Origin of the sequence: Streptomyces sp. PR69 (assembly GCF_026420845.1) — a bacterium.
In the GTDB taxonomy this organism is placed as follows: domain Bacteria; phylum Actinomycetota; class Actinomycetes; order Streptomycetales; family Streptomycetaceae; genus Streptomyces.
The window spans coordinates 1-55,999 of the sequence record NZ_JAOWCB010000007.1 but is presented as its reverse complement, the minus strand read 5'-3'; the positions used below and the strand labels follow the sequence as shown (position 1 = coordinate 55,999).

Annotated in this window: 56 protein-coding genes, 4 tRNA genes and 1 pseudogene (1 of these 61 cut by a window edge); 26 read left to right on the top strand and 35 right to left on the bottom strand. The window is 69.6% G+C overall.

The window, feature by feature from the left end:
• Window positions 1–640, top strand: the final stretch of a protein-coding gene (locus OF819_RS09040) for a PIG-L family deacetylase (protein WP_267242881.1). Its footprint begins 1,319 nt before the window's first position; only the last 640 of its 1,959 coding nucleotides appear in the window; the start codon falls outside the window, past its left edge; the stop codon is at window positions 638–640.
• Window positions 641–741: 101 nt separating this feature from the next.
• Here OF819_RS09040 and tuf read toward each other — a convergent pair whose 3' ends face one another.
• The 14 genes from tuf to OF819_RS08970 form a co-directional block, all read right to left on the bottom strand.
• A complete protein-coding gene (tuf, locus tag OF819_RS09035) occupies window positions 742–1,935 on the bottom strand; it encodes an elongation factor Tu (protein ID WP_267242880.1) in 1,194 nt (397 codons plus the stop codon).
• Window positions 1,936–2,090: 155 nt separating this feature from the next.
• On the bottom strand, window positions 2,091–4,220 hold the full coding sequence (gene fusA / locus OF819_RS09030; RefSeq protein ID WP_267242879.1) for an elongation factor G: 2,130 nt from the start codon (window positions 4,218–4,220) through the stop codon (window positions 2,091–2,093).
• 39 nt (window positions 4,221–4,259) lie between these two features.
• A complete protein-coding gene (gene rpsG / locus OF819_RS09025; RefSeq protein WP_100108597.1) occupies window positions 4,260–4,730 on the bottom strand; it encodes a 30S ribosomal protein S7 in 471 nt (156 codons plus the stop codon).
• Between the two features lie 2 nt (window positions 4,731–4,732).
• Window positions 4,733–5,104: a 30S ribosomal protein S12 gene (rpsL, locus tag OF819_RS09020; protein ID WP_003948652.1), complete on the bottom strand. Its 372-nt coding sequence runs from the start codon at window positions 5,102–5,104 to the stop codon at window positions 4,733–4,735.
• 781 nt (window positions 5,105–5,885) lie between these two features.
• Complete coding sequence (locus OF819_RS09015) at window positions 5,886–9,797, bottom strand: DNA-directed RNA polymerase subunit beta' (protein ID WP_267242878.1); 3,912 nt, start codon at window positions 9,795–9,797, stop codon at window positions 5,886–5,888.
• Window positions 9,798–9,893: 96 nt separating this feature from the next.
• Window positions 9,894–13,379, bottom strand: a complete 3,486-nt coding sequence (gene rpoB, locus OF819_RS09010; RefSeq protein WP_267242877.1) for a DNA-directed RNA polymerase subunit beta — start codon at window positions 13,377–13,379, stop codon at window positions 9,894–9,896.
• A 535-nt stretch (window positions 13,380–13,914) separates the two neighbouring features.
• Window positions 13,915–14,304 (bottom strand): 50S ribosomal protein L7/L12, encoded by a 390-nt coding sequence (gene rplL, locus OF819_RS09005; RefSeq protein WP_267242876.1) that lies wholly within the window; start codon window positions 14,302–14,304, stop codon window positions 13,915–13,917.
• A gap of 124 nt (window positions 14,305–14,428) precedes the next feature.
• Window positions 14,429–14,956, bottom strand: coding sequence for a 50S ribosomal protein L10 (gene rplJ / locus OF819_RS09000; RefSeq protein ID WP_267242875.1), 528 nt, complete (start codon window positions 14,954–14,956; stop codon window positions 14,429–14,431).
• A 296-nt stretch (window positions 14,957–15,252) separates the two neighbouring features.
• The gene (locus OF819_RS08995) at window positions 15,253–16,209 is read right to left on the bottom strand and encodes a hypothetical protein (RefSeq protein WP_267242874.1); all 957 of its coding nucleotides are present in this window, start codon (window positions 16,207–16,209) and stop codon (window positions 15,253–15,255) included.
• Between the two features lie 171 nt (window positions 16,210–16,380).
• Window positions 16,381–17,103, bottom strand: coding sequence for a 50S ribosomal protein L1 (gene rplA / locus OF819_RS08990; RefSeq protein WP_267242873.1), 723 nt, complete (start codon window positions 17,101–17,103; stop codon window positions 16,381–16,383).
• Between the two features lie 107 nt (window positions 17,104–17,210).
• Window positions 17,211–17,645, bottom strand: a complete 435-nt coding sequence (gene rplK, locus OF819_RS08985; protein ID WP_067282281.1) for a 50S ribosomal protein L11 — start codon at window positions 17,643–17,645, stop codon at window positions 17,211–17,213.
• A gap of 182 nt (window positions 17,646–17,827) precedes the next feature.
• Window positions 17,828–18,706, bottom strand: coding sequence for a transcription termination/antitermination protein NusG (nusG, locus tag OF819_RS08980; RefSeq protein ID WP_267242872.1), 879 nt, complete (start codon window positions 18,704–18,706; stop codon window positions 17,828–17,830).
• Window positions 18,707–18,781: 75 nt separating this feature from the next.
• The gene (secE, locus tag OF819_RS08975; protein ID WP_267242871.1) at window positions 18,782–19,069 is read right to left on the bottom strand and encodes a preprotein translocase subunit SecE; all 288 of its coding nucleotides are present in this window, start codon (window positions 19,067–19,069) and stop codon (window positions 18,782–18,784) included.
• A 121-nt stretch (window positions 19,070–19,190) separates the two neighbouring features.
• Window positions 19,191–19,263, bottom strand: a tRNA-Trp gene (locus OF819_RS08970).
• A 250-nt stretch (window positions 19,264–19,513) separates the two neighbouring features.
• Here OF819_RS08970 and OF819_RS08965 point away from each other — a divergent pair.
• On the top strand, window positions 19,514–20,740 hold the full coding sequence (locus OF819_RS08965; protein ID WP_267242870.1) for a pyridoxal phosphate-dependent aminotransferase: 1,227 nt from the start codon (window positions 19,514–19,516) through the stop codon (window positions 20,738–20,740).
• Between the two features lie 136 nt (window positions 20,741–20,876).
• Complete coding sequence (locus OF819_RS08960) at window positions 20,877–21,899, top strand: adenosine deaminase (protein ID WP_267242869.1); 1,023 nt, start codon at window positions 20,877–20,879, stop codon at window positions 21,897–21,899.
• 755 nt (window positions 21,900–22,654) lie between these two features.
• Here the strand turns inward: OF819_RS08960 and OF819_RS08955 are convergent.
• The 6 genes from OF819_RS08955 to OF819_RS08930 form a co-directional block, all read right to left on the bottom strand.
• The gene (locus tag OF819_RS08955) at window positions 22,655–23,710 is read right to left on the bottom strand and encodes a UDP-N-acetylmuramate dehydrogenase (protein WP_267242868.1); all 1,056 of its coding nucleotides are present in this window, start codon (window positions 23,708–23,710) and stop codon (window positions 22,655–22,657) included.
• A gap of 157 nt (window positions 23,711–23,867) precedes the next feature.
• Window positions 23,868–24,296 carry a MaoC family dehydratase gene (locus OF819_RS08950; RefSeq protein WP_267242867.1) on the bottom strand — a complete coding sequence of 143 codons (429 nt, stop codon included), beginning with the start codon at window positions 24,294–24,296 and terminating at the stop codon, window positions 23,868–23,870.
• A 5-nt stretch (window positions 24,297–24,301) separates the two neighbouring features.
• A complete protein-coding gene (locus OF819_RS08945; RefSeq protein ID WP_267242866.1) occupies window positions 24,302–24,754 on the bottom strand; it encodes a MaoC family dehydratase N-terminal domain-containing protein in 453 nt (150 codons plus the stop codon).
• 99 nt (window positions 24,755–24,853) lie between these two features.
• A complete protein-coding gene (rpmG, locus tag OF819_RS08940; protein WP_006347275.1) occupies window positions 24,854–25,018 on the bottom strand; it encodes a 50S ribosomal protein L33 in 165 nt (54 codons plus the stop codon).
• A gap of 92 nt (window positions 25,019–25,110) precedes the next feature.
• Window positions 25,111–25,183, bottom strand: a tRNA-Met gene (locus OF819_RS08935).
• A 47-nt stretch (window positions 25,184–25,230) separates the two neighbouring features.
• Window positions 25,231–25,303: transfer RNA gene (locus OF819_RS08930), tRNA-Thr, on the bottom strand.
• Window positions 25,304–25,528: 225 nt separating this feature from the next.
• Between OF819_RS08930 and OF819_RS08925 the strand changes: the two genes are divergently transcribed.
• Window positions 25,529–26,767 carry an amidohydrolase family protein gene (locus tag OF819_RS08925; RefSeq protein ID WP_267242864.1) on the top strand — a complete coding sequence of 413 codons (1,239 nt, stop codon included), beginning with the start codon at window positions 25,529–25,531 and terminating at the stop codon, window positions 26,765–26,767.
• Between the two features lie 105 nt (window positions 26,768–26,872).
• A complete protein-coding gene (locus tag OF819_RS08920; protein WP_267242863.1) occupies window positions 26,873–27,529 on the top strand; it encodes an NAD(P)H-binding protein in 657 nt (218 codons plus the stop codon).
• Between the two features lie 670 nt (window positions 27,530–28,199).
• On the opposite strand, the gene OF819_RS08915 is transcribed toward OF819_RS08920, so the two are convergent.
• The 3 genes from OF819_RS08915 to OF819_RS08905 form a co-directional block, all read right to left on the bottom strand.
• On the bottom strand, window positions 28,200–28,907 hold the full coding sequence (locus OF819_RS08915) for a creatininase family protein (protein ID WP_267242862.1): 708 nt from the start codon (window positions 28,905–28,907) through the stop codon (window positions 28,200–28,202).
• An 18-nt stretch (window positions 28,908–28,925) separates the two neighbouring features.
• Complete coding sequence (locus tag OF819_RS08910; RefSeq protein ID WP_267242861.1) at window positions 28,926–30,053, bottom strand: hypothetical protein; 1,128 nt, start codon at window positions 30,051–30,053, stop codon at window positions 28,926–28,928.
• Between the two features lie 188 nt (window positions 30,054–30,241).
• Entirely contained in the window at window positions 30,242–30,622 is a 381-nt protein-coding gene (locus tag OF819_RS08905; RefSeq protein ID WP_267242860.1) for a GntR family transcriptional regulator, read from the bottom strand.
• Window positions 30,623–31,068: 446 nt separating this feature from the next.
• Between OF819_RS08905 and OF819_RS08900 the strand changes: the two genes are divergently transcribed.
• The 18 genes from OF819_RS08900 to OF819_RS08810 all read left to right on the top strand — a co-directional run bounded on the left by OF819_RS08900 (window position 31,069) and on the right by OF819_RS08810 (window position 42,746).
• Window positions 31,069–31,362 (top strand): hypothetical protein, encoded by a 294-nt coding sequence (locus OF819_RS08900; RefSeq protein ID WP_267242859.1) that lies wholly within the window; start codon window positions 31,069–31,071, stop codon window positions 31,360–31,362.
• A complete protein-coding gene (locus tag OF819_RS08895) occupies window positions 31,359–32,015 on the top strand; it encodes a GGDEF domain-containing protein (RefSeq protein WP_267242858.1) in 657 nt (218 codons plus the stop codon). Before OF819_RS08900 ends, OF819_RS08895 begins: the two co-directional genes overlap by 4 nt.
• Window positions 32,012–33,052 (top strand): DUF2637 domain-containing protein, encoded by a 1,041-nt coding sequence (locus tag OF819_RS08890; protein WP_267242857.1) that lies wholly within the window; start codon window positions 32,012–32,014, stop codon window positions 33,050–33,052. The genes OF819_RS08895 and OF819_RS08890 overlap by 4 nt, the downstream gene beginning before the upstream one ends.
• On the top strand, window positions 33,049–33,399 hold the full coding sequence (locus OF819_RS08885) for a hypothetical protein (RefSeq protein ID WP_267242856.1): 351 nt from the start codon (window positions 33,049–33,051) through the stop codon (window positions 33,397–33,399). The genes OF819_RS08890 and OF819_RS08885 overlap by 4 nt, the downstream gene beginning before the upstream one ends.
• Window positions 33,396–33,731 (top strand): hypothetical protein, encoded by a 336-nt coding sequence (locus OF819_RS08880; protein ID WP_267242855.1) that lies wholly within the window; start codon window positions 33,396–33,398, stop codon window positions 33,729–33,731. Before OF819_RS08885 ends, OF819_RS08880 begins: the two co-directional genes overlap by 4 nt.
• Window positions 33,732–33,926: 195 nt before the next feature.
• Entirely contained in the window at window positions 33,927–36,224 is a 2,298-nt protein-coding gene (locus tag OF819_RS08875) for a cell division protein FtsK (protein ID WP_267242854.1), read from the top strand.
• 141 nt (window positions 36,225–36,365) lie between these two features.
• A complete protein-coding gene (locus OF819_RS08870; RefSeq protein ID WP_267242853.1) occupies window positions 36,366–36,617 on the top strand; it encodes a hypothetical protein in 252 nt (83 codons plus the stop codon).
• Entirely contained in the window at window positions 36,614–36,748 is a 135-nt protein-coding gene (locus OF819_RS08865; RefSeq protein WP_267242852.1) for a hypothetical protein, read from the top strand. The genes OF819_RS08870 and OF819_RS08865 overlap by 4 nt, the downstream gene beginning before the upstream one ends.
• The gene (locus tag OF819_RS08860; RefSeq protein ID WP_267242851.1) at window positions 36,739–36,927 is read left to right on the top strand and encodes a hypothetical protein; all 189 of its coding nucleotides are present in this window, start codon (window positions 36,739–36,741) and stop codon (window positions 36,925–36,927) included. Before OF819_RS08865 ends, OF819_RS08860 begins: the two co-directional genes overlap by 10 nt.
• Window positions 36,928–36,940: 13 nt before the next feature.
• Window positions 36,941–37,270, top strand: a complete 330-nt coding sequence (locus OF819_RS08855; protein ID WP_267242850.1) for a hypothetical protein — start codon at window positions 36,941–36,943, stop codon at window positions 37,268–37,270.
• The gene (locus OF819_RS08850; RefSeq protein WP_267242849.1) at window positions 37,267–37,599 is read left to right on the top strand and encodes a hypothetical protein; all 333 of its coding nucleotides are present in this window, start codon (window positions 37,267–37,269) and stop codon (window positions 37,597–37,599) included. The genes OF819_RS08855 and OF819_RS08850 overlap by 4 nt, the downstream gene beginning before the upstream one ends.
• Window positions 37,600–37,610: 11 nt before the next feature.
• Entirely contained in the window at window positions 37,611–37,775 is a 165-nt protein-coding gene (locus tag OF819_RS08845) for a hypothetical protein (protein ID WP_267242848.1), read from the top strand.
• Between the two features lies 1 nt (window position 37,776).
• Entirely contained in the window at window positions 37,777–37,947 is a 171-nt protein-coding gene (locus OF819_RS08840) for a hypothetical protein (protein ID WP_267242847.1), read from the top strand.
• Between the two features lie 11 nt (window positions 37,948–37,958).
• Window positions 37,959–38,252, top strand: coding sequence for a hypothetical protein (locus tag OF819_RS08835; protein ID WP_267243049.1), 294 nt, complete (start codon window positions 37,959–37,961; stop codon window positions 38,250–38,252).
• A gap of 20 nt (window positions 38,253–38,272) precedes the next feature.
• Entirely contained in the window at window positions 38,273–38,755 is a 483-nt protein-coding gene (locus tag OF819_RS08830) for a hypothetical protein (protein WP_267242846.1), read from the top strand.
• Window positions 38,756–38,840: 85 nt separating this feature from the next.
• Window positions 38,841–40,823, top strand: coding sequence for a DUF3987 domain-containing protein (locus OF819_RS08820; RefSeq protein ID WP_323748910.1), 1,983 nt, complete (start codon window positions 38,841–38,843; stop codon window positions 40,821–40,823).
• A 331-nt stretch (window positions 40,824–41,154) separates the two neighbouring features.
• Entirely contained in the window at window positions 41,155–41,364 is a 210-nt protein-coding gene (locus OF819_RS08815; RefSeq protein WP_267242845.1) for a helix-turn-helix transcriptional regulator, read from the top strand.
• The gene (locus tag OF819_RS08810) at window positions 41,361–42,746 is read left to right on the top strand and encodes a tyrosine-type recombinase/integrase (protein ID WP_267242844.1); all 1,386 of its coding nucleotides are present in this window, start codon (window positions 41,361–41,363) and stop codon (window positions 42,744–42,746) included. The genes OF819_RS08815 and OF819_RS08810 overlap by 4 nt, the downstream gene beginning before the upstream one ends.
• A gap of 178 nt (window positions 42,747–42,924) precedes the next feature.
• Here the strand turns inward: OF819_RS08810 and OF819_RS08805 are convergent.
• Window positions 42,925–43,006, bottom strand: a tRNA-Tyr gene (locus OF819_RS08805).
• A gap of 194 nt (window positions 43,007–43,200) precedes the next feature.
• On the opposite strand from OF819_RS08805, the gene OF819_RS08800 reads away from it, so the two are divergent.
• A complete protein-coding gene (locus OF819_RS08800) occupies window positions 43,201–43,689 on the top strand; it encodes a YajQ family cyclic di-GMP-binding protein (protein WP_267242843.1) in 489 nt (162 codons plus the stop codon).
• A gap of 184 nt (window positions 43,690–43,873) precedes the next feature.
• Entirely contained in the window at window positions 43,874–44,389 is a 516-nt protein-coding gene (locus tag OF819_RS08795) for a methylated-DNA--[protein]-cysteine S-methyltransferase (RefSeq protein WP_267242842.1), read from the top strand.
• A 65-nt stretch (window positions 44,390–44,454) separates the two neighbouring features.
• Here OF819_RS08795 and OF819_RS08790 read toward each other — a convergent pair whose 3' ends face one another.
• Complete coding sequence (locus tag OF819_RS08790; protein ID WP_267242841.1) at window positions 44,455–44,724, bottom strand: GlsB/YeaQ/YmgE family stress response membrane protein; 270 nt, start codon at window positions 44,722–44,724, stop codon at window positions 44,455–44,457.
• 137 nt (window positions 44,725–44,861) lie between these two features.
• On the opposite strand from OF819_RS08790, the gene OF819_RS08785 reads away from it, so the two are divergent.
• Window positions 44,862–46,109, top strand: coding sequence for an APC family permease (locus OF819_RS08785; protein ID WP_267242840.1), 1,248 nt, complete (start codon window positions 44,862–44,864; stop codon window positions 46,107–46,109).
• 119 nt (window positions 46,110–46,228) lie between these two features.
• Here OF819_RS08785 and OF819_RS08780 read toward each other — a convergent pair whose 3' ends face one another.
• The 10 genes and pseudogenes from OF819_RS08780 to OF819_RS08735 form a co-directional block, all read right to left on the bottom strand.
• Complete coding sequence (locus OF819_RS08780) at window positions 46,229–46,621, bottom strand: YccF domain-containing protein (RefSeq protein ID WP_267242839.1); 393 nt, start codon at window positions 46,619–46,621, stop codon at window positions 46,229–46,231.
• Entirely contained in the window at window positions 46,618–47,481 is an 864-nt protein-coding gene (gene htpX, locus OF819_RS08775; RefSeq protein ID WP_267242838.1) for a zinc metalloprotease HtpX, read from the bottom strand. The genes OF819_RS08780 and htpX overlap by 4 nt, the downstream gene beginning before the upstream one ends.
• A gap of 195 nt (window positions 47,482–47,676) precedes the next feature.
• Window positions 47,677–49,239, bottom strand: a complete 1,563-nt coding sequence (locus tag OF819_RS08770; RefSeq protein ID WP_267242837.1) for an NADH-quinone oxidoreductase subunit N — start codon at window positions 49,237–49,239, stop codon at window positions 47,677–47,679.
• Window positions 49,236–50,810 (bottom strand): complex I subunit 4 family protein, encoded by a 1,575-nt coding sequence (locus tag OF819_RS08765; protein ID WP_267242836.1) that lies wholly within the window; start codon window positions 50,808–50,810, stop codon window positions 49,236–49,238. Before OF819_RS08765 ends, OF819_RS08770 begins: the two co-directional genes overlap by 4 nt.
• A 3-nt stretch (window positions 50,811–50,813) precedes the next feature.
• Window positions 50,814–52,820 (bottom strand): NADH-quinone oxidoreductase subunit L, encoded by a 2,007-nt coding sequence (locus OF819_RS08760; protein WP_267242835.1) that lies wholly within the window; start codon window positions 52,818–52,820, stop codon window positions 50,814–50,816.
• Entirely contained in the window at window positions 52,817–53,191 is a 375-nt protein-coding gene (nuoK, locus tag OF819_RS08755; RefSeq protein ID WP_267242834.1) for an NADH-quinone oxidoreductase subunit NuoK, read from the bottom strand. The genes OF819_RS08760 and nuoK overlap by 4 nt, the downstream gene beginning before the upstream one ends.
• Window positions 53,191–53,778, bottom strand: coding sequence for an NADH-quinone oxidoreductase subunit J (locus tag OF819_RS08750; protein WP_267242833.1), 588 nt, complete (start codon window positions 53,776–53,778; stop codon window positions 53,191–53,193). Before OF819_RS08750 ends, nuoK begins: the two co-directional genes overlap by 1 nt.
• Complete coding sequence (locus tag OF819_RS08745) at window positions 53,775–54,269, bottom strand: 4Fe-4S binding protein (RefSeq protein WP_267243047.1); 495 nt, start codon at window positions 54,267–54,269, stop codon at window positions 53,775–53,777. The genes OF819_RS08750 and OF819_RS08745 overlap by 4 nt, the downstream gene beginning before the upstream one ends.
• A 95-nt stretch (window positions 54,270–54,364) precedes the next feature.
• Window positions 54,365–55,336 carry a complex I subunit 1/NuoH family protein gene (locus OF819_RS08740; protein WP_267242832.1) on the bottom strand — a complete coding sequence of 324 codons (972 nt, stop codon included), beginning with the start codon at window positions 55,334–55,336 and terminating at the stop codon, window positions 54,365–54,367.
• A pseudogene (locus tag OF819_RS08735) lies at window positions 55,333–55,999 on the bottom strand (hypothetical protein); the annotation flags it as partial. The pseudogene OF819_RS08735 and the gene OF819_RS08740, both read right to left, overlap by 4 nt.

Sequence of the window (55,999 nt, the reverse complement as noted above, 5' to 3'; positions counted from 1 at the left end):
CGGCCGCGTCCATCTCTTCGTACGCAACGCCGACAAGGGAGTGAGCACCCGGGTGCGGGAGGCGGACGGCTCCTGGAGCGGCTGGCGGGCGCTCCCGGGCGGCGGCGACATCCAGGACGGTCTGTCGACGGCCCTGGACGGCGCGGGGCGGATCCATCTCTTCGCCGCTGGCCGGCAGAGCGTACGGCACTGGGCGCAGGCAGCCCCCGGGCGGACCCTGACACTCCAGAAGACCGGGCCGCTGCCCGCGCCCGTCGACGCTCCCGCCGCGGCGCCCTCCCGCGACGGCGGCGTACAGCTGTACTTCCGCACCGAGCGGCCCTGGCAGCCGAAGTCCCCGGACGACGGGCGCGGCTCCGCCTCCCCGCGGCTGACGGCGGTACGGACGGACGGCGGAGAGCTGCCCGGCGTCCGCTTCGACGGGTACGGGCCGGTTGTCGCCGCCCCCGGGCGCGCGGGCCGCCCCGTCCTGCTGGGCCGCGGACTGGACGGCCGGCTCCAGCTCCACACGGGCGGCACGCCGGCCGTCCGCACGACGGGGCCGGTCGCGCTGGACGGAGCGGCGCTGCACCTGGGCCACGCCGGGCCGGCAGTCGTCGGCATGGGCCCGGACGCACAGCCGTGGAGCTGGTCGCCTTAACGCGCCCGCGACCGGCTGAGCTATAGACGCACGGAGGGCCCCGCACCTCACGGTGCGGGGCCCTCCGAAAAGGCTTCAGGCCCTGAAGACAGTCAAGAGACTCACTTGACGATCTTGGTGACCTGGCCGGCGCCGACGGTCCGGCCACCCTCGCGGATGGCGAACTTCAGGCCCTCCTCCATGGCGACCGGCTGGATCAGCTGGACGGACATGGAGGTGTTGTCGCCCGGCATGACCATCTCGGTGCCCTCGGGGAGGGTCACCACGCCGGTCACGTCCGTGGTACGGAAGTAGAACTGCGGGCGGTAGTTGTTGAAGAACGGGGTGTGACGGCCACCCTCGTCCTTCGACAGGATGTAGGCCTGGGCCTCGAACTCGGTGTGCGGGGTGACCGAGCCCGGCTTGATGATGACCTGGCCGCGCTCGACGTCCTCGCGCTTGATGCCGCGGAGGAGCAGACCGACGTTCTCACCGGCCCGGCCCTCGTCCAGCAGCTTGCGGAACATCTCGATGCCGGTGACCGTGGTGGTGGTCTTCTCCGGCTTGATGCCGATGATGTCGACCGTCTCGTTGACGTTCAGGACACCACGCTCGATACGGCCGGTGACGACCGTACCGCGACCGGTGATCGTGAAGACGTCCTCGATCGGCATCAGGAACGGCTTGTCGGTGTCGCGCTCCGGGGACGGGATGGCCTCGTCGACGGCCTTCATCAGGTCGAGGACGGACTTGCCCCACTCGGCGTCGCCCTCAAGGGCCTTCAGAGCGGAGACCTTGACGACCGGAACGTCGTCGCCCGGGAACTCGTACTCGGAGAGGAGCTCACGCACCTCAAGCTCGACGAGCTCCAGGATCTCCTCGTCGTCCACCATGTCAGCCTTGTTCAGGGCGACGACGATGTACGGCACGCCGACCTGGCGGGCCAGGAGCACGTGCTCCTTGGTCTGCGGCATCGGGCCGTCGGTGGCGGCGACCACGAGGATGGCGCCGTCCATCTGGGCAGCACCGGTGATCATGTTCTTGATGTAGTCCGCGTGACCGGGGCAGTCGACGTGCGCGTAGTGACGCGACTCGGTCTGGTACTCGACGTGCGCGATGGAGATGGTGATACCGCGCTGGCGCTCCTCAGGAGCCTTGTCGATCTGGTCGAAGGCCGAGGCCTCGTTCAGGTCCGGGTACGCGTCATGCAGCACCTTGGTAATGGCGGCCGTGAGGGTCGTCTTACCGTGGTCAATGTGACCGATGGTGCCGATGTTGACGTGCGGCTTAGTCCGCTCGAACTTCGCCTTCGCCACTGGGGTCCTCCTGTGGAGTGGTTCTGTACGCCTTACTCATCGGCGCCAGGTGATCTTTGCTGGGATGCCGGGGCCCGGGGCATTCCCTCCGGATCCGGAGGGAATGCCCCCTTGAGGCCTGCCGGTGATAAGCCTAAAGCGTGTACTCGGGTGAGTTACTCGCCCTTGGCCTTCGCGATGATCTCCTCGGCGACGTTCCGCGGAACCTCGGCGTAGGAGTCGAACTGCATCGAGTAGCTTGCGCGACCCGAGGTCTTGCTGCGGAGGTCGCCGACATAGCCGAACATCTCCGACAGCGGCACCAGGCCCTTCACAACGCGGGCGCCGGCACGCTCCTCCATGGCCTGGATCTGGCCACGGCGGGAGTTGATGTCGCCGATGACATCGCCCATGTAGTCCTCGGGCGTGGTGACCTCGACGGCCATCATCGGCTCAAGGAGAACCGGGGACGCCTTGCGCGCGGCCTCCTTGAAGGCCTGCGAACCGGCGATCTTGAAGGCGAGCTCGGAGGAGTCGACCTCGTGGTAGGCGCCGTCGAGAAGCGTGACGCGCACGCCCGTCATCTCGTAGCCCGCCAGGATGCCGAACTGCATGGCCTCCTGAGCGCCCGCGTCCACCGAGGGGATGTACTCCTTGGGGATGCGGCCACCGGTGACCTTGTTCACGAACTCGTAGTTCGTGCCGTCGCCGCCCTCAAGAGGCTCGATCGAGATCTGCACCTTCGCGAACTGACCGGTGCCACCGGTCTGCTTCTTGTGGGTGTAGTCGATCTTCTCGACGGTCTTGCGGATCGTCTCGCGGTACGCGACCTGCGGCTTGCCGACGTTGGCCTCGACCTTGAACTCGCGCTTCATCCGGTCGACGAGCACCTCAAGGTGAAGCTCGCCCATACCGCCGATGACGGTCTGGCCGGTCTCCTCGTTGGTGTGCACCTGGAAGGAGGGGTCCTCCTCCGCGAGCCGCTGAATGGCGACGCCGAGCTTCTCCTGGTCGCCCTTCGACTTGGGCTCGATGGCGACCTCGATGACCGGCGCTGGGAAGTCCATGGACTCCAGGATCACCGGGTTCTTGTCGTCGGAGAGCGTCTCACCGGTCGTGGTCTGCTTCAGACCCATGACGGCGATGATGTCGCCCGCGCCCACCGAGTCGATCTCCTCACGCTTGTTCGCGTGCATGCGGTAGATCTTGCCGATGCGCTCCTTCTTGCCCTTGACGGAGTTCAGCACCTGCGTGCCGGACTCCAGGCGGCCCGAGTAGACCCGGACGAAGGTGAGCTTGCCCAGGTGCGGGTCGCTCATGATCTTGAAGGCGAGAGCCGACAGCGGCTCGTCGTCTGACGGCTTGCGCTTGACGACCTCCTCCGGGTCCTTCACGTCGTGGCCCTCGATGGCCTCGACGTCAAGCGGGGAGGGGAGGTAGCGCACGACCGCGTCGAGCAGGGGCTGCACGCCCTTGTTCTTGAACGCGGTGCCGCAGAACACCGGGGTGACGGTGGTGCCGCCGCCCTTGCCGGAGGCGATGGTGATACGGCGGATCGCGGCGTACAGCTGCTCCTCGGTCGGCTCCTGGCCGTCCAGGTACAGCTCCATGATCTCTTCGTCGTTCTCGGCCACGGCCTCAAGCAGCTTGCCGCGGTACTCCTCGGCAGCCTCGGCGTGGGTGTCCGGGATGTCGACGACGTCGTACATCTCGCCCTTGGCGGCCTCGGCGGACCACACCAGGGCCTTCATGCGGACCAGGTCCACAACGCCCTTGAAGTCGGCCTCGGCCCCGATCGGCAGCTGCATCACGATCGGCTGGGCGCCCAGCCGGTCGCTGATCATGTCCACGCAGCGGTGGAACTCGGCGCCGGTCCGGTCGAGCTTGTTGACGAAGCAGATACGCGGCACGCCGTAGCGGTCCGCCTGACGCCAAACGGTCTCGGACTGCGGCTCCACACCGGCGACACCGTCGAAGACGGTCACGGCGCCGTCGAGGACGCGGAGCGAGCGCTCCACCTCGACGGTGAAGTCGACGTGACCCGGGGTGTCGATGATGTTGATGGTGTGGTCGACGTCCTCGAGCGGCCAGTGGCAGGTCGTCGCGGCGGACGTGATGGTGATGCCGCGCTCCTGCTCCTGCTCCATCCAGTCCATCGTGGCGGCGCCGTCGTGAACCTCACCGATCTTGTAGGAAACACCGGTGTAGAACAGGATTCGCTCGGTGGTGGTCGTCTTGCCCGCGTCGATGTGGGCCATGATCCCGATGTTGCGGACCTTGGCCAGGTCAAGCGAAGTGGTAGCCATAAGGCTTCAGTCTTCTCTCGGTTCTCGATGGGGTAGCGACTACCAGCGGTAGTGCGCGAAGGCCTTGTTGGACTCGGCCATCTTGTGCGTGTCCTCGCGCTTCTTGACCGAGGCGCCGAGGCCGTTCGAGGCGTCCAGCAGCTCGTTCATCAGGCGCTCGGTCATGGTCTTCTCACGACGGGCGCGGGAGTAGCCCACGAGCCAGCGCAGCGCGAGAGTGGAGGCGCGGCCGGGCTTGACCTCGACCGGGACCTGGTAGGTGGCGCCACCGACACGGCGGGACTTCACCTCGAGCGCCGGCTTGACGTTCTCGAGGGCGCGCTTCAGCGTGATGACCGGGTCGTTGCCGGTCTTCTCGCGGAGGCCTTCCATGGCGCCGTACACGATGCGCTCAGCGGTGGACCGCTTGCCGTTGAGCAGGATCTTGTTGATCAGCGAGGTCACCAGAGGAGAACCGTAAACCGGGTCGATGATGACCGGGCGCTTCGGGGCGGGGCCCTTACGAGGCATTCTTACTTCTCCTTCTTGGCGCCGTAGCGGCTGCGGGCCTGCTTGCGGTTCTTGACACCCTGGGTGTCAAGCGAACCGCGGATGATCTTGTAGCGAACACCCGGCAGGTCCTTCACACGGCCACCACGCACGAGCACGATGGAGTGCTCCTGCAGGTTGTGTCCCTCACCCGGAATGTAGGCCGTGACCTCGATGCCGGAGGTCAGACGCACACGCGCGACCTTGCGGAGGGCCGAGTTCGGCTTCTTCGGGGTGGTCGTGAACACACGCGTGCAGACGCCGCGGCGCTGAGGGGAACCCTCGAGTGCGGGCGTCTTGTTCTTCTCGACCTTGTCCTGCCGGCCCTTCCGGACCAGCTGCTGGATCGTAGGCACTACTTCTCCGGTTTCTGTGTGCCGTGTAGTAAAGCTAACCTGGAACGTCGCCGACCCACGCGGTCGGGTGTGTCGAATCCTGCCCGCCGCCGCCGATGGCGGCGGAAGTGGCGGATTGCGGTGGCCGATCGAGGCCCGCCGTGCGGCTGTAGACACGCACACGAGCCAAGGCACACCCCAGGCACAAGGTCTGAGCGTACCTACCGCATTCCCTTCGGTCAAAACAAATGCCCACGCGCGGGAACTCTCGGACGCGGGGCGCCCTCCCGGCGGACAGGCGGCCCGCGGGTGGACATGGGCCGGAAGCCCCCGGCCCGGCGGGAACGGACGGCAGCCGAGCTGCCGCCTGAGCCTGCGGCGGGCACCCGGTCACGGCCACGGCCTGCTTCCGGACGGCCAGGGGCTACCGCCCCTGCACCCGCTCGGCCCGCGCCCTGAGCCCCTGTACCACATCGCCCCGCGCCGCGCCCCAGCCGGCGGCGTCCCGCCGGGCAGTACAGCCATCCGGACCACGCCGGGCGGATGGCCCGCGATCGGCCGGCCCGGCCAAAGCTCCACGCCGCCGCACAAGCCGGCCGAACAGCGGCCAAGCCACCAAAGCTCCGGACCGCAGGCCCGCAGGCGCCAGGGCAAAGCCCCTGGCTCACGGGGTGCAGGGGCGGAGTCCCTGGTTGCGGGGAGGGGTGGGGTGGGGGAAACGCTCCGCCCGCACCCCGGACCCACCCAACGCCAAAGGGCGGGCACCCACCCAGGATGCCCGCCCTTCGCTCAGACGTACGCCTTACTGGTTGTACGGACCGTAGTCGTAGTCCTCCAGCGGCACAGCCTGCCCAGAGCCCGTGCCGAACGGCGAGTAGTCGATGTCGTCGTACCCGACGGCCGAGTACATCGCCGCCTTCGCCTCCTCGGTGGGCTCCACCCGGATGTTCCGGTAACGGGACAGACCCGTACCGGCCGGGATGAGCTTACCGATGATGACGTTCTCCTTGAGGCCGATCAGGGAGTCCGACTTGGCGTTGATCGCCGCGTCGGTCAGGACCCTGGTCGTCTCCTGGAAGGACGCCGCCGACAGCCACGACTCGGTGGCCAGCGAGGCCTTGGTGATGCCCATCAGCTGCGGACGGCCGGAGGCGGGGTGACCGCCCTCGGTGACGACCCGGCGGTTCTCGGTCTCGAACTTCGACCGCTCCACCAGCTCGCCCGGCAGCAGCTCGGCGTCGCCGGACTCGATGATCGTCACCCGGCGCAGCATCTGCCGGATGATGATCTCGATGTGCTTGTCGTGGATCGACACACCCTGCGAGTTGTAGACCTTCTGGACCTCGCCGACCAGGTGGACCTGGACCGCGCGCTGGCCGAGGATGCGCAGCACGTCGTGCGGGTTGGTCGCGCCGAAGGTGAGCTTCTGGCCCACCTCGACGTGGTCGCCCTCGTGCACCAGGACCTTGGCACGCTTCGAGATCGGGTACGCCGTCTCGTCGCTGCCGTCGTCCGGGGTGACGATGATCTTCTTGGTCTTCTCGGTCTCCTCGATGCGGACCCGGCCCGCGGCCTCGGAGATCGGGGCCACACCCTTGGGCGTACGGGCCTCGAAGAGCTCGACGACACGGGGCAGACCCTGGGTGATGTCGTCACCGGCTACACCACCGGTGTGGAAGGTACGCATCGTCAGCTGGGTGCCCGGCTCACCGATGGACTGGGCGGCGATGATGCCGACCGCCTCACCGATGTCGACCAGCTTGCCGGTGGCCAGCGAACGGCCGTAGCAGTACGCACAGGTGCCGACCGCGGACTCACAGGTCAGGACCGAGCGGGTCTTGACCTCCTCCACGCCCGCGGCGACGAGCTGCTCGATCAGCACATCGCCGAGGTCGACATTGGCCGGCGCGATGACCTTGCCGTCGACGACGACGTCCTCGGCGAGCATGCGCGCGTACACGGACGTCTCGACGTTGTCCGCCTTGCGCAGGGTGCCGTCGGCGCCCCGCTCGGCGATCCGCAGCTTCAGGCCGCGGTCGGTGCCGCAGTCCTCCTCGCGGATGATCACGTCCTGCGAGACGTCGACCAGACGACGGGTCAGGTAACCCGAGTCCGCGGTACGCAGAGCGGTGTCCGCGAGACCCTTACGGGCGCCGTGGGTGGAGATGAAGTACTCCAGCACGGAGAGACCCTCACGGAACGACGCCTTGATGGGCCGCGGGATGGTCTCGTTCTTCGCGTTGGACACCAGACCACGCATACCGGCGATCTGACGCATCTGCATCATGTTTCCGCGAGCGCCCGAGTTGACCATCATGAAGATGGGGTTGGTCTTCGGGAAGTTCACGGTCATGGCCTCGGCGACCTCGTTGGTCGCGTTGGTCCAGATGCCGATGAGCTCCTGGGTCCGCTCGTCCTTGGTGATCAGACCGCGCTCGTACTGCTTCTGGATCTTCTCGTCCGCGGCCTCCCACTTGGCGACGATCTCCTTCTTCGCCTCGGGGACAACGACGTCGGAGATGGCCACGGTGACGCCGGAGCGGGTCGCCCAGAAGAAGCCGGCCGCCTTCAGGTTGTCGAGCGTCGCCGCCACGATGACCTTGGGGTAGCGCTCGGCGAGGTCGTTGACGATCTCGGAGAGCTGCTTCTTGCCGACCGCGTAGTCGACGAACGGGTAGTCCTCGGGCAGCAGCTCGTTGAAGAGCGCACGGCCCAGGGTGGTGCGCAGCCGGAAGCTGTCGCCCTGCTGCCACGGTCCGGTGACCGACTCCTCGCCCTGCTCCTCGGCCGGAGGCGTCCAGCCGCGCGGCGGGATGGTGCCCACCGGGAAGCGGATGTCGACCTTCGCCTGGAGCGACAGCTCCCGCGCGTCGAAGGCCATGATCGCCTCGGCGGTCGAGTTGAACGACCGGCCCTCGCCGATGACCTTGCGCTCTTCCTCGTCGGAGGTGAGGAAGTACAGGCCCAGCACCATGTCCTGGGTCGGCATGGTCACCGGACGGCCGTCGGCCGGCTTGAGGATGTTGTTCGAGGACAGCATCAGGATGCGGGCCTCGGCCTGTGCCTCCGCGGACAGCGGCAGGTGCACGGCCATCTGGTCGCCGTCGAAGTCCGCGTTGAAGGCGGTGCAGACGAGCGGGTGGATCTGGATGGCCTTGCCTTCAACCAGCTGCGGCTCGAAGGCCTGGATGCCGAGGCGGTGCAGCGTGGGCGCACGGTTCAGCAGAACCGGGTGCTCCGCGATGACCTCTTCCAGCACGTCGTACACGACCGTGCGGCCGCGCTCGACCATGCGCTTGGCGCTCTTGATGTTCTGCGCGTGGTTCAGGTCGACCAGGCGCTTCATCACGAACGGCTTGAACAGCTCCAGCGCCATCGCCTTCGGCAGACCGCACTGGTGCAGCTTGAGCTGCGGGCCGACGACGATGACGGAACGGGCCGAGTAGTCGACTCGCTTGCCGAGGAGGTTCTGACGGAAGCGGCCCTGCTTGCCCTTGAGCATGTCGGACAGCGACTTCAGCGGGCGGTTGCCGGGGCCCGTGACCGGGCGGCCGCGGCGGCCGTTGTCGAACAGCGCGTCGACGGCCTCCTGCAGCATCCGCTTCTCGTTGTTCACGATGATCTCGGGGGCGCCGAGGTCAAGGAGACGCTTGAGGCGGTTGTTGCGGTTGATAACGCGGCGGTACAGGTCGTTCAGGTCGGAGGTGGCGAAGCGGCCACCGTCCAGCTGCACCATCGGACGCAGGTCCGGCGGGATCACCGGGACGCAGTCCAGCACCATGCCCTTGGGGCTGTTGGAGGTCTGCAGGAAGGCGGAGACGACCTTGAGGCGCTTGAGCGCCCGGGTCTTCTTCTGCCCCTTGCCGGTGCGGATGATCTCGCGGAGGCGCTCGGCCTCCTCCTCCAGGTCGAAGGACTCCAGGCGCTTCTGCAGCGCGGCGGCGCCCATCGAGCCGTCGAAGTAGGTGCCGAAGCGGTCGCGCAGCTCGCGGTAGAGCAGCTCGTCGCCCTCCAGGTCCTGGACCTTGAGGTTCTTGAAGCGGTTCCACACCTCGTCGAGCCGGTCGATCTCGCGCTGGGCGCGGTCGCGCAGCTGCTTCATCTCTCGCTCGGCGCCTTCGCGCACCTTGCGGCGCACATCGGCCTTGGCGCCCTCGGCCTCCAGCTCGGCCAGGTCGGTCTCGAGCTTCTTGGCGCGGGCCTCCAGGTCGGCGTCGCGGCGGTTCTCGATCTGCTGGCGCTCGACGGAGACATGCGCCTCCAGCGAGGGCAGATCGCGCGTGCGGCGCTCCTCGTCCACGTACGTGATCATGTACGCGGCGAAGTAGATGACCTTCTCCAGGTCCTTCGGCGCGAGGTCCAGCAGGTAGCCCAGGCGGGAAGGAACGCCCTTGAAGTACCAGATGTGGGTGACCGGCGCGGCCAGCTCAATGTGGCCCATCCGCTCACGGCGCACCTTGGCGCGAGTGACCTCCACGCCGCACCGCTCACAGATGATGCCCTTGAAGCGGACACGCTTGTACTTGCCGCAGTAGCACTCCCAGTCCCGGGTAGGACCGAAGATCTTCTCGCAGAAGAGTCCGTCCTTCTCGGGCTTGAGCGTGCGGTAGTTGATGGTCTCCGGCTTCTTCACCTCGCCGTGGGACCACTGTCGGATGTCGTCCGCGGTCGCCAGGCCGATCCGCAGCTCGTCGAAGAAGTTGACGTCGAGCACTATGCGTCAATCCCTCTCAGGGTCGTGTCAATCAATGGTCTGTACGGGCCCGGGGCCGGCCGGGGCTCTCATGGGGGAGAGCCCCGGCCAGGCCCGTCAGACCTCTTCGACGCTGCTCGGCTCGCGCCGGGACAGGTCGATTCCGAGCTCCTCCGCAGCGCGGAAGACGTCCTCGTCGGTGTCGCGCATCTCGATGGACATACCGTCCGACGAGAGCACCTCCACGTTGAGGCACAGGGACTGCATCTCCTTGATGAGCACCTTGAAGGACTCGGGGATGCCGGGCTCCGGGATGTTCTCGCCCTTGACGATGGCCTCGTAGACCTTCACGCGGCCGGTGACGTCGTCGGACTTGATGGTCAGCAGCTCCTGGAGGGCGTAGGCGGCGCCGTATGCCTCCAGCGCCCACACCTCCATCTCACCGAAGCGCTGGCCACCGAACTGGGCCTTACCACCCAGCGGCTGCTGGGTGATCATCGAGTACGGGCCGGTCGAACGGGCGTGCAGCTTGTCGTCGACCAGGTGGTGGAGCTTGAGGATGTACATGTACCCGACGGAGATCGGGTCCGGGAACGGCTCACCGGAGCGGCCGTCGAACAGCCGCGCCTTGCCGGACGGCAGGACCATGCGGTCACCGTCGCGGTTGGGCACGGTGTGCTCCAGCAGACCGGCCAGCTCGTCCTCACGGGCGCCGTCGAAGACCGGGGTCGCGACATTGGTGCGCGGCTCGACCTGGTCGGCGCCGATGTGCTGCAGTCGCTGGGCCCACTCGTCGGCGAGACCGGAGACGTCCCAGCCCTGGCTGGCGAGCCAGCCGAGGTGGATCTCCAGCACCTGTCCCGGGTTCATTCGGGACGGCACACCCAGCGGGTTGAGGATGATGTCGACCGGGGTGCCGTCCTCCAGGAACGGCATGTCCTCGATCGGCAGAATCTTGGAGATGACGCCCTTGTTGCCGTGGCGGCCGGCGAGCTTGTCACCGTCGGTGATCTTGCGCTTCTGCGCCACGTAGACGCGGACCAGCTGGTTCACGCCGGGCGGCAGCTCGTCGCCCTCCTCGCGGTCGAAGACGCGGACGCCGATGACCTTGCCGGTCTCGCCGTGCGGCACCTTCAGCGAGGTGTCGCGGACCTCACGCGCCTTCTCACCGAAGATCGCGCGGAGCAGGCGCTCCTCCGGGGTCAGCTCGGTCTCACCCTTCGGGGTGACCTTGCCGACCAGGATGTCGCCCGCGACGACCTCGGCGCCGATGCGGATGATGCCGCGCTCGTCGAGGTCGGCGAGGACCTCCTCGGAGACGTTCGGGATGTCCCGGGTGATCTCCTCGGGGCCCAGCTTGGTGTCACGGGCGTCGACCTCGTGCTCCTCGATGTGGATCGAGGACAGCACGTCGTCCTGGACGAGGCGCTGCGACAGGATGATCGCGTCCTCGTAGTTGTGGCCCTCCCACGGCATAAAGGCGACGAGCAGGTTCTTGCCGAGCGCCATCTCGCCGTGCTGGGTGGCCGGGCCGTCGGCGAGGACCTGGCCCTCGACAACCCGGTCGCCCTCGGAGACGATCACCTTCTGGTTGACCGACGTGCCCTGGTTGGAGCGGGAGAACTTGGCGACGCGGTACGTGGTGTACGTGCCGTCGTCGTTGGCGACGGTGATGTAGTCGGCCGAGACCTCCTGGATCACACCGTCCTTCTCCGCCTTGATGACGTCGCCGGCGTCGGTGGCACAGCGGTACTCCATGCCGGTGCCGACGAGCGGGGCCTCCGCCTTGATGAGCGGAACGGCCTGGCGCATCATGTTCGCGCCCATGAGGGCACGGTTGGCGTCGTCGTGCTCAAGGAACGGGATCATGGCCGTGGCGACCGACACCATCTGGCGCGGCGAGACGTCCATGTAGTCCACGTCGCCGGCGCCGACGTAGTCGACCTCGCCGCCGCGGCGGCGGACCAGCACGCGGTTCTCGGCGAACCGGAGGTCCTCGGTCAGCGGGGCGTTGGCCTGCGCGATGACGAAGCGGTCCTCTTCATCGGCGGTCAGGTAGTCCACCTCGTCGGTGACCTGGCCGTCGACGACCTTGCGGTACGGCGTCTCGACAAAGCCGAAGGCGTTGACCCGGCCGTACGAGGCGAGCGAGCCGATCAGACCGATGTTCGGGCCTTCCGGCGTCTCGATCGGGCACATGCGGCCGTAGTGCGAGGGGTGCACGTCACGGACCTCGAAGCCGGCCCGCTCACGGGAGAGACCACCCGGGCCGAGCGCCGACAGCCGGCGCTTGTGGGTGAGCCCCGACAGCGGGTTGTTCTGGTCCATGAACTGGGACAGCTGGCTGGTGCCGAAGAACTCCTTGATGGAGGCGACGACCGGCCGGATGTTGATCAGGGTCTGCGGCGTGATCGCCTCGACGTCCTGGGTGGTCATGCGCTCCCGCACGACGCGCTCCATCCGGGCCAGACCCGTGCGGACCTGGTTCTGGATGAGCTCGCCGACATTGCGCAGACGGCGGTTGCCGAAGTGGTCGATGTCGTCGGTCTCGACGACGATCTGGGTGCCGCTCTCGCCGACCGTCTCGACCTCGCCGGCGTGCAGCTTCACCAGGTACTTGATGGTGGCGATGATGTCGTCGACGGTGAGCACGCCGGCGTCCAGCGGCTCGTCCGCGCCGAGCTTCTTGTTGACCTTGTAGCGGCCGACCTTCGCCAGGTCGTAGCGCTTGGGGTTGAAGTAGAGGTTCTCAAGCAGCGTCTGCGCGGCCTCGCGCGTGGGGGGCTCGCCCGGGCGCAGCTTGCGGTAGATGTCGAGCAGCGCGTCGTCCTGGCCCTGGGTGTGGTCCTTCTCCAGGGTGGCGCGCATGGACTCGTAGTCGCCGAACTCCTCAAGGATCTGCTCGGTGGTCCAGCCGAGGGCCTTGAGCAGCACGGTGACGGACTGCTTGCGCTTGCGGTCGATGCGGACGCCGACCATGTCGCGCTTGTCGATCTCCATCTCCAGCCAGGCGCCCCGGGAGGGGATGATCTTGGCCGTGAAGATGTCCTTGTCGGACGTCTTGTCGATGGAGGAGTCGAAGTAGACACCCGGCGAGCGGACGAGCTGCGACACCACGACACGCTCGGTGCCGTTGATGACGAAGGTGCCCTTGTTGGTCATGAGCGGGAAGTCGCCCATGAAGACCGTCTGGGACTTGATCTCGCCGGTCTCGTTGTTCGTGAACTCGGCCGTGACGAAGAGCGGCGCGGCGTAGGTGAAGTCGCGCTCCTTGCACTCGTCGATCGAGTTCTTCGGAGGCTCGAAGCGGTGGTCGCGGAAGGTCAGCGACATCGACCCGGAGAAGTCCTCGATCGGGGAGATCTCCTCGAAGATCTCCTCCAGACCGGACTTGGTGGGGACGTCCTGTCCGGACTCCAGAGCCGCCTCGACACGAGCCTTCCATGCGGCGTTGCCGAGCAGCCAGTCAAAGCTCTCGGTCTGCAGCGCGAGGAGGTTCGGAACCTCGAGGGGCTCCTTGATCTTTGCAAAGGAGATGCGCAGCGGGGCGGTGCTTGCGCCGTTGTTCGTATTCGCGGTCGAGGCGTTGCGCGAGGCGGCCAAGAGGGGGTCCTTCCGAGGGCTCGGACTCACTACGCGCGTACCGGTCCCAGGTCGGGCACGGCGACAGAACATCTCCCGACTGGTCAAAGGACCAGGTCAGGGCCGTTTCGGTCGGTGTGCTCGTACGAGGGCATGCCCCTGGTGACGGGCAGGGAGCAGCTAACAGGCAGCGCAAAGGGTCAGTGTAGCCACCTGGCCCACTGATGTCCAGTGCGGGTATCCACGACCCTCGTTGTTCTCATCTCCGCGGTTAGCCACGCGCCATGTGGCGCACCCCGATACTGCCCGTCCGGCCGGCGATCCATGCCTCGGATACGGATCGCTGTGCCGACGCGTCCTGAGAATTGCGCGCTACGTGCGGTTCGTCAAGGCCCCCAGCGAGCGGGGCGCACGGCGAAGATCACCATACTCGCCATGTCGGCGAGTGCAAGACAGACGTCACGGGTACGCCGAAGGGCGATCACCCGGTTGGGTGATCGCCCTTCGGTTCGAGTCTCAAGCCGCCGCGAGCGGCCGGCTCAGGAGCTCAGTGGGGTCACTTGACCTCGACGGAGGCGCCGGCGCCCTTGAGGGCCTCGGCGGCCTTGTCGGCGGCGTCCTTGGCGACCTTCTCGAGGACCGGCTTCGGGGTGCCGTCCACGAGGTCCTTGGCCTCCTTCAGACCCAGGGAGGTCAGCTCACGCACGACCTTGATGACCTGGATCTTCTTGTCGCCGGCGCCGGTGAGGATGACGTCGAACTCGTCCTTCTCCTCGGCGGCCTCGGCGCCCGCGCCCGGGACGCCCGGGGCGGCGGCGACGACGGCGGCCGGAGCGGCGGCGGTGACGTCGAACTTCTCCTCGAACGCCTTCACGAACTCGGAGAGCTCGATGAGGGTCATCTCCTCGAACTGCGCGAGCAGGTCTTCCTGAGAGAGCTTCGCCATGGTGGCGGTCCTTCCACTAAGTCGGCTGGTGCCGGATGTACATATGAGGCGGGCGTACGTTCGGCCCGCTGCGGCCGTGCCGGCTAGGCGTGCCTAGGCGACGGCGGCCAATGCGCGAGCCGAATTACTCGGCACCGCCCTGCTCGGCCTTCTTGGCACGAAGCGCCTCCGCGGTGCGGACGAACTTCGAGGGAAGCGCCTGGAAGAGCGCGGCAGCCTGGGACTGCTTGCCCTTCATGGCGCCCGCCAGCTTGCTGAGCAGAACCTCGCGGGACTCAAGGTCCGCAAGCTTCTTGATCTCGTCGGCGGACAGCGCCTTGCCGTCAAGGACACCGCCCTTGATGACGAGCGCGGGGTTCTCCTTGGCGAAGTCACGAAGACCCTTAGCCGCCTCGACCGGGTCACCGGTCACAAAGGCGACAGCCGTGGAGCCCTTGAGGTGCTCGTCCAGCTCGACCCCGGCCTCCTTGGCCGCGATCTTGGTCAGCGTGTTCTTCACCACTCGGTACTGAGCGTTCTCGCCGAGAGAACGACGGAGCTGCTTGAGCTGCGCCACGCTCAGTCCGGTGTAAGAGGTCACCACAGCCGCGTTGGAGTCGCGCAGCTTCTGCGTGATCTCCTCGACGGCTGCGACCTTGTCGGACGTCGCCATGAGCCTCGGCCTCCTTCCGGGTGATTCGGACCGCACGGGATCGACGAAGGAGGGGACTGGGCAAAACGAAACGCCCCGGCGCAGGCGCACGGGGCGTAGCTCGACCGAATCGGACGTGAGTCTCTTCAGGAGCTTTCCACAGTCACCTGCGCGGGTCGTCCGCAGCTAGCGGATCCTTCGGCCTCCGCACCCGCGTACGGGCACGGTGACGACCAGCGGTCTTTGGCTTCTGTGGAAGAGTACGTGAACGATTCCCGGTCAGGCAAATCGGGCCGCCGGAGTGACGCCCGGAGCCGTCAGCCCTGGAGCGCGGGCTCCTCGGCGGAGGCGCCGTCGCCCTCCTGCATCGCCTTGCCCAGCTCCTCGAACATCTCCATGAGGTCCAAGGTCTCCCCGGCGGGCGGCGCCTGGACCTCGGCCTTGGCGCCGTAGTCGGAGTAGTCGGCGGTCATCTTCACGGCGCCCTGGGGGGTGCCCATCCCGACGACCATCCGGACGGGGTAGCCGTCCTCGTTGACCCAGACCTCGGTGTCGTAGTCCTTGATGCCGGCCTTCTTCACATTGGCCAGCAGCTCCTTGCGCTCCTCGTCGCTGAGGACGGAGAGCGACTCATTGGACTTCATCATCTCCTCGACGGAGAGCGTGCCCTTGTAGTGCTGGGTGTCCGTGCCGTCGATCTTCTCCGGACCAACGTGCTTGAGGTTGGGCGAGTCAAGCAGCAGCGCCAGCTGCTTGGCCGGGTCCTGGTTCATGTTCTCCAGGCCGGAGGTCATCTGCTTCTGCAGCGCCTTGTCGCCCGACGCCTCGGCGGCGGCCGTGATGTCCAGCTTCATCCAGCGCTTGCCGTCCATCTTGGCGGCCTGCTGGGCACCCATGTCCAGGTACACGACGTTGTCGAGCCACACCATGCGCATCTGCTCGGGAGCGTCCGGGTCGGCCTTGAACGCCTCGCCCTTCACGGTGATGTCCATCAGCGTGGGGTCCCACCCCATGACGCCGGACATCTCCATCTCGCCGCCCTTGACGCCGTCCATGCCCGCGGGCATGGACATCGTCATGCGGATCTTGGCCGACTTCGCCTCGGCGGTCTTCTTGTACGCGGCCGTGATGACCTCGGTCGCCGCCGAGCGGGACGAGTCCTTGGGCTCGTTGACGGCCTTCTTGTCGCTGCCGCCCTGGCACCCGGCCACACCGGCGACGACGGCCACAGCGGTCAGCGAGACGCCCGCGCGCCTCCATGCGGACATGCTCATGCCCCACCCCTCGTTTTTCTTTCGCGAACCCCAGAACCGTAGCGCATGCGTACGACACCCCCCACATCGAAAAAACCGGCCCCCGCCACCTCAGAGAGGGTGCGAGGGCCGGTTCTCAGCGCGCCTGCCCGCCGTATGACGCTACGGCGAGACCCCTGGCTGCCGTCGGCGTCAGACGGCCGCCGGGTCCTCCTCGACGAGGAGGTTGCGGGTGCGGTTGGCGTCCAGCGGGATGCCGGGGCCCATCGTGGTGGTCAGGGTCGCCTTCTTGATGTAGCGGCCCTTCGCGGCGGACGGCTTCAGACGGAGGATCTCCTCCAGAGCCGCGCCGTAGTTCTCCACCAGCTTGGCCTCGTCGAAGGAGACCTTGCCGATGATGAAGTGCAGGTTCGAGTGCTTGTCGACCCGGAACTCGATCTTGCCGCCCTTGATGTCGTTCACAGCCTTGGCGACATCGGGGGTGACGGTGCCGGTCTTCGGGTTCGGCATCAGACCACGGGGGCCGAGGACCCGGCCGAGGCGGCCGACCTTGCCCATGAGGTCCGGGGTGGCGACGACGGCGTCGAAGTCCAGACGGCCCTTCGAGACCTCGTCGATGAGCTCGTCGGCGCCGACGATGTCGGCGCCCGCGGCACGCGCGGCCTCGGCACGGTCACCGGTCGCGAAGACCAGGACCCGGGCGGTCTTGCCGGTGCCGTGCGGGAGGTTCACGGTGCCACGGACCATCTGGTCGGCCTTGCGCGGGTCGACGCCCAGGCGGAAGGCGACCTCGACGGTGCCGTCGAACTTGGTGGTGGCGGTTTCCTTGGCGAGACGGACGGCCTCGAGGGGGGCGTAGTTGCGCTCCCGGTCGACCTTGGCGTCCGCGCCGCGGAGAGCCTTGCTGCGCTTCACTTCTTCTCCTGCTCAGTTCAGGTGTGGAGTCGTGGTCCGGGCCAGCGCGTGGCCCTTCCACTCTGTGCTGAACATGCGGCTTCCGCCGCGTGCTCAATCGGGGGTGTTCAGCCCTCGACCGTGATGCCCATGGAACGGGCGGTGCCGGCGATGATCTTCTCGGCGGCGTCCAGGTCGTTCGCGTTCAGGTCGGGCATCTTGGTGGTGGCGATCTCGCGGACCTGGTCGCGCGTCAGCTTGGCGACCTTGGTCTTGTGCGGCTCGCCGGAGCCCTTCTCCACGCCCGCGGCCTTGAGGATCATCCGCGACGCCGGCGGGGTCTTGGTGATGAAGGTGAAGGAACGGTCCTCGTAGACCGTGATCTCCACCGGGATGACCCAACCGCGCTGCGACTCGGTCGCGGCGTTGTAGGCCTTGCAGAACTCCATGATGTTGACGCCGTGCTGACCCAGCGCCGGGCCGACCGGCGGGGCCGGGTTGGCGGCGCCGGCCTGGATCTGGAGCTTGATCAGCCCCGTGACCTTCTTCTTCTTGGGAGGCATTGCTCTCTCCGGGTCCTAGTGAGAGTGTTCAGCGCTCCACCCGATCATCCGGATGGAGGCATACCGCACAACGATAACGGGTATAGCTGCACGGCTAAAAACCGAGCAGGTCAGCACGGCCGCGAGAGCCGCACTGACCTGCCCGGACGCGTCGTTTCAGAGAACGCGGGCCGTCGTGGCCGTCAGTTCTTCTGAATCTGGTCGAAGCTCAGCTCGACCGGGGTCTCGCGGCCGAAGATCTCGACAAGGCCCTTGACCTTCTTCGAGTCGGCGTTGATCTCGTTGATGGTGGCCTGGAGCGTGGCGAACGGGCCGTCGGTGACGGTGACCGAGTCGCCGACCTCGAAGTCCAGCACCTGGACCTCGACCTTGCGGGCCGGAGCCGGCTTGCCCTCCGCCTCCGCGGCCTCACGGGCGGCCTTCTCCTCGGCCTCCGGGGCGAGCATCTTGACGATCTCGTCCAGGGTCAGCGGGTACGGGTCGTAGGCGTTGCCGACGAAGCCGGTGACGCCAGGCGTGTTGCGGACGACGCCCCAGGACTCGTTCGTCAGGTCCATCCGGACGAGCACATAGCCGGGCAGCTTGTTCTGCCGGACGTTCTTCCGCTCGCCGTTCTTGATCTGGACGATCTCTTCCTCGGGGACCTCGGCCTGGTAGATGAAGTCCTCGACGTTCAGCGAGACGGCGCGCTGCTCCAGGTTGGCCTTCACACGCTTCTCGTAGCCGGCGTAGGTGTGGATGACGTACCACTCGCCGGGAAGGCCGCGCAGCTCCTCGCGCAGTGCGGCGACCGGGTCGACGGACGCCGTCTCGGGCTCCGCCGCCTCCTCGGCCACGGCTTCCGCGGCCTCCTCAGCCTGTGCCTCATCGGCGGCCTCGGCGGCCTCCGACTCGGCGTCCCCCTCGGTGCGCACGGCCGCCTGCTCGGCGGGCTCGCCCGCGGCGGCCTCGGCGGCTTCCGCCTGGTCCGGCTCCACAGCGTCCGCCGCCTCAACGATGTCGAGCTGGTCCTCGGCGGACTCGATCGACTCGCTGCGGTCGTTCAGGTTCGGGTCAGACACGGTGGCTGCTTCTTCCTGGATACAGATGGGGTGGAACATGCGAAAACGGGCGCCGGGTCAGGCGCCCTCCGCGGATCAGCCGAAGACGTACTTGACTGCTTCCGAGAAGCCATAGTCAATCACGGTCACCAGGCTGATCATGATGACGACGAAAATAATCACCACAGTGGTGTACGTCGTCAGCTGGTTGCGCGTAGGCCAGACGACCTTGCGCAGTTCAGCGACGATCTGGCGGTAGAACAGCGCGAGCCGGCCCAGCGGGCCCCTCTTTCCGCGCTTGCCGCCCTTGCGGGTCTTCTTCTTGGAGTCCGGAGTCTCGTCCTCGGCATCAGGCATGTCGATGGAGCCTACGGCGTCCGTCACGATCTCTCACCTGATTCCCGGGTCGTGGCCGTGCCGCGCCCGGTGGAGCCGCACGGCGGTGCGTCTGACGTACGTACTTGCGCACACGGCGCGCACACAGCCTGGTGAAAGGTGTGTGTAGCAGGGCCGGAGGGACTTGAACCCCCAACCGCTGGTTTTGGAGACCAGTGCTCTACCAATTGAGCTACGACCCTTTGTGGTTCCCCCCAAACCTACAGCATCCGCGGAGCCGTCCGGTGAGGGCCAACGAGGAGTGAGTGTACGTGTTCCCAGGCCTGACGTCGAACAGATACCCCCGCGGGACCCTGCCGCTACCCCCGCGGCCCCTGCCGCCCCGCCCGCCGGGCCCCCGGCAGGAGCGCACCCGACCGGATGACGGCGCATTGTGTCCGCTCCGCGAAACCTGTGTGTCGGGTGAGTAAGCCGTCTGGAACGATGGCCCCCATGAGCGCTGCAACCCCTCCGACCGAGCGCCGGGTCTCCGCGCGCGTCGGCGCGATCTCCGAGTCCGCGACCCTTGCCGTCGACGCCAAGGCCAAGGCCCTCAAGGCCGCCGGACGCCCGGTGATCGGCTTCGGCGCGGGTGAACCCGACTTCCCGACTCCCGACTACATCGTCGAGGCCGCGATCGAGGCCTGCCGCAACCCCAAGTACCACCGCTACACCCCCGCCGGCGGGCTGCCGGAGCTGAAGCAGGCCATCGCCGCCAAGACGCTGCGCGACTCCGGCTACGAGGTCGACCCCGCCCAGATCCTGGTGACCAACGGCGGCAAGCAGGCGATCTACGAGGCCTTCGCGGCGATCCTGGACCCGGGCGACGAGGTGATCGTCCCCGCGCCGTACTGGACGACGTACCCGGAGTCGATCCGGCTCGCGGGCGGCGTGCCGGTCGAGGTGGTCGCGGACGAGACGACCGGCTACCGGGTCTCGGTCGAGCAGCTGGAGGCGGCGCGCACGGAGCGGACGAAGGTCGTGCTCTTCGTCTCCCCGTCGAACCCGACCGGCGCGGTCTACAGCCGCGAGGACGCCGAGGCGATCGGCCGCTGGGCCCATGAGCACGGCCTGTGGGTCCTCACCGACGAGATCTACGAGCACCTGGTGTACGGCGACGCGGAGTTCACCTCGCTGCCCGCGCTGGTGCCCGAGCTGCGCGAGAAGTGCATCGTCGTCAACGGCGTCGCCAAGACCTATGCCATGACCGGCTGGCGCGTCGGGTGGGTCATCGGCCCGAAGGACGTGGTGAAGGCCGCGACCAACCTCCAGTCGCACGCCACCTCGAATGTGTCGAACGTCGCCCAGGTCGCGGCGCTGGCGGCCGTGTCGGGCAGCCTGGACGCGGTCGCCGAGATGCGCACCGCCTTCGACCGCCGCCGGCAGACGATCGTGCGGATGCTCAACGAGATCGACGGCGTGGTGTGCCCGGAGCCGGAGGGCGCGTTCTACGCCTACCCGTCGGTCAAGGGGCTGCTCGGCAAGGAGATCCGCGGCAAGCGCCCGCAGACCACGGTCGAGCTGGCGGCGCTGATCCTGGAGGAGGCCGAGGTCGCGGTGGTGCCGGGCGAGGCGTTCGGCACGCCGGGCTATCTGCGGCTGTCGTACGCCCTGGGCGACGAGGACCTGGTCGAGGGCGTGTCGCGGATGCAGAAGCTGCTGGCGGAGGCTCGCGGCTGAGCTGCGGACGTCGAGTATGCAGGGCCCCCGGTGCGGTGCGCCGGGGGCCCTGCGTGTGTGCGAGCACACATTCGAGCAAGGGCCCGATCGGGGAATGAGGCTGCCGTAGGCCGTTCGGGTGCGGCAGGATCTCCTGATGGAGCGCCGCGCAAGAGATCTTTCCCTGCTGCCCAAGGCCCATCTGCATCTGCACTTCACCGGGTCCATGCGGCCCACGACCCTGCTGGAGCTCGCCGACAAGTACGGCGTCCATCTGCCCGACGCGCTCACCGGCGGCCATCCCCCGAAGCTGCGGGCCACCGATGAGCGCGGCTGGTTCCGCTTCCAGCGGCTGTACGACATCGCCCGGTCCTGTCTGCGCTCCCCCGAGGACATCCAGCGGCTGGTGCGCGAGGCGGCCCAGGAGGATGTGCGGGACGGCTCCGGCTGGCTGGAGATCCAGGTCGACCCCACCTCCTACGCCCCGATGCTCGGCGGTCTCATCCCGGCGCTGGAGATCATCCTGGACGCCGTGGAGCGCGCCTCCCGGGAGACCGGGCTCGGAATGCGCGTCCTGGTCGCCGCCAACCGGATGAAGCACCCCCTGGACGCCCGCACGCTCGCCCGGCTCGCGGTGCGGTACGCGGACCGCGGCATCGTCGGCTTCGGTCTCTCCAACGACGAGCGCCGGGGCATGGCGCGCGACTTCGACCGCGCCTTCGCCATCGCCCGCGCGGGCGGCCTGCTCGCCGCCCCGCACGGCGGGGAGCTGACCGGGCCCTCCTCCGTACGGGACTGCCTGGACGACCTCCACGCCTCCCGCATCGGCCACGGCGTCCGGGCGGCCGAGGACCCGCGCCTGCTGCGCAGGCTGGCCGACCGCGGAGTGACCTGCGAGGTCTGCCCCGCCTCCAACGTGGCCCTCGGCGTCTACGAGAAGCCCGAGGACGTCCCCCTGCGCACTCTGTACGACGCGGGCGTCCCCATGGCCCTCGGCGCGGACGACCCCCTGCTCTTCGGCTCCCGCCTGGCAGCCCAGTACGAGATCGCCCGCCGCCACCACGCCTTCACGGACGAGGAACTGGCCACCCTGGCCCGCCAGTCGGTCCGCGCCTCCGCGGCCCCCGAGGAGAACAAGACGAAACTCCTCGCGGACATCGACGCCTGGCTGGCGTCCTAACGCCCCCGCCCACGGAGCCCGGCCCCCATCCACCACCGCCGTCCAGTCCGCACCCCGCCGCGCTGCGGACACCACAACCCGCCCACCTGCGACCGGGGCACGGCCAAAAGGCCGCCGCCTGCACGGGGGCCGGAGACGAGGCACGGCCCCGGAGCCGTCGCACACGCCGCCACCTCCCGCACAGTCCGCGAACGGGGGCACAGCCCTGAAGACGCCCCCTGCACGAGCAAGAGACGGGGCACCGCCGAGAAACCGTCACACACAGGGTGCGGAGCCGGGGCGCGGCGCGCAGCCGCCGCCTACGTGCCCAAGGGCCGGGACACGCCCTAAAGCCACCGCTCTACGCGCGCGCGGCGGGGGCACGACCGAGAAGCCGCCGCCTGCACGGGCCGGAGCCGGGGTGCGGTCCCGGAGCCGCCACACACAGGGTGCGAAACCGAGCCCCGGCGCGAAACCGCCGCCTACGTGCCCAAGGGACGGGACACGCCCCAAAGCCACCGCTCTACGCGCACGCGGCGGGGACGCGGCCCGAAGCCCGCCACCCACACGGCCCGCGGCGGGGCACCGCCGAGAAGCCGCCGCCTGCACGGGCCCAGACGGGGCACGGTCCCGGAGCCGCCACACACAGGGGGGGCGGAGCCGGGGCGCGGCGCGAAGCTGCCGCGTACGGGGGGGGGCGGGGCGTCAGCCCCGCGTACTCTCCCTCCCCCGGAGGGGTTCTGGGGGCGGAGCCCCCAGACCACCCACACGCGCCGTCAGAGCGCGACGCCCACCGTCACCGGCTCATTGACCAGCGTCACCCCGAACGCCTCCCGCACCCCCGCCACCACCTCCCGCGCCAGCGCCACCAGATCCTCCGCGGTCGCCCCACCGCGGTTCGTGAGCGCGAGCGTGTGCTTGGTGGAGATGCGGGCGGGCCCCGCCCCGTACCCCTTCGCGAAACCGGCCCGGTCGATCAGCCACGCCGCGGAGGTCTTGACCCGGCCCTCCCCGGCCGGGAACGCGGGCGGCGCGACGTCCGCGCCGAGCCGTTCCCGCACCCGGACGAGGAACGCCTCGAACTCGGCGTCCGTGAGGATCGGGTTGGTGAAGAACGAGCCCGCGGACCACGTGTCGTGGTCGTCCGCGTCGAGCACCATCCCCTTGCCCGCCCGCAGCTTCAGCACCGTCTCGTACGCGGCGGACGCCGCCACCCGGTCACCGGGCTCGACGCCGAGGGCGCGGGCGGTCTCGGCGTACCGGAGGGGCGCGGACAGCCCGCCCGCGTCCTCCAGCTCGAAGCGGACGCGGAGCACCACATAGCGCGTGGGGTCGGCCTTGAAGCGGCTGTGGCGGTAGGAGAAGTCGCAGTCGGCGTTGGGGATGACCACGGTCTCTTCGGCCCGGCGGTCGTAGGCGACGACCTCGGTGATGACGCCGGAGACCTCCTGGCCGTACGCGCCGACGTTCTGGATGGGGGTGGCGCCGGCCGACCCGGGGATGCCGGCGAGGCACTCGACGCCTGCGAGCCCCGCCTCGACGGTGCGGGCGACCGCGTCCGTCCAGACCTCGCCCGCGGCGAGCTCCAGCGTCGTGCCGTCGAGCGTGCAGCCCTTGGTGGCGATGCGCAGCGCGGTGCCGTCGAACCCCTTGTCGCCGATGACGAGGTTGCTGCCCCCGCCGATGATCAGCAGCGGCGTCCCGGCGGCGTCCGCCTCCCGGACGACGGCGACGATCTCGTCGTCGGTGACGGCGGTCACCAGCCGGGTGGCCGGCCCGCCGATCCGGAAGGTGGTGAGGGGCGCGAGTGAAGCATCCTGAATCTCCTGCACCCGCCCAAGGGTACGGTCCCGCCGTGGGCCCGCCGCCAGAGGCGGCTGTGAGGGCTGGCCACAAGGGCAGCCGTAAGGGGCAGCGCCCAAGGGCGCCCGCCCCTTACACAGGACGTCGGCGTTACCCAGGACGTCCGCGCCGGTCGCCGGTCGCCGGTCAGCCGAGCTGCACCACCGCGCGCGCCATCCCCAGCACCTTCTGCCCCGCGCTGACGGCGGTCAGGTCGACCCGTACCCGCTTGTCGTCGAGCAGGGCCGCGACCTTGCCGCTGACCTCGATCAGCGCGCCCTTGTCGTCGTTCGGCACGACGACCGGCTTGGTGAAGCGGACGCCGTACTCGACGACCGCGCCGGGGTCTCCGACCCAGTCCGTCACCACGCGGGCGGCCTCCGCCATGGTGAACATGCCGTGGGCGATGACGTCGGGCAGCCCGACCTCGGTGGCGAACTTCTCATTCCAGTGGATCGGGTTGAAGTCGCCGGACGCGCCCGCGTACCGGACGAGCGTGTCGCGCGTCACGGGGAACGTCTGCGCGGGCAGTTCGACGCCGACCTCGACCTCGTCGAATGCGATCTTCGCGGCCATTCGTCTCACCCTTCCTCGGCGGCGCGCGCCACCAGCTTCGTCCAGGCCGTCACGACGTGCTCGCCGCTCTCGTCGTGCACCTCGCCGCGCACGTCGAGGATGTCATTGCCCGCCAGCGACTTGATCGCCTCAATCGTCGAAGTGACGCTGAGCCGGTCTCCCGCCCGTACCGGCCTGGTGTACGCGAACTTCTGGTCGCCGTGCACCACCCGGCTGTAGTCCAGCCCCAGTTGGGGGTCCTGAATGACCTGCTCCGCCGCCTTGAACGTGATCGCGAATGCGAAAGTCGGCGGAGCGATCACATCGGGGTGGCCCAGCGCTTTCGCGGCCTCCCGGTCCATGTACGCGGGATTCGCGTCGCCCACGGCCTCGGCGAACTCACGGATCTTTTCCCGGCCGACCTCATACGGCGCGGTGGGCGGATAGGTCCGCCCCACGAAGGACTGGTCGAGCGCCATAGGGCTGGCTCCCTCCTGGTGTGTACTTGCCGGTCACTTGCCGGTCAAACGACACGAGGCCGCCCCCGGCTGGGGGCGGCCTCGTGTACGAGCCTGGAATCAGCGCGTTTCGCGGTGCGCCGTGTGCGCCTTGCAGCGCGGGCAGTGCTTCTTCATCTCAAGACGGTCCGGGTTGTTGCGCCGGTTCTTCTTGGTGATGTAGTTCCGCTCCTTGCACTCCACGCAGGCCAGCGTGATCTTCGGGCGGACGTCGGTGGCAGCCACGTGAGTGCTCCTTGACGGACGGATGTACGGGAATTTGAACGCATAAAAGAGTAGCCGATCGAAGGACCGACCCCACAATCGGCTACTGTGTGTAGCGGTGACCGGACTTGAACCGGTGACACAGCGATTATGAGCCGCTTGCTCTACCGACTGAGCTACACCGCTGCGATGCGAGACCCCCTCGCCCGAAGGCGAGGACGATCCAACACCAGAGCCCCAATACGGAATCGAACCGTAGACCTTCTCCTTACCATGGAGACGCTCTGCCGACTGAGCTATTGGGGCGAGCGATGAAGACATTACACGGTCAGTCGCCGTTCGCCCAAATCCGATTCCCGTCCTGTACCCCTCCCGCCACGTAGGCCACTCGTGGCCACACCGGTACGACTATTGCGCTCCTCCTCGATGCACGCCCTGAGCGCCCCTAGGCTCGACTCACGCAGCGTGATCTTGCGCCTCCCGTTCCCGTCGCGCGTCACGGTCACGCCCGCCCGCCCCCGCAGGAGCGCGATGCCCGACAGCCAGCCGCAGCACCCCGACGGCGCCACCGCGGACACCACAGCGCTGCTGCTCTGCGGCGCGCGGCTGACGGACGGCCGCACCGTCGACGTACGGCTCAGCGGCGGACGCATCCAGGCCGTAGGCACCGCGGGCAGTCTGACCCCGGCCTCGCGCTGCGCCCGGGTGGACCTGAACGGCTATCTGCTGCTGCCCGCCCCCGCCGAGCCGCACGCCCACGGCGACACGGCCCTCACCGCCGACATCCCGGGCCCGGTGTCATACGCCGTGGAGGACGTACAGCGCCGCGCGACCGAGGCCGCGCTGCTCCAGCTCGGCCATGGCGCGACTGCGCTGCGCTCGCATGTGCGCATCGGGGACGTCCAGGGGCTGGGGCCGATGGAGGCCGTGCTGCAGGCCCGGCGCTCACTGCGCGGGCTCGTCGAACTGACCGCCGTCGCCGTCCCGCGGCTGCTGACCGGGATCGCGGGCGCGGAGGGGCTGGCGATGCTGCGGGACGCGGTGAAGATGGGCGCCGCGGTCGTCGGCGGCTGCCCGGACGCCGACCCCGACCCGTCCGGGTACACCGAGGCGGTGCTCGAGGTCGCCGCCGAGCACGGCTGCCCGGTCGACCTGCACACCCACGGCGAGGACCCGGCCCGGCTCGCCCGGCTGGCGGCGATGGCCGGCGGGCTGCGGCCCGGAGTGACGATCGGGCCGTGCGCGGGGCTCGCGCGGCTGCCGCGGCAGGTCGCGTCGCGGGCCGCCGACCAGCTCGCCGCGGCCGGGGTGACGGTCGTCTGTCTGCCGCAGGGCGGCTGCGCGGGCGTGGAGCAGCGCGGCACCCCACCGGTGCGGCTGCTGCGGGCGGCGGGGGTGCGGGTGGCCGCGGGCAGCGGGGCGCTGCGGGATGTGACGAACCCGGTGGGCCGCGGGGACCCGCTGGAGGCGGCGTATCTGCTCGCCTCGCAGAGCGGGCTGCGCGCCCCTGAGGCGTACTCCGCCGCGGCCGGGGCGGCACGGGAGGCGATGGGGCTGCCCGAGGTGCGGGTGGAGGCTGGCTTCCCAGCGGAGCTGCTGGCCGTGCGCGGGGAGCGGATCGCGGGCGTGCTCTCGCTGGCGTACAGCAGGATCGTCGTGCACCGGGGGCGGGTGGTGGCCAGGACCAGCGCGGTGCGCGAGTACTGCGACTCGGCCGCCGCCGTGGCGCTCGAACTGCCCCGGCAGGGCCGTCCCGACCCCGGCCCCTGAGCCGTCGCGTTCTTGCGGCGTCGCGGCGGCTTTGCGGCAGCCTTGCGGCGGCTTTGCGGCGGCTTTGCGGAGCGAGGCGCGCGCCGCGGACGTACGGTCGTAACCATGCGCATTGTCATCGCTGGAGGACACGGTCAGATCGCGCTCCGCCTTGAGCGGCTGCTCTCAAAGGGCGGGCATGAGGTCGCGGGCATCATCCGCACATCCGAGCAGGCCGCCGACCTGCGCGCCGCCGGCGCCGAACCGGTCGTCCTGGACCTGGAATCCGCCTCCGTCGACGCCGTCGCGGCCGTGCTGCGCGGCGCGGACGCCGCCGTCTTCGCCGCGGGCGCGGGCCCCGCCAGCGGGGTCGCCCGCAAGGACACCGTGGACCGTGCCGCCGCCGTTCTCTTCGCAGACGCTGCCGAGGCCGCGGGCGTCCGCCGCTTTCTGGTCGTCTCCGCGATGGCCGCCGACGCTCGGCGCGAAGGGGACGGCGAGTTCGACGCCTATCTGCGCGCCAAGGGAGCCGCGGACGACGACGTACGCTCCCGGCCCGGCCTCGACTGGACGATCCTGCGCCCCGGCATCCTCACCGACGACGCCGGCACCGGCCTCGTCGAACTGAAGGCATCCACGGGCCGCGCCCCGGTGCCCCGCGACGACGTGGCGGCGGTCCTCGCGGAACTGCTGGAAACCCCGGCCACCGCGGGCCTGACCCTGGAACTGATCAGCGGCTCGGTCCCGGTCCCGGTCGCCGTGAAGGACATCGCGGGCAACTGACACAACAGGGCACACCGAGGGTCCCGTCCACAGCCCGTCCAGCCAGACGGACACAGCAGAGCGGCCCCTGATCAGCAGACACGCTGATCAGGGGCCGCTCTTTGGCGTGGCGGCGCCAGGATTCGAACCTGGGTAGGCTAAGCCGACGGATTTACAGACTCCTCCTCGCCACCACCTCTCGCGCCCTCTGACCTGCCAAGAAGGCGTCGCCCTGGAAGATCGCAGGGCCGACCGTCCACACGTCGTCCTGATCTTGTGCAGAACGATCCCCTGCGACACGGCGGCCGAAGCGCATACGGGGGACCGATGAGAGATGAGCGGGACGCGATCACTGCTCGTCTCGACACAGGTCGAGGGGTGACAGCGGTCTCGATGGGGTGGCTCCGGGAACGCTACAAACCGGACTGGGGCCGATTGAGCAACGCACGTGCCACCGAGATCAGTGCTTGGCTCAGCAAGCGCGACATACGGCACCTGCCGAGTCCTCTGCCGTCTCGCGAGACGGCAGAGATCATGCTGTACAAGCCCGACTCGCCCATCGGTGTGTACATCAACGCTGCGCGACTTGAGGGTCCATTCACGAACCGCCCCGCCAGGGCCGTGGACATCCTGAGCGCCCTCGCCGATCGCCTGTAAGGGCCCGGTCCGTCCGCCTGCCCGTCCCGTAAGGTCACTCGCCGAGCGCCTTCAGATGCTGAGCGAAGCCACCGACCAAACTCTCCAGAACAGCTTTCCCCTTGGTCGCTGTAGCGCGCGACGGGAACCCGATGACCCCGGTCTCCGTATACGCCTTCATGCCCAGCGTGAGCAGAAACGGCCGGTCCGGAGCGTTGTGGTCAGCCGTCTCGTATCCCGGCCGCACAAGGTCAGGCTCTGCGTGAAGGAGTATCGATGTCTCGATCTCCCCTGCGTGCATGTCGTCGTGAGCGGTACTCGTGAGACCTGCGAATTCGCGTGCCCGGTTCCACTCTCTCCCCTGAGGAAAGAGGCTCATCCGCGGCTCGACGAGGTTGGCCTCCTGCACGATGTTGGAGAGCACGTAGTTCCCACCGTGGGCGTTCACGAGCACGAGCTTGCGTACCCCGGACGCCTCCAGGGAGGAGGCAACGTCCGTGATGACGGCGTGCAGCGTCCTGGCGCTGATGCTGACCGTGCCGGCCCACGTGCCGTGCTCGTGGCTGCACGCGATCGAGATCGGCGGCAGGCTGAGAACCGGGTAGGCCGCGGCAAGTTCGCGGGCGATGACGCAGGCGATGGCGGTGTCTGTGACGAGCGGAAGATGAGCACCGTGCTGCTCGTACGACCCGATCGGGAGTACGGCGACGCTCGGTGCCTGGTCCTGGACGTCCACGGTGGTGATGTTGGGAAGCAGGCTCACGGCTCTCCTCTGATCCAGTCAGCTTCCCTTCATACTGCCTAAGATTCGGTTCAGCTCCCCGATCTCCACCAGCTTCCGCCACGGGCTGAGGAGCGGTTGGAGTCGCCCCAACTCGGCGAGGATGCGCGCCGACCCTGTTGTCTGGGCGATGGCAGCCGCCTGAGAGGCAGCGTTGTACGCCCCCTCGACGTCTTCGAGCTGTGCGTACGCGGTGGCAAGACGCGCCAGGCACAGGCCGCGATCCCGCTGCTGCTCAGCCGGCCACCGCGTCAGGCTCGCTTCCAGCGTCCTCACGGCATCTTCCGGCCGTCGGAGCTGGAGTGCGCAGTTCGCAGCCTCCATGTCGATGTACGAGACCGAGCAGTACGGGGCAAGACCGCTCTCGTCCTGCGCGGCTTGGTCGGCGAGGGCGCGGGCTTCGTCCAAGGCTCGCGCGCAGTCGTCGGCCTGCCCCAGCAGAGCGTACGAATTGGCACGCGCGCGAAGTGCCACTGCCTGAACCTGGCTCGGCAACTCCCGAGCGCGCTTCAGCGCAGCGTTGGCCAGTCCGACGGCGTACCCCGCCTGGCCGGCTTCAGCGGCGATATTGCTGCGCCGCTGGAAGACGTACGCGCTCAAGGCCGCGTCGTCCAGTTCGGACGCGTAGTTCAGCGCCCGGTTCGTCCAGAGCATGGCCTGTTGAGAGTCGCCCGTGTCTTGATGGAGCCACCCCAGGAGTTCGGCGTACCGGGCTCCGACTCGCACCGCGTCATCGCGGAGTGGCCCCGACGCTTCCTTGCAGAGTTCCTCGATCAGAGGCACCTGGCTTTGCACAGCCGGTACGAGAAACCGGGGGCCCACCAGAGGTTCCGCTTGCACATGCTGTGCGAACACCGATGTCAGGTAGTTGAGGACCTCAGGGGTAGCCCTCGGAGATGAAGCTCGCGGTATGGGGAGGACAGGTAGGGCATCAAGCTGTGGCGGGGCGGACTCCACCGCGAGGCCCAGCTCCTTACGGGTCGCTTGGTAGACCTCGCAGAAGAGAGCCTGATACTCCGGGCCGGGGGCCCGTCGGCCGTTCTCGAACATCGAGACTTGCGTCTTGAGGCTCGATCGTGAAGGCAGCGCGATACCGAGCCGTAAGGCGGCGCTCTCCAGCGCGTCCATGAGTTCAACCTGCGACCAGCCGCGAGCGGCGCGGGCCGCCTGTAGTTTCGTCTTCATCGCTCTCCCCCGATGTCAGGCGATGCGGCGGACTCTCATCATGCCCAATGCCCGCTCTGACATGGGGAGTTAACAGGTAACAAGGGATGACTGTTAACCCCTGTCCGCTGCGCTCTGGCCGGAGATACGGCCTACTGGTTCTCGTCAGCAGGGCCGGAACGAGGAGCCTCAAGGCGCTCGACCCGGTCACGGAGGTCCGAGAGCTGGGAGGTGAGATGCGTCAACTGTTCCTGGAGTTCGCGCATACCGGACGCCGTCTGCTGCGCCGTGGCTTCGCCCTTCTTCGGGTCGATGACGTAGGTCCCGCTGCCCACACGGGCAGCGACGAGACCGTCATCCCTGAGTTGGCTGTAGGCGCTCTGCACCGTCATCAACCCAACGCGCAGCTTCTTGGCGAGGCTCTTGGCACCGGGAAGCTGAGCACCCGGAGGGTAAACGCCTCGGGCGATGTCGTCCCGGAACTTGGCCGCAATCTCCTTGGCGGTCGGGCGCTCATCAGGGGTCCAGTCCATACGTAGAGCCTATCCAACCTAGGTCATTCCCTCGCCTTGCGCGGAGGGGTTGACCCTCGAAAGCAACCTAGGTAACTTCATCGGCAGATGAGCTACCTAGGTAACTCGCTCGCTCCGGTGAGTCCTGTGGAGACAGGAGTCCGAGCAAGGGCTACCAAGCCCGCCGGGAGCGTCTGTTCTTTGACAACTGAATGGGGATCACGCCGCCTCTCCTCGGCCAAGTAGGCGGCCACACGGCCTCCCGTGTGATGAACAGCGCAACCCGTCCCTGCGCGGCGCTCGCGCCGCGGGGCTTGCTGCCTCCACCCGCCCGGTCCGGCTCTCACCCGACGGGCGGGTTTGGGGCGGGCCGGTGAAGCAGGGCGCAGTTTTCGGGGCCGGTCGCCTCTCTCCAAGGCCGCGGCCGTGCCCGGTCCTCTCCGTCCCTTCGAAGGCAGGAGTGATCGATGCGTACGTATGTCGGCGGCCATGAGGCCGTCTCTGCCACGGATTTCGTGGAATTGGCCCTGGGTACCCCGGTGGAGTTGTGGCTGGGTGTGGAGGGCGAGAGCGAGGAGGAGCGGGCGGCGCGTTTGGACGCGGCTCGCGACATCCTTGCGGACTTTCCGTCGTTGCCGGATGAGGTCAGCCGGATTGCCGCGGAGGTGATTGAGGCGCATGCGCCGGAGTTGTTCAACGTCGTCCCGCTGGTGCGGCCGACGGTTCGCCGCCACCGCTTCCGGAAGGGGGCGGCGGCATGAGTCACACTCTGACGGCTCTGTCTGCTGCTCTGCCGGTGGTGGCGGGGTGGTCGGTGCACAGTGTGCGGCTGCGTCGCCGGATCGAGGCGGCGCGCCGTGATCCGCTGACGGGTCTGTGGACCCGCGACGCCTTTGCCGAACGCGCCTGCGCTCTGCTCGCCCGGTCGCGTACGCATCTGGTGTGTGTGGTTGACCTGGATGGCTTCAAGCAGGTCAACGACACCCTGGGCCATGCGGCAGGGGACGCGGTCCTCCGCACGGTGGGGCAGCGTCTGGCCGCCTGGGCCAAGGACCGGCGCGGGGTTGCGGGGCGGCTGGGTGGTGATGAGTTCGCCGCCGTCACCCCCACCCATGGGGATCGGCCGGGGGCTGTTCTGGCGGATCTGCTGGAGGCGCTGCAAGAGCCGGTCGTCTTCGACAGCCGCAGCATCGAGGTCCGCGCCTCGGTCGGCGCCGCCCGCTCCCGCAGCGCCAGTCCGGAGGGTCTGCCGTTGCTGCTGCGGTTGGCGGACGAGCGGATGTATGAGGCCAAGCAGGACGGCAGCGGCTGGTGTCTCGCCCCGCGCAACGCCTGTGCTCCTGCCCTGGGCACGGTCAATGGACGGCGTGCCGGGCGGCCGGGCACTGCGGGCGGGGCGGAGGCCACGTCATGACCGCCTCGCCTCTCGCCCGTGATGGGGGTGTGTCGGGGGTTCCTCCGTTGACGCGTCCGGAGATGGGCCTTGCCGGCGTCGGCGCGCTGGCGGCGGCTGGGGTCGGGGCGCTGGGTCTGGTCTCGTCGTTCGATGCTGTGTCGGCGGCTGCGGCCCGGTGGGGGTTTGGTGAGCCGTGGATGGTGCCGGTCGGGATGGATGTGGCCATCCCGGTGTTCTCGGTGGCGAATCTGCTGCTGATCCGCATGGACATGGCTTTGGCTTGGGTGCGGTTCGTGCCGTGGGTGCTCACGCTGATCACTTGCGCGTTGAACGTGGCGGCCGGGCATGGTGTGTGGGCGAAGGTGGCGCACGGCACCATGCCGCTGTTGTGGGTGGTGTTCTCCGAGATCGGCGCGCACATCTACGCGGTGCGGATCGGCGCGGCGACCGGCCGCCGTATGGAGAAGATCCGGTTCTCGCGGTGGCTGCTCGCGCCGGTGTCGACGTTGGCGCTGTGGCGGCGGATGACGTTGTGGGAGGTCACCTCCTACAACGTGGCGCTGGGCTGTGAGCGGGAGAGGCTGTTGGCCCGCGCGGAGCTGCGTGAGCGGCACGGCGTGTGGTGGCGGTGGAAGACCCCGCGGCGTGAGCGGGTGCTGCTCCGCCTGGGCGACCTCACTCCCACGCCTGCCGCGGCCGGGGCGCCGGAGCCGCCCGCCCTTGCGCCCCCGGCTGAGGACCCGCCGTCTGCTCTGGCCGAGCGCGCTCCGCGCTCGCGCCGCCGCCCCGCCAAACCCAGGGCCAAGGCTGCGGCCAAGGGGTCGCGGACGTTCGAGGACCTGCTGGCCGAGGCCCGCACGGTCACGACCGGCTGGGCGGATGCGGAGCTGACCGCGGACCGGCTGCGCACCACGCTGCATGTTTCGCAGGCCAACGCCCGGATGCTGCGCGACGCGCTGAAAGCGGAGCGGGCCGAGGTAGCCCGCTTCCGCCCCGACGCGCCCGCCGACGACCGGCACGAGAACGACCACGACGAACAGGGAGAAGCAGCATGAGCATCGGAGAGTTGAGCCGACTGGCCTGTGCCGTGGACGTCCTGGCGGGGATGTCGGGGCCGTTTGGGCATCTGCCGGTCACCGACGTGACGGTGGGCACGACGTACCGTCCGGACGCGTACGGTCCGGTCATCGTGATCAGCGTTCATGAGGGGCTGGCCGACTTCGAGGCGTGGCGCGAAGCCCTGGGCATCCGCCCCGAGGACGTGACACACCGGCTGCTGCCCAACTGCGCATCGCTGACCGCGGAGGCAGAGTGGGGCGGGGTGTGGATCGAACTCCACGGCTACGGGCCGCTGCCCGCCACGGCGCCCGCGCCCGCGCCTGTTGGGGAGGCGGTCGCATGAGCACCCCGCTCGCCGCCGCCGAGGTGTTCCGCGCGGTGATGACAGCGGCTGGCTGGCGCTGCCAGTGCACGGGCCGGTGCGGCAACCCCCACGCCAAGAGCGGGGCACGCTGCCCGCGCGAGCACGATAAGTACGCCGGCAAGCACGGCGGTCCGGTCCGGCTGATGGCTGCCGCCGCCGACCCGCTGACCTCCGAGCGCCGCGCCGCGGCCCTGGGGGCGGGCGAGCTGCGGGCGTGGTGCCCGCAGTGCCTCACCGCCGCCCGACGCGCAGCCAAACGCCCAGCCCCGGCCGCGCCCGACACGAGTCAGGGTGCGCTGTTCGACCTGTGACCGTCGGGCGGCGGTTGCTGCGCCACAGCGCGTAGCACCGCCTCGGCGACGCACCCTGCAAGACCGCCTCAATGGTGGTGCGCCGTCGGCCTGTCGTCTTCGACGACTCTGCGCATCCGTACCGGGCCCGGTCGCTCACCTCTCACCGCGCGCGGCCGGGCCCGCTCATCCCTCCCGAGAGAGAAGGACGGTTCAGTGAATCAGCCCAACCATGATGAGGACGACTTTCCCCGATTCAGGGCCGAGATGGCGGTCGGCGGGTCGGCCGACTCGGTCGGCACGGTGGTCGACCTGGACAAGGCCCGCTCAGCCCGTGTCGGGTCGGCCGACCCGACGCCCGACTCATCGGGCGGTTCGGATACGACGCGGTCGGCCGACTCCAGTCAGGGCGGGTCGGGTGTCGAGCCGGGGGAGTGGGAGGCCGAACTCCCCGACGACCGGCCCGACCATGATGAGGCGGGCGAGGGCGATCCGGTTGACCCGCCCACGCATGCGTTCCCGCCGTCGATCGCTGAGGTGATCGAGGCGAAGGACAAGGCCCGGCGGCCGGTGCTGCCGGACTGGCTGACCAGCGCCACGCAGCGGGCCGCAGTCGCCCGCTGGGCAGCCGGGCACTACGGCCAGAGCAGCCTGTATCACCTGGTGCGGACCCCGGTGTACTCCGTCAAGCTCCTCGCCTACGCGCCGCGCGGCTGTTGCCGCTGGGTCGGAGCGGCCGGGCGCTGGGTCTGCGACGCCGAAGGGCTGCCGGTGCGCCTGGCGGCGGTCAGGGCGGAGGACGCGGGGGAGTATCTGAGGCTGTCGCGGCAGCGGGATGCGCGGGTGAAGCTGCGCAGCATCATCGCCACCCTGGCCAGTGTGTTCGGGCTGGGCGCGGCGCTCGCGCTGTATGTGCTCGCCCCCGCCTGGCTGCTGGCCCTGGCCGCGCTTGCTCTGACGGGTGCGCTGGGGTGGGCGGGTATGCCGGCGGACCGGCCGCTGATCGACGCCGCGCGGGTGAAGTTCCGCCACCGCAAGCTGACCTCGGACGTCGTCTCCCGCGCGTTCCTCGCGGCGGGGCTGACCAAGCCGGATCAGGGCATCGCGTTCCCGCAGCCGATCCGGCAGGACGGGGACGGCTGGCGCGTCGTGGTCGACCTTCCCTATGGCAAGACGTTCGCGGATGCGGTCAAGAAGCGCGACGCTCTGGCCTCGGGCATTGATGTGGCGGAGACGCAGGTGTTCCTGGACCGGGATGCGACCAGCTCGCGGCGGGTGTCGATGTGGGTGGCCAACCGCGACCCGCTCGCGGTGCCGACCGGCCGCACCCCGCTGCTGGGTGCGAGTCGGGTGGACTTCTGGAAGCCCTTCCCCTGGGGCCGTGACGAGCGCGGCAACGAGGTTGAGATCAGCATGCTGTGGGTCTCGCTGCTGGTTGGCGCGGTGCCGCGGCAGGGCAAGACGTTCTCGGCCCGCACCATCGCCCTCGCCGCGGCCCTCGATCCGTACGTCCGCCTGTACGTGTTCGACGGCAAGGCGTCGCCGGACTGGCGCACGTTTGCCAAGGTGGCCCATCGGGTCGGGTTCGGCACCGTGCCGCAGGGCGGGATCGATCCGGTGATGCACCTGGTCAACTCTTTGCAAGAGCTCAAAGCCGATGTGGAGGACCGCTACCACCGGCTGTCCGAACTTCCCTTGCACATCTGCCCGGAGGGCAAGCTCACCCCCGCGATCTCCCGCGACAAGCGGTACAACATGCCGCTGGTGCTGTTCGTGGTCGATGAGGTGCAGGAGTACCTGATGCACCCGGTGCACGGGAAGACCATCCTTGAGCTGCTGGTCTTCCTCGCCCGCGTCGCCCCGGCGGTCGGTGTCTCGGTGATGACCGCAACGCAGAAGCCGGACGACACCGCCTGCCCGTCGGTGCTGCGTGACCAGCACCAGGCCCGGTTCGCGCTGCGGGTCGGCGCGTATCAGGTCTCGGAGACCATTCTCGGTGCCGGATCGTACGGCGAAGGGCTGGACGCCTCCCGGCTGCTGAAGTCCCACAAGGGCGTCGGGCTGCTCAAAGGCATGTCCGACGATGCGGGGATCGTGCGCACCTACCTTGCCGACGGCCGCGACGCTGAGGAGATCCTCACCCGCGCGGCCGCGCTGCGGGAGGCGGAGGGCACCCTCACCGGCGACGCCGCGGGCGAGGCGCCGGCCGATGCCGCGCTGGCCACGATCCTGGACGACATCGCCGCCGTCCTCGGCCGCGGTGAGGTCAAGGTCTGGTCGGAGACGGTCGTGGACCGCCTCGCCGAGCACCGCCCCGACGTCTACGGGCCGTGGGCGGAGCTGGAGCCCAAGCCCAAGGCCGAACAGCTCACCGCCGCGCTCAAGCCCTACGGCATCACCACCGAGCAGATCAGCCGCCGCATCGACGGCAAGACGGTCAACAAGCGCGGCATCCTCCGCTCCGACCTCACCAAAGCGATTACGGAGCGCAACAGGAAACGGGACGCGAGCTAGCCCCGGAAGGTCGCTTGCGCAAGCAGCCGCCGTCGCTTGCGCAAGCGACCCCGCTAGCGACCCAAACACCACCTGATCAGCCCGCTAGCAGACAGCGACCCACCTGCGAAAACACCCCAAACCCCGCCAGGGAGCCCCTTGATGAGCCTGCCCGCGCTCGCTTGCACCCTCCTCACAGCCGTCACACTCTGTTACATCGGTGTGTGTGCTGCCTCGCCGTTCGGCCGCTGCCGCAAGTGCGACGGCCTCGGCTTCGCCCTCAAACACGACCGCAAAGGACGGCCCAAGCGCGGCAAGCACTGCCGCCGCTGCGACGGCCACGGCATCCGCATACGCGCCGGCCGTCACCTGTGGAACCTGTGGGCCCGCACCTACCGCGCAGGCAGCCGATGACCCGCCGCCTCCTCGCCCTCGCCGCCCTCGGCCTGCTCCTCGGCATCACCGCCGCCCACACCACCCCCACCATCGACCCGACTCCCGCAACCCCGCCCGCCGTCTGTGAAGGAGCCCCGGCATGGCCGTGACCGTCTCCCTGGTCCTGCTCTTCGGACTGGTCCTGTTCTTCCTGCTCCGCTCCCACTCCCTCAGCTACGGCGCAGCCTTCATCGCCGCCGGGTTCGGCTTCTTCCTCGCCTCCACCGGAGCAGCCACACCCATCAACCAGCTCACTGCCGCCGTCATCAACGCCATCCCCGACCTGTGAGAGGGGCACCGTCGTGCACCGCAACCACCCGCCGGACACCCCCGGCATCCTCGCCCCCCATATCCCCGCCGACACCTACCGCAGCTCCACGGCGACCAGCCAGCCCATCGTCATCGTGCAGCCCGTCCCCGTTCCCCGCACCAGCCGCCGCAACCACCTCTACTACCTCGCCATCGGTCTCGCAGGCGCCGCCGGAGTCATGGGCCTGATCGCCGCCGCACTCGCCCTGTTCGAGTTCGCCGCCCGCACCGCCGCACTCATTGCCGCGTCTGCCGGGCCCCTCGGAATCGGCGGCATCACCCTGCGCCTGGCCCGCCCAACCAGTCGAAGGAAGTCCGCATGAGCGCACTCCTGTGGCCCGTCACGGCCAGCATCACCGCCGCCCTGAACGCCACGAACGGCACCGGCGAGCACGAGAGGGCGATGCGGTTGATGAAGGTGACCGAGGAAGCTGGCGAAGCCGCCGCCGCATACATCGGCATGACCGGCCAGAACCCCCGCAAGGGCACCACCCACACCACAGCGGACGTGGCCGACGAACTGTGTGACGTCATCATTGCCGCCGCCGTCGCCCTGCACGCCTTCACCACCGCCCCGCCCGCCGTCCTGGACACCAAGCTGCACGCCGCCGCACAGCGGCTCAACGCCCGCATCCACACCGAAAGCGAGTGATCCCCATGCCCGTGGGAGAAACCCCCATCACCGTGGTCGGCAACCTCGCCGCCGACCCCGAACAGCTCGCGCAGGCACTCGTCACCCGCGCCGCTCTGCCCGGCTTCGACCCCGCCGCTCTGGAACGCGCGGGACTGCCCGAACTCCCCGCCGCCCACATCGCCAAGGAGCACTGACATGGACATCGACCCCAACGAGATCGTCACGGTCGAACTGCGCTGGGACAACGACGGTTTGCCCGAGACCTACAGCCGCGACATCACCCGGCGGCGGCTCGGCGATCTGCTGCTCCAGCTCGACGACATGACCGACACCACCACCGCTGCCGCACAGGAGGACGTCGCGTGAACCGCCGCACTCTGCCCCGGCTGCGCATCCAGCTGGCCACATGGCCCCGCCCGGCACTGATCCTGACCGACACACCCCGCCCCTACTGCCAGCACTGCGACGGCATCGGCGGCATTGAGCACCATTACGGCGACTACGACACCGGCGAGTACGTGGGCACCGACTGGGAGCCCTGCGACTGCTGGAACGAAACCCGCCGCTGGCTCCTGCTGCCCCTGCCGCGCCTGCCCCGTTGGCTCCGACGGCGTCGCCGTGCCCGCGACCCGTGGGCCACCGACGGCGACAGCAACGAACCGCCCTTCTGAGCCGAACCGAGAGGACACCCGTGTTCGAGATCCGCATCATCTGCGACCCCGCCGACACCGACACCATCACCACCTCCCTCGCAGAAGCGTTCGCCACCGGCCCGGTACGCCAGTACCCCACCCGCGACGCCCAGCGCGCCCGTCTCTACCTCACCGCCGACCACCGCACCGGCAAGGACAGCACCCCGGACCCGACCGTGTGGCCGTCGCCCGCGGAGGCGTACGCGCTCGCCCCGAGCATCGCCGCGGAGATGGGGTGGGCTGCCGAGCAGGAACTTGGCCGCCCGACCTACGCACTGCTCGGCCGCGAGTTCTGGCTCCGCAAGGCCGCGGTCCTCGACCGCATCGCCCTCGCCGACGAAACCCACCACGCCCCTGGCGACGCGGGCGAGGCCGCCGTTGAAGCCGCACACCGGCTGATGAACCTGGACGCGGCCGACACCGGCAGCGACCCGCGCGGCTATGTCCGCCAGCAGTACGCCCACTGGGCCACCCAGCAGTAGCTACGCCTGGGGCGGTCGCCTCTCTCCAAAGACCGCGACCGCCCCAGCTCTCCGTCCCTTCGAAAGAAACAGGAGAACTCCCAGCATGCCATCTGATCCCGTATGGGAGGAGTGCGGCACCGTGGTGCCGCTACACGGCGACGTCGTCTCCGGTGTGGAGCATGTGTCGCCGCATGACCAGGAAGCGGAACAGGCAGTCGTCGGGGCACTGATGCTCGCCCCCGACGTCATCGCCGAGGTCAGCGACCTGATGGACCCCGCTGACCACTACCTTCCGGCTCACGAGACGATCCACCGGGCCGTCCTCGCCCTGCACGCCCAGGGCCGCCCGGTAGACCCGATCACCCTCGGCCACCACCTGGACCAAACCGGGGAACTGACCCGCGCGGGCGGCAAACCGTACCTGCACACCCTGGTGCAGGCCGTGCCCTCCACCGCGAACGCCGCCTACTACGCCGAGATCGTGCACGGCCTCGCGCGGCGGCGCCGCAGCATCGAAGCGGGCACACGCATCGTCCAGGCAGGCATGTCGCCCGACGCCACCGAAGAGGACCTGCGCGACGCCCTCGCTCTGGGTGCGCAAACGGTCGGCGCGGGCTGGGCGGAGCCGATCCCGCTCAGCCACCACCCCCAACTCCCGACCTTTCCCACCCAGGTACTGCCCGTCTGGCTGCGGGAGTTCGTCGACGCCGTCGCGGAGGAGACCCAGACCCCGCCCGACCTCGCCGGAGCACTGTCGCTGGCGGTGCTGGCCACGGCGGCCGGCGGACGGGCCATCGTCCAGCTGCGCGGCCGGTGGCGCGAGCCGATGAACCTGTTCATCGTCGTCGCCCTGCCGCCGGGCAACCGCAAGTCCGCCGTCTTCGCCGCCATGACCGCTCCCCTGCACGCCGCGGAGAAACTGCTCGTCTCCCAGACGGCCGGGCGCATCGCCGAGGCCGAGGTGACCGCCAAGGTGGCCCGCGAGGCGGCGGACAAAGCCGCCGCCCAGGCAGCCAAGGCCGACGGGCCGGAGCGAGACGGTCTGACCGCGGAGGCCGTCGCGCTCGCCCAGGCCGCCGACAGCCTGGACATCCCCGTCTCCCCCAGGCTGCTGGCCGACGACTCCACCCCCGAGACGGTCACCACCCTGATGAGCGAGCAGGGCGGACGCCTTGCCGTGCTGTCCCCAGAAGGCGGCATCTTCGACATCATCGCCGGACGCTACTCCGGCACCCCCAACATGGAGGTCTTCCTCAAAGGTCACGCCGGGGACTGGCTGCGCGTGGACCGGCGCACCCGCGCCGAGAACATCGAAGCCCCCGCCCTGACCATGGGCCTTGCAGTGCAGCCCGACGTCCTGGAAGACATCGGCAAGAACCGCGGCTTCGACGGACGCGGTCTGCTCGCCCGCTTCCTCTACGCACTGCCCGCCTCCTTGGTCGGCTATCGCAAACCCAACCCCGCACCCGTGCCCGACCACGTCGCCGAACGCTACGAGCGCACCGTCACCACACTCACCCTCACCCTGGCCGAGTGGACCGACCCCGCCGTACTCCGGCTCACCCCCGAAGCCGAGGACGCCCTCAGCGACTATGACCAGCGCATCGAGCCGCAGCTCCGGGCCCGCGGCGGACGCCTGGGCCACATCACCAAGTGGGCCAGCAAGCTCGTCGGAGCCACCGCCCGCATCGCCGGACTGCTCCACCTCGCCCAGCACCTCGAAACCGCCTACACCCGCCCCATCACCGCCGACACCATGAACGCCGCCATCGCACTGGGCGACTACTTCACCACCCACGCCCTGACGGTGTTCGACCTGATGGGCGCGGACGCCACCCTCGCACGCGCCCGCACCCTGCTGTCGGTCCTGGAAGACAACCGGTGGGAGAGCGTCACCCGACGCGACCTGTTCGCCAAGCTCTCCCGAACCGAGTTCCCCACCGTCGCCGACCTGGAGCCAGTCATCGCACTGCTGGAGGAACACGGCTACCTCCGCACCGAGACACCCCCCAGGACCGGCAAACGCGGACGGCCCCCAGCCCCCCGCTACCTCATCCACCCCGCCATCCGGGAGGCACACACATGAGCCCCCGCCGCCTCCCCCACACCCAGCCCCCGCCGCACAAACCGCCAAATCCGCAAAAACCCCCGACGACCGGCACTGACCTGCGACAACACCCGCCCGCCCCGCCAGCCGCAAAAACCCGCGAAACCACCGCAGAAATCCCCGCCACACGCCGACGGCCTGCGGCCCGACCAAGCCCCGCCTATTTCTGCGGAGATTCCCGCGATTTCTGCGGCGACCACCCCCACCCAACCAACACCGCAGGTCAGACCCCAGATCCACAGGTTTCTGCGGATTCTGCGGTTTCTGCGGCAGCCGCCCGCCCCTCAGCGCCCCAGAGGGAGGCCGTCCGATGACGTCAACCGTCCGCCGCCGTCGGCCGCCGACCGACGAGTGGCTACCGCTGACGGAGGTCCTGGAGGAGATCGGCATCACCCGCGCGACCTGGTACCGCTGGCGCAATCGCGGCTACGGCCCGGAGGTCAAGCGCCTTCCCAACGGGCACCTGCGTATTCGCCGCAGCTCCCTGGACGCCTTCCTCAACGAACTGGAGACCGTGTGACCGAGTGGAGCTACACCGTACGGATCTGGAGCATCCGCAAGCGGCCGTACCACAAGCCGTACCAACTGCGGTGGCAGGTGGGCACCCGGCCGCACTCTGAATCCTTCCTGACACTCGGCCTCGCCGAGAGCCGCCGCGCGCAGTTCATCACGGCAGCCCGCGACGGTGAACCGTGGGACGTCGACACTGGCCTGCCGAAGTCGATGGTCCAGAAGGCGAAAGACATCTCCTGGTACCAGCACGCCCGGAACTACGTGGAGATGAAGTGGGGCCACTCCCCCGCGTCCACGCGGCGGAACCTCGCCGAGGCCATGGCGACAGTGACCCTCGCCCTGGTGAGAGACACCAAGGGCATGGCGGACCGCAAGGCGGTGCGGCGTGCGCTCTACACCTGGGGCTTCAACGTGAACCGGTGGAAGGAGGAGCCGTCAGCCGACGTGGCCGCGATGCTCGCCTGGGTCGAGCGCAAGTCCGTCCCCACGTCCGCCCTGTCAGATCGGATGCTCGTACGGAAGGCCCTGGACGCGTGCTCCCGGCGGCTCGACAACAAGACGTCCTCCGGGCCGGTCATTGCCCGGAAGCGGGCCATCTTCCATCAGGCGCTCAGCTTCGCCGTAGACGCAGAGCTCCTCACGGAGAACCCACTCCCGTCGATCCGCTGGAAGGCTCCGGAGAAGGTGGAGGAGGAGGTGGACCCGGAAGCCGTCCCGAACCCCGTTCAAGCCGCCGCGCTCCTCGCCTCCGTACGGAAGCGGGGCAATCGCGGCAAGCATCTGGAGGCGTTCTTCGGGTGCATCTACTACTCGGCTGCCCGTCCCGGTGAGTTGGTGGGGCTGCGGCTCCAGGACTGCGAGCTTCCTCGCCGCGGGTGGGGCGTGATCCGGCTCCGGGAAAGCCGGGCCCGCTCCGGGAGTTCCTGGACGGACACGGGCGAGGCCCACGACCGCCGGGGGCTCAAGCACCGGGCCCGGAGAACCGTCCGCCACGTGCCGATACCACCGGAGCTGGTGGCTATGCTCCGCTGGCACGTCACGCTGTACGGCGCCGCCGACGATGGCCGACTCTTCCGTACGGCTCGTGGCGGCATGGTGCAAGAGAGCGGGTACGGGGAGGTCTGGGCACAGGCCCGAGAGGACGTCCTCTCCCCCGCCGAGCAGGAAACCAAGCTGGCCAAGCGTCCTTATGATCTTCGTCACGCAGCGGTGTCCACCTGGCTCAGCTCCGGGGTGGAGCCTCAGCTTGTCGCCCAGCGCGCGGGCCACAGCACGGCTGTGCTCTTCCGGGTGTACGCAAAATTCCTGAAGGGCGGCGACGAGGCGGCCAACGCCAAGATCTCCGCGCGGCTCAACGAGCACCGCGGGGGCGACGGCGCGATGCCCTGAGCCCGACCCTGGCCGTAAGCGCAGGCACGTGCTGGGAATCCCGTCCACAGTACGTCCAGAGAAGCTGGTAGATGGCGTGACGCACTGAGACACGGCGAGGCAGTCTCGCATTTCGAGTGGGCACGCAGAAGCGGCCCCTGATCAGCATTCCTGCTGATCAGGGGCCGCTTCTTTGGCGTGGCGGCGCCAGGATTCGAACCTGGGTAGGCTAAGCCGACGGATTTACAGTCCGCTCCCATTGGCCACTCGGGCACACCGCCATGGGATGCCGCCGAAAGAGGCCCCGCTGTGGGCGGTGCTCCCTGGCAACGACGTAAACGATACCTGATGCACAGGGGTGCTTCGCCACCGGATTGATCAGCCGTCCGCGTGGGCGCGGATGGCTAGGCTGGGCCGTGCCGGCCGGGCTTTCCGGCCGCGTCTCCACGCACCCCTATACAAGGAGCCACAGGACATGGCCGACTCCAGTTTCGACATCGTCTCGAAGGTCGAGCGGCAGGAGGTCGACAACGCGCTCAACCAGGCGTCGAAGGAGATCTCGCAGCGCTACGACTTCAAGGGCACCAACGCCTCGATCGCGTGGTCCGGCGAGAAGATCCTGATGCAGGCGAGCGGCGAGGAGCGGGTCAAGGCCATCCTCGACATCTTCCAGTCCAAGCTGGTCAAGCGCGGCATCTCGCTGAAGGCGCTGGACGCGGGCGAGCCGCAGCTGTCGGGCAAGGAGTACAAGCTGTTCGCCTCGATCAAGGAGGGCATCTCCCAGGAGAACGCCAAGAAGGTCGCGAAGATCATCCGTGACGAGGGCCCCAAGGGCGTCAAGGCCCAGGTGCAGGGCGATGAGCTGCGGGTCAGCTCCAAGAGCCGCGACGATCTGCAGACCGTGATCGTGCTGCTGAAGCAGCAGGACTTCGACTTCGCGCTGCAGTTTGTGAACTACCGCTGAGCCGGGCGGACCGGCGTTCATGCCTGCCCTCCTTGCCGGGCAGGGCAGGCTCGACGTCGCAAAGCCGCCAGCCTGCGGGCCCCGCCTGGCGCAGACTCGAAGAGGAGACAGGGTGGGGCCGGGCGGGGCAGGGCCTCCGCCGGACGGGAGCTCGACGGGGAAGGCGGCGCGGAAGGTGGCAGTCATGACGGTCTACGCGTGGGAGGACGGCCCGCTGGGCGAGATGCTGCTCGTCGGCGAGGAGGCCGTGGACGGCCGTACGGCGCTGGTCTCGGTCTCCCTGCCGGGGCAGAAGGGCGCCCCGGCCGTCCAGGACGGCTGGCGCCGCGCGCCGGGGGCCTTCGAGGAGATCGCCGCCCAGCTGCGGGCGTACTTCGACGGAACGCTGACCCGCTTCGACCTCCCGTACGCGGGCGGCGGCACGGACTTCCAGCGGCGTGTCTGGCAGGTGCTCGACAAGATCCCCTATGGGCAGACCGTCACCTATGGCGAGGTCGCCGGGCGCGTGGGGGTGTCCGGCGCGGGTGTACGGGCGGTGGGCACGGCGATCGGACGCAATCCGCTGCTGGTGGTACGGCCCTGCCACCGGGTGATCGGCGCGGACGGGGCGCTGCGGGGATACGCGGCCGGGCTGGAGCGCAAGCAGCGGCTGCTGACGCTTGAGGGCGCTCACCGCATGAGCGGAACGCTCTCCCCCTGAGAGCGGGCGGTCATCGGCCCCGGGGGCGGTGCATGTGCCGGGGTGGTCGCCCCGGCCCGCCGGCGTCAGCGTGAGCGTGAGTGGCCGAACAGGACGCGGTAGACGATCAGCAGGACCAGCGAGCCGCCGATGGCCGCCGCCCAAGTCGCCCCGTCGTAGAACTCGTTGGCGATCGGCCGGTCCAGAAAGCGCGCGGAGATCCAGCCGCCGATGAACGCTCCGGCCACGCCGATGAGGGTGGTCCCGATCAACCCGCCCGGGTCGCGGCCCGGAAGCAGGAACTTGGCTATGGCTCCGGCGAGCAGCCCCAGAATGATCCAGCTGATGATGCTCATGCCGTGAACCTGCCTTTCATGCTGTGTTGCGCTGTTTCCACGGTGCGGTGCTGCCGCGATGGCCGTGGTTGCCGAAGCTGCCCCGTAAGACGCGAGGGCAAACGCCGGCGGTTGCGGTGATCAGTATGGTGCGTCCCATGACACAGGAGCTGCGCCGTTCGCTCGGGGTCTTCGACGCGGTCGTGATCGGGCTGGGGTCGATGGTCGGCGCAGGCATCTTCGCCGCGCTGGGGCCGGCCGCCCGGTCTGCCGGTTCCGGGCTGCTGCTGGGGCTGGGGGTGGCCGCCGCCGTCGCGTACTGCAATGCGATGTCCTCGGCGCGGCTGGCCGCCCGCTATCCGGCGTCGGGCGGCGCCTATGTGTACGGGCGGGAGCGGCTGGGCCCGTTCTGGGGATATCTGGCGGGGTGGGCGTTCATCGTCGGCAAGACGGCGTCGTGTGCGGCCATGGCCCTGACGGTGGGCGCGTATGTGTGGCCCGGGCAGGCGCACGCGGTGGCGGTCGGGGCCGTGGTCGCGCTGACTGCCGTGAACTATGGGGGCGTTCAGAAGTCGGCCGGGCTGACACGGGTGATCGTGGCGGTGGTGCTGGCGGTTCTCGCTGCGGTCGTGACGGTCTGTCTGGGGTCGGGGCCGGCTTCCGGCGCGGTGGACTTCGGCCGGCTGGACGTGGGGGCGGATGCCTCGGCCGGCGGGGTGCTGCAGGCGGCGGGGCTGCTGTTCTTCGCCTTCGCGGGGTACGCCCGGATCGCCACGCTGGGCGAGGAGGTGCGGGATCCGGCCCGTACGATTCCGCGCGCCGTGCCGCTGGCGCTGGGCATCGCTCTGGCGGTCTACGCTGCGGTCGCCGTCTCGGTCCTTTCCGTGCTGGGCGCCGGGGAGCTGGGACAGGCGGCGGCGCCGCTGGCGGAGGCGGTGCGCGCCGCCGGCGCCGGGTGGATGACGCCCGTGGTGCGGACGGGCGCCGCGGTGGCCGCGCTGGGGTCGTTGCTCGCGCTGATTCTCGGGGTCTCCCGGACGACGCTGGCCATGGCGCGGGACGGGCATCTGCCGCGCCCGCTGGCCGCCGTGCATCCGCGCTTTCAGGTGCCGCACCGCGCGGAGTTGGCCGTGGGGGCTGTCGTCGCCGCGGTGGCGGCGACCGCGGACCTGCGCGGGGCTATCGGCTTCTCCTCCTTCGGGGTGCTGGTGTACTACGCGATCGCCAATGCCTCGGCGTGGACGCTGAATTCGCTGCCGGTCCGGGCGACGGCGGCGCTCGGACTCCTCGGCTGTCTGGTGCTGGCGTTCGCGCTGCCGCCCGCCTCGGTGGCCGCCGGGGCCGGGGTGGTCGCGGCGGGCGCTGCCCTGTACGCCCTGCGGCACCGGCGCGCTCCCGGCCGGTGACCTGCGGCGGCGGGCGCCTGCGGGCGGCGGCCCGGTTGAGCAACTGCTCGGTCTCGGTCATGTGTTCATGGTGGACCCTGGCACTGACAATCGGGCCGGGCCCCGCGCGCCGCGGTCGGCTAGCGGGTCGCGAAAGGCCGGTCCGTGGGCACGATTTCCTTGCCGAACGGCATGAGTGAGACCGGCAGCAGCTTGAAGTTGGCGATGCCCAGCGGGATTCCGATGATCGTCAGACACAGCAGCAGCCCGGTGACGATATGGCCGAGGGCCAGCCACCAGCCCGCGAGGACCAGCCACAGCACGTTTCCGATGCAGGAGGGCGCGCCCGCGTCGCGCCGGTCGACGGTCATATAGCCGAACGGCCACAGGGCGTAGACGCCGATCCGGAAGGCGGCCACGCCGAACGGTATGCCGATGATCGTGATGCAGAGGATGACGCCCGCCGCGAGGTATCCCAGGAACAGCCAGAAGCCGCTCAGGACCAGCCAGATGACGTTCAGGATTGTCTTCATGGGCGGCGACCTGCCATCTGCTCGAGTCGGGTGATGCGCTCCGCCATCGGCGGATGCGTCGAGAACATGCGGGAGAGGCCCTGTCCGGGCCGGAACGGGTTGGCGATCATCAGATGACTCGCGGTCTCCAGCCGGGGCTCGGGCGGCAGCGGAAGCTGTTTGGTCCCCGCCTCCAGCTTGCGCAGCGCGCTGGCCAGCGCGAGCGGGTCGCCGGTCAGCTGGGCGCCCGAGGCGTCGGCCTCGTACTCCCGCGAGCGGCTGACGGCGAGCTGGATGATCGAGGCCGCCAGCGGCCCCAGGATCATGATCAGCAGCATGCCGAGCAGCCCCGGTCCCTCGTCGTCGTCCGAGCGGCCGATGGGGATCAGCCAGGCGAAGTTCACCAGGAACAGCACCACGGAGGCCATGGCCCCGGCGACTGAGGAGATCAGGATGTCGCGGTTGTAGACATGGCTCAGCTCATGGCCGATGACCCCGCGCAGCTCACGCTCGTCGAGGATCCGCAGGATGCCTTCGGTGCAGCAGACGGCCGCGTTGCGGGGGTTGCGCCCGGTGGCGAAGGCGTTGGGGGCCTGCGTCGGGGAGATGTAGAGGCGGGGCATGGGCTGGCGGGCCGCGGTGGAGAGCTCGCGCACCATCCGGTACAGCGCGGGGGCCTCGAACTCGCTGACGGGGCGGGCGCGCATGGCCCGCAGCGCCAGCTTGTCGCTGTTCCAGTAGGCGTACGCGTTCGTGCCGAGGGCCACCACGAGGGCGATGATCAGCCCCGTACGGCCGAAGAAGCTGCCGATGAGGAGGATGAGCGCCGACATCCCCCCGAGGAGGACGGCGGTTTTCAGCCCGTTGTGCCGGCGGTGCACGGTACGCCCTCCAGGTGGTGCGGCAGGGGAACCCTTTGCGTGGTGGTGCTCCACTCATCAGTGGACCCTTCTGTTCTGGTCAACGCCAGGCGAGGGGCCCTGGTTCCCTTGCGCCTCCGCACCGGGGCTGGGCCGACCGGGTGACGGCCCTCCGCGGTCCGGAAGCGGGGGCTGGAAGCGAAGGCGGGAAGAAGGCTAGAAGAGGGTGTTCGCGGCGAACCGGAGCACCAGCTGGGGGTAGCCGGACAGGATGACGCCGCCTGCGGCGGTCAGGGCGAGGGCGGCCGTGAGAGGCGCCGGGACGGCGGCGGCACGCACGGCCACGCCGCCCGCCTCTGCGCCCGCCGCTTCCGGTTCCACTCCGGCGGCGGCCTCCGGCTCTTCCGCTCCGCGGAAGAGGACGGCGGTCCACTGGAGGTAGTAGTAGAGGGCGATCACCACATTGACGCCCATGACGACGGCCAGCCAGCCAAGGCCCGCGTCGACGGCCGAGGAGAAGACGGTCACCTTGGCGAAGAGGCCGATGATCCCCGGGGGCAGTCCGGCCAGGCAGAGCAGGAAGAAGCCCATCGCCAGGGCGGTCAGCGGGCGGTCCGCGTACAGCCCCCGGTAGTCGGAGATCCGGTTGAGGGGGTGCGTACGGGCCACGAGGGCGGCGACCGCGAAGGCGCCGAGGTTCACCACCGCGTACATCAGGGCGTAGGCGACGGTGGCGCCGATCTGGACGTCGCTGGTGTAGGCGGCGGCCGCGATGGGCACAAGGAGGTACCCGGCCTGTCCGACGGAAGACCAGGCCAGCAGCCGCACGGCGCTGAAGGAGCGGTCGGCCCGCTGGCGCAGCGCCGCGACATTGCCCCCGGTCATGGTGAGCGCGGCGAGCACCGCCATCGCCGGGCCCCAGACGTCGGCGTAGGCGGGGAAGGCGATGACGGTCACCAGGATGAGCCCGGAGAAGCCGACGGCCTTCCCGACGACCGACAGATAGGCGGCGACGGGCAGCGGAGCGCCCACATAGGTGTCGGGCACCCAGAAGTGGAAGGGCACGGCGGCCGTCTTGAAGGCGAAGCCGACGAGGGTGAGGGCGATGCCCGCCTTGGCGAGGGTGCCGAGCTGCCCGGGGACGTCGTCCAGTTCGACGGCGATCTGCGTCAGATGGAGCGAGCCGGTCGCCGCGTACACGAAGCTGACGCCGAGCAGCGTCACGGCGGTCGCGGTCACCGAGGACAGGAAGAACTTCAGCGCCGACTCGCTGGAGAGGCGGTCGCCGCGCTTGAGGCCGACGAGGGCGAAGGCGGGCAGCGAGGCCACTTCCAGGGCCACCACCAGGGTGGCGAGGTCGCGGGAGGCGGGCAGCAGGGCCGCGCCGGCCGCGGAGGAGAGCAGCAGGAACCAGAACTCGCCCGCGGGCAGCCGCTCGCGTGTCTCGTGCAGCGAGAGCAGCGCGGTCAGCAGCGCGCCGCCGAGGACCAGGAACTGGATGGCCAGCGTGAAGTGGTCGGCGGTGTAGCTGCAGGCGTCGGTCGCCGTGGTGAGGCAGAACGTCTCGCGGTCTCCGGCGCGCAGCGGCGCGAGGGAGACGATCGCGGCGGCGAGACCGGTGACCGCCATGGCGCCCAGGAGCCATTTGCGGCGCTCGGAGACGAAGAGGTCGGCCACCAGCACCAGCAGTCCGACGACGGCCGCGATGGTCGGCGGCGCGATGGCGAGCCAGTCGACGGACTGGACGAGGCTGGTGACGCTGTCGGCTGCTGCGATCACGACTGGCCTCCTGCGAGGAGCTGCTGCACGGCCGGGTCGGTGAGGCCGAGCAGGACGGCGGGCCAGAGGCCGGCGAGGACGGTGAGGGCGACGAGCGGCGTCCAGGCGGCGAGTTCATACGCCTGGACGTCCGCCAGCGGCTCGGCGTCGGGCCGTGGCACTCCCATGCACACCCTGCGTACGACGACGAGGAGGTATGCGGCGGTGAGCAGGGTGCCGAAGCCGGCGATCGCGAGGAAGGTGAGGTACGCGGGGCGGCTGAGGCCCTCGGCCGGTTCGAAGGCGCCGAACATGGCGAGCATCTCGCCCCAGAAGCCGGCCAGGCCGGGCAGACCGAGCGAGGCGACGGCGGCGAAGGCGAGCAGCCCGCCGAGGCGGGGCGCGCGGCCGTAGAGCGCGGCGCCGGCGGCTCCGGCGAGGGTGTCCAGGTCGGCGGTGCCGTAGCGGTCCTTGAGCGCTCCGACGAGGAAGAAGAGCAGGCCGGTGATCAGGCCGTGGGCGATGTTGGCGAAGAGCGCGCCGTTGACTCCGGTCGGGGTCATGGTGGCGATGCCGAGGAGCACGAAGCCCATATGGCCCACGGACGAGTAGGCGATCAGCCGCTTGAGGTCGCCGCCCGTGCCCTTCCTGACCAGGTCGAGACAGGCGAGGGAGCCGTAGATGATGCCGGCGACGGCGAACGCGGCGAGGTAGGGGGCGAAGGTCTGCATGCCGTCGGGGGCGATCGGCAGGACGATGCGGACGAAGCCGTACGTTCCCATCTTCAGCAGCACTCCGGCGAGGAGTACGGAGCCGACGGTCGGCGCTGCGGTGTGCGCGTCGGGCAGCCAGGTGTGCAGCGGCCACATCGGGGTCTTCACCGCAAGCCCAAGGCCGATCGCGAGTACGGCGATGACCTGCACGGATGCGGTCATGCCGCGGCCGTTGTCAGTGGCGAGTGCCACCATGTCAAAGGTGCCGGTCTGCAGCCCGATGAGCAGCAGGCCGAGCAGCATGACGATGGAGCCGAGCAGGGTGTAGAGGATGAACTTCCAGGCGGCGGCCCGCCTGCCCTCGCCGCCCCAGCGGGCGATGAGGAAGTACATCGGGATGAGCACCATCTCGAACGCGAGGAAGAACAGCAGCAGATCGAGGACGGCGAAGGTCGCGAGCGTGCCGGACTCGAGGACGAGCAGCAGGGCGACGAAGGCCTTCGGGGAGGGGCCCGAGGGCATCTTGAAGTAGCTGTACAGCGCGCTGAGGAAGGTCAGCAGCGCGGTCATGACCAGAAGGGGGAGAGAAATGCCGTCGACGCCGAGGTGGATGCGCACATCGAGCGCGCTGATCCAGCTGATGTCGGTCGTGGCCTGCATCCTCGACGGCTGGTCGTGGTCGAAGCCCAGCGCCAGGACGAGCGCGGCGACCAGGACCGCGCCGGTCACGGTCACGCCGTGGCGCAGGACGGCCTGCTCCGGGCTCTTGCCGCGCAGCCCGGGCGGCGCGGGCAGCAGTGCGGCCGCCGCGCCGAGGAGCGGGCCGGCGACGATGAACGCGAGAAGGAACTGCATCACGGACTCGCTGATATCGATCACGGCTCAGGACCCCGCGTTGACGTTGGACAGGACGACGGCGGCGAGCGCCAGGACGACGGAGCCGGCGAGCAGCACGCTCAGATAGGTCTGCACATTGCCGGTCTGGGCACGGCGGACGGCGGCGCCCAGCCAGCGCGCGCCGGTGCCGGAGCCGTGCACATAGGTGTCGACGACCTCGCGGTCGAGGAAGGCGACCAGCTTCGCCGCCGCCCGGACGGGGCGTACGAAGAGCGTGGAGTAGACGGCGTCGAGGTGGAAGCCGACGGCCGCGTGGCGGTGCAGCCGGCCGAGGAGGACCCGGCCGGGGTCGGCGGGGTCTGCCGCGGCGGCGACATTGCCGTAGAGCGGGGTGTGGGCGGCGATGGCCTCGGCCTCCGCGGCGGCGGGGGACGCGTCGGGGTGGGCGGTGGCGGCGTCCATGGGGATGGGGGCGGTGGCCGCTTTGTAGCGCAGCGAGCGCCAGGCGGCATAGGTGATCAGTCCGCCGCCGACGGCGATGCCGGTGCCGAGGACGGCGGTGGTGACGGTGGGGGCGAGGCTGTCGCCGTCGAACCAGCCGGCGATCGTGCCGACGGTCAGACCGAAGGCGAGGGAGGGGACGGCCAGGAGCCAGAGCACGCCGTTCATGACCAGGGGCTCCCTGCCGTGGTCGGGGGCTGCGACGCCCCTGCCGTGGAAGGCGAGCAGCCATAGCCGGGTGGCGTACGCGGCGGTGAGCAGGGCGGTGAGCAGCCCGGCGACCAGCACGGTCCAGCCCGCGGCGGAGGGTGCGAGGTCGGTGTCGCCGAGCGCCGAGTGCTCGGCGGCGACGAGGACGGCTTCCTTGGAGAAGAAGCCGGCGAAGGGAGGGATGGCGGCGAGCGCGAGGAGGGCGACGGTCATCGTCCAGTACGCGTCGGGGATGCGCCCCGCGAGGCCGGTCATCCGGGACATCGCGGCCAGCGAGTTGGTGCCGGCGGCGTGGATGACGACTCCGGCGGCGAGGAAGAGCAGGGCCTTGAAGGCTCCGTGGGACAGGAGGTGGAAGACGGCGGCGCCGCGGTCGCCGACGGCCAGGGCGCCGGTCATATAGCCGAGCTGGCCGATGGTCGAGTAGGCGAGGACGCGCTTGATGTCGTCCTGGGCGAGGGCGGCGAGCGCCGAGCCGACCATCGTGACCGCGGCCATCACGGCGAGGACGACGAGCGCCGCGGCGGAGGCGGTGAAGACCGGAAGGAGCCGGGCGATGAAGTAGACGCCGGCGGCGACCATGGTCGCCGCGTGGATCAGCGCGGAGACGGGGGTGGGGCCCGCCATCGCGTCAGGGAGCCAGGTGTGCAGCGGGAACTGCGCCGACTTGCCGGCCACACCCGCGAGGAGCAGCAGCGCGATCAGCGTGGGGTGGTCGAGGGAGCCGGTGGCGGCGGCGCCGAGGACTCCGGTGATGCGGAAGGTGCCGGCGTCCGCGGCCAGCGCGAACAGGCCGATCAGGAAGGGCACGTCGCCGAGCTTGGTGACCAGGAAGGCCTTGAGGGAGGCGGCGCGGGCCTCGGGCGTCTCCCAGTAGTGGCCGACCAGGAAGTACGAGCAGATGCCCATGATCTCCCAGCCGACCAGCAGCACCATCAGGTCGCCCGAGTAGACGACGAGGAGCATCGCGGAGGTGAAAAGGGACACGAGCGCCGCATAGGAGGGGTAGCGCGGGTCGTCGCGCAGATAGCCCATGGAGTACAGCTGCACGCAGGTGGCGACCACCCCGACCAGCACGGCGACGAGGACGGCGAAGCCGTCGAGGTGCAGGGCGAGGTCAATGGGGACCGAGCCGGTGGGGGTGAGCTGGGTGGCCGCGTCGATCGGGGCGCCGCCGCCCTGGCGGACGGCGACGGCGACCGCGAGCGCGGCCGCGCCGAGGGTCGGCAGTACGGCGAGCGGGCGGACGAAGCCGGGGGCGGCCTTGCCCAGGAGGAGTCCGGCCGCGGCGCCGAGGAAGGGAAGGAGGGGGACGAGTACGGCGAGGGTGGTCGTGGTCACGCGGCGGCCTCGGCCTTCTGCGCCGCAGCGGCGGGTGCGGGGACGGTTCCGGGGCTGTCGCCCGGGCCCTCGGCGGTGTCCCGGAGCTTGTCGACGTCGGAGGTTCCGCGGTTGCGGTAGACCATCAGGACGATCGCCAGGCCGATGCCGATCTCGGCGGCGGCGATGGCGATGGTGAAGAGGGTGAGCGCCTGGCCCGCGTGCAGGGTGTCGCGGAGCCAGACGTCGAAGGCCACGAGGTTGAGGTTGACGGCGTTGAGCATCAGCTCGACGGACATCAGCACAAGGATGGCGTTGCGGCGGGCGAGCACGCCGTACAGCCCGGTGCAGAAGAGGAGGACGGCCAGCACGGCGGGATAGACGAGGTGCATCAGCTCTTCCCCTCGGGATCCTTGGCGTTCCTGCGGGACAGGACGATCGCGCCGACGAGGGCGGCGAGCAGCAGCACGGACAGCGCCTCGAAGGGCAGCACCCAGTGCCGGAAGATGATCTCGCCGGACACCCTGGTGGAGCCCTGGGCCGGTCCGTCCAGGTCGATCCAGGTCGTGCGGAACGCGTCGACGACCACCCAGACCAGGGCGGCCGCCGCGGCGACGGCGACGGTGAGGGCGGCCCAGCGGTTGCCGGAGTCGGCGTCCGGCGAGCGGCCGATGGGGGCCTTGGTGAGCATCAGCCCGAAGAGAAGGAGGACGACGACAGAACCGACGTAGATCAGCACCTGTACCCAGGCGATGAACTCCGCGGTCAGCAGCAGGTACTCGACGGCGATGCCGCCGAGCGCCACGACCAGCCAGAGGGCGGCGTGCACCAGCTGCTTGGAGGTGACGGTGACGACGGCCGCGCCGAAGGTGGCGAGGCCGACGAGAAGAAAGGCGATCTCGACGCCGGTCGGGGAGAGGAAGCCCTGGTCCCCGGCCGCGGCGACGGGCGCATGGGCGAGCGCACCAGCGAGCGTCATACGTCTCCTCCCTCGGCGGGAGGCTGCTCGGCGGCGAGCTTCTCCGCGGCCTTGCGGGCGGCGGCGACCTCCTTGGGCTCCTCGGCCTTCGGGTCGAGGGCGGGCGGCGCGGGCACCGTCCACATCCACTCACGGAGCTTGTCGCGCTCATGGGTGAGTTCACGGATGTCCGTCTCCGCGTACTCGAACTCCGGCGACCAGAACAGCGCGTCGAAAGGACACACCTCGATGCAGATGCCGCAGTACATGCACAGGGAGAAGTCGATCGCGAAGCGGTCCAGCACATTGCGGCTGCGCTCGCGGCCGCCGGGGGCCGCCGGGGGGACCGTCTCCTTGTGGGAGTCGATGTAGATGCACCAGTCGGGGCACTCGCGGGCGCACAGCATGCAGACCGTGCAGTTCTCCTCGAACAGGCCGATCACACCGCGTGTACGGGGCGGCAGCGCGGGCTGGGCGTCCGGGTAGTGCGCCGTGTGGGACTTCCGCGTCATCGTGCGGAGGGTGACGGCGAGGCCCTTGGCCAGGCCGCTGCCGGGGATGCGGGAACGCGACTGCTGGGCCGACGGGGCCGGCCGGGGGGACGCGGTCACTGCTGGATCACCACCTTCACGACGCCGGTGAGGGCGATCTGGGCGAGGGCGAGCGGGACGAGGGTCGTCCAGGCGAGCTTCTGCAGCTGGTCCTCACGCATCCGGGGGTAGCTCACCCGCAGCCAGATGACGATGAAGGCGAGCACGGCCGTCTTGAGCAGGGTCCACACCCAGCCCAGGCCGTCGGCTCCGAACGGACCGTGCCAGCCTCCGAGGAACAGGACGGCAGTCAGACCGCACAGGATGACGATGCCCGCGTACTCGGCGAGGAGGAAGAGCGCGAAACGCAGCCCGGTGTACTCGGTGTAGGCGCCGAAGATGATCTCGGAGTCGGCGACCGGCATGTCGAACGGCGGGCGCTGGAGTTCGGCGAGGCCCGCGACGAAGAACACCAGAGCGCCGACGATCTGCCACGGCAGCCACCACCACTCGAAGGCGTCCAGGATGCCGACCAGCGAGACCGTGCCCGCCGCCATCGCCACGGAGGCCGCGGCGAGCAGCATCGGCAGCTCGTACGCCAGCAGCTGGGCGGCGGTGCGCAGACCGCCGAGAAGGGAGAACTTATTGGCCGAGGCCCAGCCCGCCATCAGCGAGCCGAGCACCCCGACGCCCATCACGGCGAGGACGAAGAAGATGCCCGCGTCGATGACCTGGCCGACCGCTCCCTCGCCCGGTCCGATCGGGATCGCGACGAGCACCAGGAGATACGGCAGCAGTGCGACGGCGGGCGCGAGCTGGAAGATACGGCGGTCGGCGCCCGCCGGGACCACATCCTCCTTCTGCGCGAACTTCACACCGTCGGCGACGAGCTGCGCCCAGCCGTGGAAGCCGCCGGCGTACATGGGGCCCACACGGCCCTGCATATGGGCCATCACCTTGTGTTCGGTCTGCCCGATGAGCAGGGGGAACACCAGGAATACGGCGAAGACGACGAGCAGCCGGAGGGCGACGTCGAGAGCGTCGTTCACGCGGGGTCGCCTCCGGCGGTCTCGTCCGGCCGGCCGTCGGACCCGCCGTCGGCGGGCCCGGTCGTCGGCCGGGGGTCGGGGGTATGGGTGTCGGACTCGGTGGTCCCGGGGGAGTCAGTGTTCCCGGGGGACTCTCCGGTCCCGGGGGACTCTCCGGTCCCGGGGGACTCTCCGGTCCCGGGGGACTCTCCGGTCCCGGGGGACTCTCCGGTCCCGGGGGACTCTCCGGTCCCGGGGTGCGCGGTCGCCGCCTTGTCGGCGGCTTCCGCCTCGTCCGCGGCGGGAGCGTCGGCTGACGTCTCGTCGAAGGCGGGGCGCGCATGGTGCCAGGGCGCGTCGGCGCTCCGGGTGCGCGGGGGCGCGGCCGGGGCGGCCGGGGCCTCGGCCCCGGAAGCCTGCGGCTCGCGGGCGGCCCGCGGTTCAGCGGCCTCCGTCTCAGCGGCTTGGGCCCCGCCGGCCTGCGCCCCGGCGGCCTGGTCCCCGCTGGCCTGCGCGCCGGGCGGCTGGGTGCCGGAGGGCTTCAGCTCGGAGGCCCGCGCCCCGGCGGCCTGCGTCCCGGCGGCCTGCGCCTCAGGGGTCTGCGCCTCAGGGGTCTGCGCCCCGGCGGGCTCCGGCTCGGGTGCCGCCGGGCGTTGGGAGGCGGAGCCCTCCGAGGCGCCGCGC

Excerpts from the sequence above, each read along its gene's own strand:
- fusA (WP_267242879.1), bottom strand. The coding sequence starts at position 4,220 with ATGGCTACCACTTCGCTTGACCTGGCCAAGGTCCGCAACATCGGGATC.
- rpsG (WP_100108597.1), bottom strand. The coding sequence starts at position 4,730 with ATGCCTCGTAAGGGCCCCGCCCCGAAGCGCCCGGTCATCATCGACCCG.
- rplL (WP_267242876.1), bottom strand. The coding sequence starts at position 14,304 with ATGGCGAAGCTCTCTCAGGAAGACCTGCTCGCGCAGTTCGAGGAGATG.
- rplJ (WP_267242875.1), bottom strand. The coding sequence starts at position 14,956 with ATGGCGACGTCCGACAAGGTCGCAGCCGTCGAGGAGATCACGCAGAAG.
- OF819_RS08995 (WP_267242874.1), bottom strand. The coding sequence starts at position 16,209 with ATGAGCATGTCCGCATGGAGGCGCGCGGGCGTCTCGCTGACCGCTGTG.
- rplK (WP_067282281.1), bottom strand. The coding sequence starts at position 17,645 with ATGCCTCCCAAGAAGAAGAAGGTCACGGGGCTGATCAAGCTCCAGATC.
- OF819_RS08965 (WP_267242870.1), top strand. The coding sequence starts at position 19,514 with ATGAGCGCTGCAACCCCTCCGACCGAGCGCCGGGTCTCCGCGCGCGTC.
- OF819_RS08960 (WP_267242869.1), top strand. The coding sequence starts at position 20,877 with ATGGAGCGCCGCGCAAGAGATCTTTCCCTGCTGCCCAAGGCCCATCTG.
- OF819_RS08950 (WP_267242867.1), bottom strand. The coding sequence starts at position 24,296 with ATGGCCGCGAAGATCGCATTCGACGAGGTCGAGGTCGGCGTCGAACTG.
- OF819_RS08945 (WP_267242866.1), bottom strand. The coding sequence starts at position 24,754 with ATGGCGCTCGACCAGTCCTTCGTGGGGCGGACCTATCCGCCCACCGCG.
- OF819_RS08925 (WP_267242864.1), top strand. The coding sequence starts at position 25,529 with ATGCCCGACAGCCAGCCGCAGCACCCCGACGGCGCCACCGCGGACACC.
- OF819_RS08920 (WP_267242863.1), top strand. The coding sequence starts at position 26,873 with ATGCGCATTGTCATCGCTGGAGGACACGGTCAGATCGCGCTCCGCCTT.
- OF819_RS08910 (WP_267242861.1), bottom strand. The coding sequence starts at position 30,053 with ATGGACGCGCTGGAGAGCGCCGCCTTACGGCTCGGTATCGCGCTGCCT.
- OF819_RS08905 (WP_267242860.1), bottom strand. The coding sequence starts at position 30,622 with ATGGACTGGACCCCTGATGAGCGCCCGACCGCCAAGGAGATTGCGGCC.
- OF819_RS08900 (WP_267242859.1), top strand. The coding sequence starts at position 31,069 with ATGCGTACGTATGTCGGCGGCCATGAGGCCGTCTCTGCCACGGATTTC.
- OF819_RS08895 (WP_267242858.1), top strand. The coding sequence starts at position 31,359 with ATGAGTCACACTCTGACGGCTCTGTCTGCTGCTCTGCCGGTGGTGGCG.
- OF819_RS08890 (WP_267242857.1), top strand. The coding sequence starts at position 32,012 with ATGACCGCCTCGCCTCTCGCCCGTGATGGGGGTGTGTCGGGGGTTCCT.
- OF819_RS08885 (WP_267242856.1), top strand. The coding sequence starts at position 33,049 with ATGAGCATCGGAGAGTTGAGCCGACTGGCCTGTGCCGTGGACGTCCTG.
- OF819_RS08880 (WP_267242855.1), top strand. The coding sequence starts at position 33,396 with ATGAGCACCCCGCTCGCCGCCGCCGAGGTGTTCCGCGCGGTGATGACA.
- OF819_RS08870 (WP_267242853.1), top strand. The coding sequence starts at position 36,366 with ATGAGCCTGCCCGCGCTCGCTTGCACCCTCCTCACAGCCGTCACACTC.
- OF819_RS08865 (WP_267242852.1), top strand. The coding sequence starts at position 36,614 with ATGACCCGCCGCCTCCTCGCCCTCGCCGCCCTCGGCCTGCTCCTCGGC.
- OF819_RS08860 (WP_267242851.1), top strand. The coding sequence starts at position 36,739 with ATGGCCGTGACCGTCTCCCTGGTCCTGCTCTTCGGACTGGTCCTGTTC.
- OF819_RS08850 (WP_267242849.1), top strand. The coding sequence starts at position 37,267 with ATGAGCGCACTCCTGTGGCCCGTCACGGCCAGCATCACCGCCGCCCTG.
- OF819_RS08840 (WP_267242847.1), top strand. The coding sequence starts at position 37,777 with ATGGACATCGACCCCAACGAGATCGTCACGGTCGAACTGCGCTGGGAC.
- OF819_RS08820 (WP_323748910.1), top strand. The coding sequence starts at position 38,841 with ATGCCATCTGATCCCGTATGGGAGGAGTGCGGCACCGTGGTGCCGCTA.
- OF819_RS08815 (WP_267242845.1), top strand. The coding sequence starts at position 41,155 with ATGACGTCAACCGTCCGCCGCCGTCGGCCGCCGACCGACGAGTGGCTA.
- OF819_RS08800 (WP_267242843.1), top strand. The coding sequence starts at position 43,201 with ATGGCCGACTCCAGTTTCGACATCGTCTCGAAGGTCGAGCGGCAGGAG.
- OF819_RS08795 (WP_267242842.1), top strand. The coding sequence starts at position 43,874 with ATGACGGTCTACGCGTGGGAGGACGGCCCGCTGGGCGAGATGCTGCTC.
- OF819_RS08790 (WP_267242841.1), bottom strand. The coding sequence starts at position 44,724 with ATGAGCATCATCAGCTGGATCATTCTGGGGCTGCTCGCCGGAGCCATA.
- OF819_RS08785 (WP_267242840.1), top strand. The coding sequence starts at position 44,862 with ATGACACAGGAGCTGCGCCGTTCGCTCGGGGTCTTCGACGCGGTCGTG.
- OF819_RS08780 (WP_267242839.1), bottom strand. The coding sequence starts at position 46,621 with ATGAAGACAATCCTGAACGTCATCTGGCTGGTCCTGAGCGGCTTCTGG.
- nuoK (WP_267242834.1), bottom strand. The coding sequence starts at position 53,191 with ATGCACCTCGTCTATCCCGCCGTGCTGGCCGTCCTCCTCTTCTGCACC.
- OF819_RS08750 (WP_267242833.1), bottom strand. The coding sequence starts at position 53,778 with ATGACGCTCGCTGGTGCGCTCGCCCATGCGCCCGTCGCCGCGGCCGGG.
- OF819_RS08745 (WP_267243047.1), bottom strand. The coding sequence starts at position 54,269 with ATGACGCGGAAGTCCCACACGGCGCACTACCCGGACGCCCAGCCCGCG.